Raw genomic sequence first — 50,250 nt, forward strand, 5'->3', positions numbered from 1 at the left:
CCATTCCGAACCCGGAAGCTAAGCCTGCCAGCGCCGATGGTACTGCACTCGACAGGGTGTGGGAGAGTAGGACACCGCCGGAACATCATTCGCGATAGGGGACCCAGAATCTGGGTCCCCTATCGGCGTTTGGGCACCTTGCCGTGCTCATCGCGCGCCTCCGCGTCCATGCCCCACCATCGACACGTGATTCAATTTGTGGGGCCCCGACCACTTCTTGCGGAACCTAGAAAGGGATCACCGTGTCGGAACAGAACGACAACCGGAAGTCCTTCCGGCGTGACACCCCCGCCTCTGGTTCAGGCCAGCGTGGTGCAGGCGGCGAGCGCCCCGCACGTGGTGGCGACTCGTCCTCGAACACCCCCGAGCGTGATCGCACCGGCGGCCAGAGCTCGCAGCAACGTGGTGGATTCAAACGCAGCGGTGATTCCGGCCAGCGCGGCGGCTCAGGCGAGCGTGGTGGATTCAACCGTGGCACTGACTCCGGCCAGCGCGGCGGGTCCAATCGCGGCAGTGACTCCGGTGGCTCCAGCCACCGTGGCGACTCGGCGGGCGGCTTCAAGCGCGGCGAGGATTCGGGTGAGCGCGGCGGTTTCAATCGCAGTGGTGGTTCCGGCCAGCGCGGCGGCTCCGGCGATCGAGGTGGTTTCAACCGACGAGATGATTCCGGCCCGCGTGGGGGATCAGGCGAGCGTGGCGGGTCCAATCGCGGCACTGACTCCGGTCAGCGTGGCGGTTTCAATCGCGGTGGTGACTCCGGCGAGCGTGGCGGTTTCAATCGCGGCGGTGATTCGGGCCAGCGCGGCGGATTCAACCGTGGCAGTGGTGATTCCAGTGAGCGCGGTGGCTCCAGCCGTGGCGGTGATTCGACCCAGCGTGGCTCCGGCGATCGGGGTGGTTTCAACCGTGGCGGTGATTCGGGCCAGCGTGGCGGTTTCAATCGGGGTGGTGATTCACGAGGCGGTTCCACCGATCGTGGTGCCAACCGCCCTGATTCCGGTCAGCGCGGTGGTTTCAAGCGCAGTGATTCCGGTGAGCGTGCAGGCTTCGGCCGGTCCAGCGAGCGTGGCGGATCGGATCGCGGGTCGTTTCAGCGTGGGGACGGCCCGTCGGAGGACCGTCGTCGTGGTGGCGAGGGCGCGCGCGCGGGAGGCGGCGGCCAGTCGTCGGATCGACGCCCGCCGCGGCCCGAGGAGCCGGATCTGCCCGACGACATCCAGGCCTCAGATCTCGAACCTGCGGTCCGGCGTGACCTATTGAGCTTGGACAAGACCAATGCGGAAGCTGTCGCCCGCCACCTGGTCATGGCGGCCAGGCTGATCGACGACGATCCCGGCCTCGCGCTGGCGCACGCCCGTGCGGCACGGCAACGCGCAGGCCGCATTGCCGTGGTTCGCGAAACCGCGGGTGTCACCGCCTACCACGCGGGTGAGTGGGCCGAGGCGCTCTCCGAGCTGCGTACCGCCCGCCGGATGTCCGGTGGCTCGGGTCTGCTCGCGGTGATGGCGGACTGTGAACGCGGTCTCGGCCGCCCCGAGCGCGCGATCGAACTCGGCCGCAGCGACGAGGCCCGTGGTCTGAGCGGCGATGAAGCTAGTGAGCTGCGCATTGTGGTCGCCGGGGCCCGCATGGACCTCGGCCAGTACGACCAGGCCGTGGTCACCTTGCAGACTTCCGATCTGGACCCGTCCCGCACCGGCTCCGCCGCCGCCCGACTGTTCTATGCCTATGCCGACGCACTCGTCGCCGCGGGCCGAACCGACGACGGACTCACCTGGTTCCTCAACGCCGCCTCCGCCGACCTGGATGGTGAGACCGACGCCGAAGACCGCGCGGCCGAACTGACCGGCGAGACCGACATCTGACCGCGGGATCGGTGTGGTACGGAAATCTCCGGCGAGACCGGCTCTCGAGTGCCGTCACAGCGCGATGCGGAGCTGACCAGCACCACCAGCGTCCGCGTGCCGGTGCGGTGCAGACCGGAACTGCCCGCGGACTCGAGCGTCTGAGCGCCGCCGAGTGCGATGCGGAACCGACCAGCTGTGCCGACTTGCTTGTGAGTGCTGGTGGACTGCAGAACGGCGCTCTCCGGCGACTCGGGTTTCTGAGCGCCGCCGGAGCGCGTTCCGCAGCCGCGCGGCAGCTCCGGCTTCCGAAGGTGATCGGAGCGAAGCGCGGACCTGATGAATAGGACAGGCTTCAGGGTGCCGGCGTCGTGTGCTGCGGAATGGACCGGCGGCGCAGGCATGTGAGTGCTTGTGGAGTGCGGTACGGAACTGTGCGGCGACTCCGCCTCACGAAGGCGGGTGGAGTTGAGCGTGCATCTGATCAGCGACACGGGGTTCCGGGTCGCAGTGCGCCGCGGAATAGACCAGCGGCGGAGGCTTGTGAGCGCAGGTGGAGTGCCGAGCGGAATGTTCTGGCAACTCTGGTCTCTGAGTGCTGTCAGAGCGCCGCGCGGAACAGGCCTGCGGGGTGGGGGCTAATGAGGGCAGGTGGGGTGCCGAGCGGAATGTTCTGGCAACTCTGGTCTCTGAGTGCCGTCGGAGTGCGGCGCGGAATAGGCCTGCGGGGGAGGCTTGTGAATACTGGTGGGGTGCGGAGTGGAATGTTGTGGCGAGATCGGATTTCAGGCAGAGTCCGGTAGTGCAGGTGGAACCTTGGTCGGCCCACGATGATCTGGCTGCCGCGAAAGCACTGATATTCGAGCCTCTCGGGCTCGATTGTTCTGTGCCGGTAGTCGAGTCGGAGAGCGCCGAGTACGCGGCACACTCTTTCACGCTGGACGGCCGGTCGGTGCGGTTTCGAGTCGGCAAATCGACGCCGACGAAAGTCGGTCAGTTCGTCACCGTGTGGCAGCGCGGGGTGGGCGGACCGATCCGGCCGTTCGATGTCACCGATCGTGTCGAGCTGTTCGTCATCAGTACCCGCGCGGGAAGCCACTTCGGCCAGTTCGTTTTTCCTGGCGCCGTGTTGCGTACGAAAGATATTGTCTCCATTGACGGTTCGGGTGGCAAGCGCGGGTTTCGGATTTATCCGCCATGGGCGGACACCACGAACCGTCAGGCCCGTGCCACACAGGCGTGGCAGCTCGAGTACTTCCTGCACGTGCCGCCAGACGGGGTCGTGGATCTCGCCCGGGCACGGTTGCTCTACGGTCGGCCGTGACCGACGCCGACGGCTGTTCTGTCTGTCGAGCGGTGGGCGTAGTGTGCTGTGTGCTTCCGAGAGCTGCGGCCGCGTGCCGGCCCGCGGAGCAGATCGCCGGGCAATGGAGCATGGGCGGAGAGTTCGGCAAGGGCTGCCGACGGTGACATGGAGTGAGAGTGGTGTGAAGCGGCTACGAGATCGCTACGAAGCCCTACTACTGGATCTGGACGGCACGCTGTACCGCGGACCCGAGGTGATCGAAGGCGCCCCTGACGCGCTGGCGAATTCCGGCGTGCCGCAACGGCTCGTCTACGTCACGAACAATGCGAGCCGAGGGCCGGACGCGGTCGCCCAGCACCTGGCCGAGCTCGGTTTCCCCGCGACGACGGACGATGTCGTGACCAGCGCGCAGGCGGCGGCCCGGCTGCTTGCGGAGCGACTCGACTCCGGTGCGACCGTCTTGATCGTCGGCACCGATGATCTCGCCGCGGAGGTGGATGCCGTTGGTCTGCGTTCGGTCCGCCGGTTCAACGGCACCGCGCCCGATGCTGTCGTACAAGGACATTCGCCGGCTACCGCCTGGCCGGATCTGGCCGAGGCGGCCTACGCGCTGAGCGCTGACGCCCTATGGGTCGCCGCTAATACCGACAAGACTTTGCCGAACGAGCGCGGATTCGCGCCCGGCAACGGCGCCATGGTCGCGGCCTTGCGGGCCGCCTCTGGTCGCGCGCCTCTGGTGGCCGGAAAGCCCTACGCGCCACTCATGGAGGACGCCTTGGTGCGGGCGGGCACCCGCAGCGCGCTGGTCGTAGGGGACCGCCTCGACACCGACATCGAGGGCGCCAACCGGGTCGGCCTCGATTCGCTGCTGGTTCTGACCGGCGTGAGCACCCTCGACGAACTGCGCGACGCCCCGGCTGACCTGATCCCGACCTATGTGTCGGAATCGCTGGACGCATTGAATCACCCGCCCGTGGCGGGCGAACCGGACCCGGCCGCGACCGACTTGGTCGTCGACTTGACCACACGCTTGCGGCGTAACCCAGGACGAGCCGTGACGGTCCGCGCGTCCGGTTCGGAAATCCGATAGCGTTGACATCACGATGAGTACTCCGATGCCCCGCCCATATGGACCCGGTATGAACGGCCCCGGCTCGAACGGACCCCGCCCGGGGGTCCCGATGCCGGGCCAGCATCTGCCTGGCGCACAAGGGCGCCCGGAACCGGCCGATCCCGCTCGGATTCGCGCCGATGTCGAGAGCCTGCTCGCCGAGCTCGGTTCGCGTGCCGGTCAGCCCGAGGGCGCCGAAACCGGCACCGACATCACGCGGCGGGCACGCATCCTGGAGCAGGCACACGAGGTGCTGGTTCAGGCCTTGGCCACGGTGGACAAGATCTGAGGTGGCCAGGCGCGCGCGGGTGGACGCCGAACTGGTTCGCCGCGGGTTGGCGAGATCGCGGGAACACGCGGTCGAGCTGATCGGCGCGGGCCGCGTCCTGATAGCTGGAACGGTCGCGGTGAAACCGGCGACCGCCGTCGAAACAGGCACCCCGCTGGTGGTGCGCGACGAACCGGACGAGGTGTCCTGGGCGTCGCGCGGTGCGCACAAGCTCCTGGGCGCGCTCGAAGCGTTCGAACCCGAGGGTTTGACGATCGCGGGTAAGCGCTGCCTGGACGCGGGCGCGTCGACCGGTGGGTTCACCGATGTGCTGCTCTCGAGACACGCACGCGAGGTCGTCGCCGTGGACGTCGGCTACGGCCAGCTGATCTGGCGGCTGCAGAACGATGAACGGGTGCGGGTCTTCGATCGCACCAATGTCCGCGGCGTGACCCCCGAATCGATCGGTGGCACGGTCGAGCTTGTGGTGGGCGATCTGTCGTTCATCTCCCTCGGCCTGGTGCTGCCTGCGCTCGCCGCCTGTTCTGCGTTGGGCGCAGACCTGCTGCCGATGGTGAAACCCCAGTTCGAAGTGGGTAAAGAACGGGTGGGTTCCGGCGGTGTCGTGCGCGATCCGGCCTTGCGTGCCGAAGTGGTGCGCGATGTCGCGGCCGCGGCCGCGGGGTTGGGACTGCGCACTCGAGCGGTCGTTGCCAGCCCGCTGCCCGGCCCGTCGGGCAATGTCGAATACTTTCTGTGGCTGCGTAAAGACGGGCAGTTCGAGTACGACGGCGAGCAGGTCGCGGCCCTCGTCGAGCGTGCGGTTGAGGAGGGTCCACAGTGAACGCGCAGGCACCGGCCGAGTCCGGTGGCCGGGAGATTCTGCTGGTTTCGCATCCCGGCCGCGCGGAGATCATCGAAACCGCCCATCGGGTGGCCAAGATCTTCGCCGATGCTGGGATCGGGCTGCGGGTGCTGGCCGATGAGGCCGAAGGCACCCGGTTCGATGTCGATCTCGATTGCGAGGCACCGGGGCCAGGCTCTTCGGCGGTGGCAGCGCCCGGCGGTTACCCGGTCCGGGTGGTCGAGCACTGCCCGGATGCGGCGGTGGGTTGTGAGATGGTGCTCGTTCTCGGTGGTGACGGCACTTTCCTGCGTGCCGCCGAACTGGCGCGGCCCGCCGCGGTGCCGGTGCTGGGAATCAATCTGGGCCGCATCGGTTTCCTCACCGAGGCCGAGGCCGAGCATCTGGACGAGGCGCTGGCCCAGGTGGTCCGCAAGGATTACCGCATCGAGGATCGGATGACGATCGACGTCACCGTCCGTGTGGATGACGAGATCGTCGAAACCGGTTGGGCGTTGAACGAAGCAAGTATCGAGAATGCCGCGCGGATGGGTGTGCTCGAGGTGGTGCTGGAGGTCGACGGACGGCCGGTGTCGCAGTTCGGCTGTGACGGCATCCTGATCTCGACGCCCACCGGTTCGACCGCGTACGCGTTCTCCGCGGGCGGCCCGGTGGTGTGGCCGGAACTCGAAGCGCTGCTGGTGATTCCGAGCAATGCGCATGCCCTTTTCGCACGCCCGCTGGTGACGAGCCCGGAGTCGCGTATCGCCGTGGAATCCGTTGCGACGGGACATGATGCGATAGTTTTCCTCGACGGCAGGCGTACCCTCGCGCTGCCGAAGGGTGGGCGGGTCGAAGCGGTCCGCGGCGCCGAGCCGGTGCGCTGGGTGCGGTTGGATTCCGCGCCTTTCGCGGATCGGATGGTGCGCAAGTTCCAATTGCCCGTGACAGGCTGGCGTGGCCGACGGCGAACGGAGAGCACACGTGCTGACAGAGATCAGGATTGATGGCCTTGGCGTTATCTCGACCGCCACTGCGCAATTCCATGAGGGTCTGACAGTTCTCACCGGTGAAACCGGTGCGGGCAAGACCATGGTGGTCACGAGCCTGCACCTGCTCAGCGGCGCGCGGGCCGATGCGGGCCGGGTGCGGCTCGGTGCCGCACGCGCCGTGGTGGAGGGTCGCTTCACCGTTGACGACGTCAATGACGCCGCGCGCGCCGAAGTCGGGCAGGTGCTGGAATCGGCTGCGGCGGAGGCCGATGACGACGGCAGCATCATCGCGATCAGGACAGTCGGCAGTGATGGTCGTTCGCGCGCCCATCTCGGTGGCCGCGGTGTGCCCGCCGCGGTGCTCGCCGATTTCACCGCGCCGCTGCTCACTGTGCACGGCCAGAACGACCAACTGCGGCTGCAGCGCCCGGACCAGCAGTTGTCCGCGCTGGATCAGTTCGCCGCCGACACGGTCGGACCGTTGCTGCGCAAGTATCAAGTGCACCGGCGGTCATGGCTCGATGCCCGCACCGAACTCATCGAACGCACCGCGCGCAGTAGAGAACTCGCGCTGGAGGCCGACCGGCTCAAGCATTCGCTCACCGAAATCGATGCCATCGCACCAGAGCTCGGTGAGGATGTGCGCATCGTGGACGAGGTGCGCAGGCTCAGTGACCTGGATTCCCTGCGCGAGGCGGCAGTGACCGCGCATGACGCACTGGCCGGTTCTCCCGATTCGCCCGAAGACGGTTCGGGCGCACTGGAATTGCTCGGTGTGGCACGGGCCCGCGTGGAATCGGCCGACGACCCGGCCCTGACCGCGCTCGCGCCCCGTCTGGAGGAGGCCATCGCGCTGGTGGTCGATCTGACCACCGAACTCAGCAGCTATCTTTCGGACCTGCCGTCGGATCCCGGCGCACTGGACTCGCTGCTCACCAGGCAGGCCGAACTCAAGACGCTCACCCGCAAATACGCCCCCGACGTCGACGGGGTAATCGCATGGGCGGACGAGTCGCGCACCCGGCTCGGCTCGCTCGACGTTTCGGAAGAGGCTTTGACAGCCTTGGCCGCCGAGGTGGACATCGCCGCCGAACGCGTCAGGGAGGCGGCGCGCAAGCTGACTGCCGCGCGGACGAAGTCGGCGGGCAAGCTCGCCGCCGCGGTGAGCGCCGAACTAGGCGGGCTGGCGATGGGTAAAGCGCGGCTCGAGGTCGAGGTGCGTCCGGTGCCCGCGAGCCCACAGGATTCCGCGCCGCTGACGGTCGACGGAGAAGAGTTGCACGCGGGATCATCCGGCGTGGACGAGGTGGAGTTCCGGCTGTCCGCGCATTCCGGCGCACAGTCGCTGCCTTTGAGCAAGAGTGCGTCCGGTGGTGAACTCTCGCGCGTGATGTTGGCTCTGGAAGTGGTGCTCGCCAGTTCGGACCACGGCGCGACGATGGTGTTCGACGAGGTCGACGCCGGCGTCGGCGGCCGGGCGGCGGTGGAGATCGGCCGCAGGCTCGCGCGTCTCGCCCGCACCCATCAGGTGATCGTCGTGACCCACTTGCCGCAGGTCGCCGCCTTCGCCGACACGCATCTGGTGGTGGACAAATCCGACGACGGCAAGGGCAAGGTCAACAGTGGCGTCCGCGCGCTGACGAAAGATGAGCGAGTGATCGAATTGGCCCGCATGCTGGCGGGGCTCGACGACACCGAGACCGGCCGAGCCCACGCGGAAGAGCTTCTCGAGACCGCCCGCTCCGAACGCGCGTCGGCCTGACAGCTGCCTCGTGCGTCCGGATGCGCACCCCTGGGATCGGCAGCGGGCGCGGATCCCAGAGAGGTGCGGTTATCCGCTCAGCGGACGGCCTTCTGCGCGGCGCGGATGAACTGGGAGATGAGGTTGCGCAGCCCGAACTCCAGGATCTTGGACGGTACGGGCAGGCTCGGCTCGGATTCCATCGTGTAGGACACCAGGGTTCCGTCGGCGGCGTCGGTGAAGGTGACGACACCGACGTGCCGCTTCACCGGAGCGCCCTTGACGATCTTGTACTCCATGCGCTCACCCGGCACCAGCGTGGTGATCTCTTCGGTGACGCCGAGCGGCCCGACGCCGATCAGGTGCTGCGCACCGACGCCTTCGCGCTCGGTCAGTCCCGGCTTGATCAGCTTGACCTGGACCGGAAGGTAGGGGCTGATGCTCTCGCGCTCGGCGAAAAGGCGGTACACGATCTCGCGCGGGGCGGCGATGACAGCGTCGACGGTGGTGCTGGCCATGAATGTCTCCTCTTAGAGATATCTGTGACCCGCAGCATACGGGTACTGTCCGGGGCCCCAGGATTCCTGTACCGCGGATCGTGATCCTGTCCGATTGGTAGCCGAGGTGCGACAGGCCGAAAGCCCTTCGGCGCGAACGGATTGCGGTCGAGTCGGCTAAGATGTGAATAGCACCCCAGGTAATATTTCGCGTGCCTCGCAGAGTCGAGGACGGCGTCCGGACTGTATGGCGTTGCCGCAGGTTGTATCTCATGGCGAAGGGATTGCACGCTGTTCGGTGTCGAGGCCGCTCGGTCGGCGAGACAGATCTGCGATCGGGTCGACGCGAAGCTGCAGTCCTTCGCATGTTTCGACTCCGACGGTCTGCGTCACGTCAGTCGCCACACTGATCGAACAGCGAGTCATCTCTCTGCTGCCGACCGCGCCAGCCGTGCCTCGGTCGCTGAGCAGGGGGTTTCCTTCGCTGGGAATAGGGGGGTCTCGCTTGCGAAGAGCCCAGAGCGGGAGTCCGAGTACTGGGAGTCGATCGGGTTTCCGCCTTCCAGAACGGCCGCAGAAAGGGCTGATCCCTACCGACCTTTGCGAGTAGTGACATTCAATATCGCCGGTGGTTATCCGATCAAATCGACAGCGGGTCTCGACTACGAGGGCGACGGGCCCAATCTGGATTACTTCGCGATGCTGTTCGATAGGCTCGACGCCGATGTCATCCTGATTCAGGAGGGAGAGGTGGGCCCGGCCGGTTCGACTGCCCGGAAATTGGCCGAACGAGCCGGCTATGGACACGTTTTCGAATCGAAGGTGTGCCCCACGCACCTGAGTGCAGCGAAAGACACGGAATTGTCCCTCGCTGTGCTCAGCCGGCTACCGATCGACGCAGCCGAAGCGATTCGGCTACCGACCCCAATGACCAAATTGGTTTTCAGGGGTGAGCCGACTGTGCCTTACCCTCGCTGGGCCCAAAGTGTCGACATTCTTGGGGTCAACTTCTGGCAAATGTTTCCGAACCCGCATGGAGTAATGAAGGCGAGTTACGAACATGGTGCCGGTGCAGGGGATGCCGCAGCCATCGCACAGACCATGAAGTCCAATATCAAGAGCCCGGCGATTTTGGGGGCAGACTTCAACACCGAGAACCCGGCAAAAGTATATGGCAAAACTTTCGATGAACTCGGAGTGAAGTTGTCGTTGCCTCCTGAGACGAAAACCGTATTTTGGGATCGCAACCCGGATCAGATCGGGGCCACGCGAGAATTCGAGACTGTCGCTAGTGGCGCGGGAAAGTCCACGACGGATCACTTTCCTGTGTGGGCGGACTACGAGATCAAGGATCCGGACATTCGCGAACGGGTGGCCGAAGCGCGGCGGGAGCAAGCGAGGTACACACTCGCCAGCTAGGGCCGGACTGGTTAGGCCGATCGTGATGGGCGCGGCCGAGGTCGCACCGGCAATCGATGATCGTTAGGGGAAGCCGGATCTTCGCCGTTGCGTCCGTCGAGTGGTTTCCACGCGATGTGACGGGCTGGTATCACAGTGACGAATGTGGCCGATGATTCGGCGCGCCTCCATCAATGGTTGAGATTTAGCGGCCATTATCGGGCTCATGAAGATGTTGGCATTGTTGTCGAAGAACACCGAAACGCTGCCAGGGCTTACCGGCATCGCCCGGGTCGACCGCAACACCCGGCGTCTACTCAAGCGGGTCGGGCCCGGTGATGTGGTGGTGCTGGACGAGATGGATCTGGATCGGCTCACTGCCGATCGGCTCGTCGAAGCTGGTGTGGTCGCGGTGGTGAATACCTCGCCGTCGATTTCTGGTCGTTATCCGAATCTCGGCCCGGAAGTGTTGGTGGCCAACGGAATACTACTGCTGGACACAGTGAGCTCGGATGCGTTCAGCAAAATCAAGGATGGCGCCAAGGTTCGCGTCAACGAGGGCATCGTCTACGCGGATAAGTTGACCAGGAAAGAGCCCGAGGTCCTTGTCGAGGGCATCGAATTGACAGAAGCCGGCATTACCGATCGGATGCTCGCGGCCCGCAACGGTCTCGCCGATCATCTCGAGGCATTCGCGGGCAATACCATCGAGTTCTTCCGCACCGAGAGCGCGCTGCTTATCGATGGCATCGGCGTTCCGGAACTCGACCTGGCGATGAAGCATCGGCACGTCGTCGTGGTGGCCGACGGTCCCGACCACGCCGACGAACTGAAGGCCCTCAAGCCCTTCATCAAGGAATACGCGCCGATCATGGTCGGCGTCGGCCGCGGCGCGGACACCCTGATGAAGCAGGGCTACCGGCCCGACCTCATCGTCGGCGATCCGGACGAAATCACCACCAGCGCCTTGAAGTCGGGCGCCGAGGTGATCCTGCCCGCCGACACCGACGGTCACGCCAAGGGCCTGGAGCGCATTCAGGATCTCGGTATCGGTGCGACGACCTTCCCGTCGTCGGGCTCTCCTGCCGACCTGGCGCTGCTGCTGGCCCACCATCACGGCGCGTCGCTGATCGTGACCGCAGGCGCCGCCGCATCGCTGGACGACTTCTTCGATCGTGGCCGCCGCGACAGCAACCCCGCGACTTTCCTCACTCGGCTCAAGGTCGGCGCCAAGCTGATGGACGCCAAAGCCGTTGCCACGCTGTATCGCAACCGCGTGTCGGGCACCGCGATCGCGATGATCGTGCTCGCCGCGATGATCGCCGTGATCGTCGCGATGCTCGCCTCCCACATGGGCGGCGAGGTGTTGGATTGGGCCATCGCCACGTGGAACCGCTTCGAGCTATGGGCGCAGGGCCTGGTCGGCAAATGATCGGGCGAAAGACTGCCCAGGAGGGGCTGATGAGACACGATCGCGCAGTTCTCATCAGCCCGGCCGGGTGTGGATATACCGCAGAAACCCAGGAGCGTCGATGATTTCGCTACGTCAGCACGCCGTTTCTCTGGTCGCGATCTTCCTAGCGCTCGCCGTCGGGGTGGTGCTCGGCTCGCAGACGGTGGCGGCGGATCTGCTGCACGGGTTGCGTACGGACAAGACCGATCTGCGCAAGCAGGTCGACACCATCTCCGAACAGAACCGCCGACTAACCGACGAGTTGAATGGCACCGATCGTTTCACCGCAGGCTCTGCGGGCCGGATCCTCGCAGGCACCCTCATCGACCGCCGCGTCGTGGTGTTCACTACCCCCGACGCCGACCCCACCGACATCGACGCTGTCACCAAGGGGCTCGACACCTCCGGCGCCTCGGTGACAGGCAAAATCGCACTCACCGACGCCTTCCTCGATACCACCGAGGGCGACCGCCTGCGCACCACCCTCACCAACGTCATCCCCGCGGGCGCTCAGTTGCGCAGTGGAGCGGTCGATCAGGGCAGCATGGCGGGCGATCTGCTCGGCCTCGTGCTGTTGCTCGATCCCGCGAACTCGCAACCCCGCAGCACCCCGCAGGAGTTGGGCCTGGCGCTGGAGACGCTGCGCGGCGGCGGCTTCCTCGCCTATGGCGATACTCCGGTCGATCCGGCGCAACTCGCGGTCGTCATCACCGGCGACGGCGCCCGCTCCAGCGAGAACGGTCAGGGCTCGAACATCGCCCGTTTCGCAGGAGCCCTGCGCGGTCGTAGCGCGGGAGCTGTCCTGGCGGGCCGTTCCGGAGCCGCCGACGCACCGGGCCCAGTCGGCGCCATCCGCTCCGACGCGGCCCTGGCCACCACCGTCACCACCGTCGACAACCTCGACCGGGAAATCGGCCGGGTCACCACCGTCCTCGGCCTCAGCGAGCAACTGAACGGCGGCGCGGGCCGCTACGGCACCGGCGCCAAGGCGAATTCCCTCACCCTCGTCGCCCCGCCGCACTGACCACTCTCGCGAACCTTCGACCGATGCGTGCTCCGCGATACCGTGCCCGTGCTGAGGCGACCTCTCTCACAGTCGTGGTCAGGGTGAATCGGTGCGGTGACGCGGCTTCCGGCAGTCGCACCAGAGCTACGCTGTGAACACTGTCGGCAGCGCGCGCAATCCAAATGCAGCGACCTGGTGGCAAACGCGCGTGTGGTGCGATCTGAACTACGGATTCGTGTTACCGTGAAGACCCGTGGGTCAAACACGGATTCAGGCGCGAACAGCGACGAAACACATCTTCGTCAGCGGTGGTGTCGCCTCCTCATTGGGTAAAGGTCTTACCGCCTCCAGCCTCGGTCAGCTGTTGACGGCGCGCGGGCTGCGCGTCACGATGCAGAAACTCGACCCGTACTTGAACGTCGATCCCGGCACCATGAATCCGTTCCAGCACGGAGAGGTGTTCGTGACGGAGGACGGCGCCGAGACCGACCTGGATGTCGGTCACTACGAGCGGTTCCTCGACAGGGACCTGTCCGGCGACGCGAATGTCACCACGGGGCAGGTGTATTCGTCGGTGATCGCCAAGGAGCGGCGCGGCGAGTACCTCGGCGACACGGTGCAGGTCATCCCGCACATCACCGACGAGATCAAGAGCCGCATCCTCGCGATGGCAGGCCCTGATCTGGAGGGACACGTCCCGGACGTGGTCATCACCGAGATCGGCGGCACGGTCGGCGACATCGAGTCGCAGCCGTTCCTCGAGGCTGCCCGTCAGGTGCGCCACGACGTGGGCCGGGAGAACGTTTTCTTCCTGCACGTGTCGCTGGTGCCGTACCTGGCGCCGTCGGGCGAACTCAAGACCAAGCCGACGCAGCATTCGGTGGCGGCGCTGCGCAGCATCGGCATCCAGCCCGATGCGCTCATTCTGCGCTGCGACCGGGATGTGCCGCAGGGCCTCAAGAGCAAGATCGCGCTGATGTGCGACGTCGACGTGGACGCCTGCATCTCCACCCCGGACGCACCGTCGATCTACGACATTCCGAAGGTGCTGCATCGCGAGGGCCTCGACGCCTACGTGGTGCGCAAGCTCGGGCTGCCGTTCCGCGACGTGGACTGGACCGTCTGGGGCGATCTGCTCGATCGCGTGCATTCGCCGCGTGAAACTGTCGAGGTCGCGCTGGTCGGCAAGTATGTCGATCTGCCGGACGCCTACCTGTCGGTGACCGAGGCGCTGCGCGCGGGCGGGTTCGCCTCGCGGGCCAAGGTCAACATTCGCTGGGTGCAGTCCGACGACTGTGAGACCCCGGCGGGTGCGCAGGCCGCGCTGCGTGATGTGGACGCGGTGCTGATCCCCGGCGGGTTCGGCATTCGCGGCATCGAGGGCAAGGTCGGCGCGATCCGGTACGCGCGAACACGGGGTCTGCCGCTGCTCGGCTTGTGCCTCGGTTTGCAGTGCGTGGTGATCGAAGCCGCGCGTTCGGTCGGTCTCGCCGAGGCGAACTCGGCCGAATTCGAGCCGGATACACCGCATCCGGTGATCTCGACCATGGCCGACCAGCAGCAGGTCATCGCCGGTGAGGCCGATCTCGGTGGCACCATGCGCCTCGGTGCGTACCCGGCCACCCTGGCCAAGGGCTCGGTGGTCGCGCAGGCCTACGGCGCCGAGCAGGTCTCCGAGCGGCATCGGCACCGGTATGAGGTGAACAACGCCTACCGCGACAAGATCGCGACCAGCGGGCTGCGGTTCAGCGGTACCTCGCCGGACGGGCATTTGGTCGAGTTCGTCGAGCTACCTGCCGACAAGCACCCGTTCTTCGTCGCCACCCAGGCGCACCCGGAACTGAAGAGCCGTCCGACCCGCCCGCACCCGCTGTTCGCCGCGCTCATCGCGGCCGCGCTGAAATACAAACTGGCCGAGCGACTTCCGGTCGACCTGCCGGAAGAAGAGCTCGCGGACGCGGATCAGGGATCGTAATGACCGAGCGCGGGGGTGGACCGGGTAGCCACGATTTCGAGACGGTGTCCAGCAAGACCGTCTACAGCGGTGCGATCCTCGCGCTGCGGCTGGACCAGGTGGCAATGCCGGGTGGCCGGGTCGTCGAGCGTGAGGTGATCGAGCACCACGGTGCGGTTGCCGTCGCGGCGATCGACGACGACGACAATGTGGTGCTGATCCGGCAGTACCGGCACCCGCTCGGCACCCGGCTGCTCGAGCTGCCCGCCGGGCTGCTCGACCTGCCGGGTGAGGATCCGCTCGACGCGGCCGAGCGTGAGCTCGCGGAGGAGACCGGTCTGGCCGCACGGGAGTGGTCGGTGCTGGTGGATGTCGCGCTGTCGCCCGGCTTCACCGATGAGGCGTTGCGGGTCTACCTCGCGCGGGATCTCTACGAAACCCACCAGCCCGAGCCGGAGAACGAGGAAGCCGACCTGGAGCTGGTCCGGATGCCGGTCGATGCGGCCGTCCGTGCCGCATTGGCGGGTGAGATCGTCAACGCGACGGCGGTTGCCGGGGTGCTGGCGCTTGCGGCGGCACGGGCGGGCAGCGCTGAGCTACGACCTGCCGACGCGCCGTGGCCGGGTCAGCCCACTGCGTTCCTCCGCCGCAAGTCGGCTCAGCAGCAGTCCGAAGACTGACCGGGGATTCGGCGGTGCTCGCGCGGGAGATCGACGCCTATCTCGACCATCTCGCGGTCGAGCGCGGCGCCGCGCGGAACACTCTCGGCGCATACCGCCGTGACCTCGCCCGCTACCGGGATTTCCTCGGCGGTCGCGGTGTCATCGGGCTCGACGCGGTTGCCGAGTCCGATGTCGCCGAGTTCACGATGGCGTTGCGGGCAGGAAGTGCCGGCCATCCACCGCTGGCGGCAGGCTCGGTGGCCCGCGCACTGATCGCAGTGCGCGGGCTGCACCGGTTCGCGGCGGCCGAGGGCCTCACCACGACTGATGTCGCACATGCCGTGAAGCCGCCTACACCGGGCAGGCGGTTGCCCAAAGCGCTGCCCTACGACCAGGTGCTGCGGTTGCTGGAGGCCGCGGGCGGTGGCCCGACGGACGCCGAGGATTCCGACGCGGCCGGAACGGATGGCGGGCCGCGCGGCCTGCGTGATCGGGCACTGCTCGAGCTGCTCTATTCGACCGGCGCGCGGATCTCGGAGATGGTCGGGCTCGACGTCGACGATCTGGACGCTGATGAGCGCGCGGTGGTGCTGCACGGCAAGGGCGGTAAGCAGCGCATGGTGCCGATCGGCAGGCCCGCTCTCGCCGCAGTGGACGCGTACGTGGTGCGGGGCAGGCCGGTGCTCGCCGCGAGCGGCAAAGGCAATGCGGGCGCGCTGTTCCTGAACGCGCGCGGGGGCAGGCTGTCGCGGCAGACGGCCTGGCAGGTTCTGCAGACGGCCGCCGAACGGGCCGGCATCGGTGCGACAGTCTCGCCGCACACGCTGCGGCATTCGTTCGCAACACATCTGCTCGACGGTGGGGCGGATGTGCGCGTGGTCCAGGAACTGCTCGGGCACGCGTCCGTCACCACGACACAGATCTACACGTTGGTCACCGTCAACACCTTGCGCGAGGTCTGGGCCACCGCGCATCCACGCGCGCGTTAGACGGGCGCGGCCCGGGACGCGAGACCCGGGGTATCTCAGGCGAATTCAGCCCGGCCTCTCGGCGGAATTCGGCCTTCCTTGTGCGTCGAGGAAGAAAATGGACCTCGGTCCGGTTGTTTTTCCGTGTCGGGCCCGCGCTGCGTCGGCTCGGCAATGTGTCGGTTGAGCGAATGAGGTGAGTTGAATGTCAAAGGCTTTCATCGTCCACGAGTCGGACGTCGAAGCGGTGTCGCTGCCCGGCGGCGGTTCCTTCCGGCTGCTGGAGGACAGCGAGACCTCCGATGGCCTGTTCGGAGCCAATCGGCTCGTCCTGCAGGCGGGCGCGAACGGAACCCGGCCGCATCACCACACCAAGTCGACGGAGATCTTCTATGTGCTGGCGGGAACCATGGAATTCCTTGTCGACGGCGAACTTCAGTCGGTGTCCACAGGTGGCCTGGTCGTGGTCCCGCCGGGCACGGTGCACGCGTTCGGTGCCTCGGCAGATGGCCCGGCAGAGTTCCTGGCGGTGCTCACACCGGGTATCGTCCGGTTCGAATACTTCCGGCAACTCGGTCGCATCGCGCGAGGCGAGGCGGATTGGGAAAGTATGGACGAGCTGCACGACCGGTTCGACGTCCATTTCGACGGCGGACCCGAGTGGCGGTGAGAGAGTGAGAGGTAACGTTTTCACTGCGAACACGCCGCGCTGAGGCGCGGTAGTTGGACACAGTCAAGCGGTAGCGTTCTTTCGAGAGCTGGACCGTACGAAAGCGAGGTCGGGCCCGATCGGCCTCGCTACGCTCGGCGAGGCAACGGGTAGGAACGTATAAGGAGCAGCGGATCGTGACGACAGCCAGTGCGGCAGAGCCGCCGATCAGTGCTGGGGCGCAGCCGCTTACGGGTACCCCGCAGGGGCCGTACTCGGCGGCCGCGGCGGAGACGCTGTGGGGCAATGGCGCTGAACCGGTCCCCGACGACGCGGCGCTCGGCCCCACCGGGCGGCCACTGCGTGTGGTTCCCGACCCGGCTCCGCTCGAGCGGCACGGCGATGCCCTGATCGTCGCCATGTGCAATCAGAAGGGCGGCGTCGGCAAGACGACCTCGACCATCAACCTCGGTGCCGCGCTCGCCGAGTTCGGCAGGCGGGTGCTGCTCGTCGATCTCGACCCGCAGGGCGCGCTGTCGGCGGGATTGGGTGTGGCCCACCACGATCTCGATCTGACGGTGCACAACCTGCTCATCGGCTCCAAGGTGTCCATCGAAGATGTGCTGATGCAAACCCGCGTCGAGAACCTGGACCTGCTGCCGAGCAATATCGACCTGTCGGCGGCGGAGATCCAGCTGGTCAACGAGGTGGGCAGGGAGCAGACGCTGGCGCGGGCGCTGGAGCCGGTGCGCGACCGCTACGACTACATCCTCATCGACTGCCAGCCGTCGCTCGGTCTGCTCACGGTGAACGCGCTGGCCTGCTCGGACGGTGTGATCATCCCGATGGAATGCGAGTACTTCTCGCTGCGCGGGCTCGCACTGCTCAACGACACCGTGGAGAAGGTGCGCGACCGGCTCAACCCGAGACTCAGCCTCTACGGCATCGTGGTGACCATGTTCGATGCGCGGTTACTACATTCGCGCCAGGTCATGGCGCGTGTTGTCGAGGTGTTCGGCGAGCTGGTCTACGACACGGCCATCTCACGCACCGTCCGGTTCCCCGACGCCAGTGTCGCGGGCGAACCCATCACCACGTGGGCGTCGAAATCTGCTGGGGCCGAAGCATATCGGGCGATGGCGCGGGAAGTCATCCACCGGTCCGGCCGGTGACGGGAGCGGCTGAGCCGGCGCCATCGTCAACCACAGAAACGCTCGGCTCGGAGTCTGTCGCCGGCACGGGCGATTCGGGCGGGCCGGACCAGCAGACCGGATTCCATCTGCGGCTGAGTAATTTTCAGGGACCGTTCGATCTGCTGCTCACGCTGATCAGCTCGCGCAAGCTCGATGTCACCGAGGTGGCGCTGCATCAGGTCACCGATGAGTTCATCGCCTACACGAAGGCATTGACGGCGGCGCTGACAGCGAGCGCGGAGGGCGGCAAGCAGGAGGCGTTGCGTGCCGACAAGATCTTGGACCAGACCACCGAATTCCTGGTCGTCGCAGCCACGTTGCTCGACCTGAAGGCGGCCAGGCTGCTGCCGTCGGGGGAGATGACCGACGCCGAGGACCTCGAACTGCTCGAGGCGCGCGACCTGTTGTTCGCGCGTTTGCTGCAGTACCGCGCGTTCAAGCAGGTGGCCGAGCTGCTCGGCGAGCTGGAGGCCGTCGCGCTGCGACGTTACCCGCGTGCCGTCGGGCTGGAGGAGCGTTTCGCCGAGCTGCTGCCCGAGGTGACGCTGGGGGTCGACGCCCACGAATTCGCTGCCATCGCCGCCGCGGCGTTCCGGCCGCGGCCAGTGCCCAAGGTCGGCCTCGACCACCTGCACTCGCACGCCATCTCGGTCGTAGAGCAGGCCGCCATCGTGCTCGAAATGCTGAAACTGCGCGGACCCGGCGGCTGGACCACCTTCGGTGAACTGGTGGTCGACTGCGACGTGCCGATCCAGATCGTGGCCCGCTTCCTGGCCTTGCTGGAGCTGTATCGCGGCAAAACGATCGAGTTCGACCAGCCCGACCCGCTCGGCCCGCTCTCGGTCAGCTGGATCGGCGACCCGAAGGACGACACCGTGCAGACGGCCGACGCCGTGACTATCGAGGAGGACTACGGGTGAGCGAGAACGGCGACGCCAACGCCGGCATTTCGGCGGGCGATGCTCGAGCCGCGGGTGCGATCGCGGGCAACGACGGCACCGCTGCACAGAGTGGGCCGAGCGCGGATCCCGAGGGCGGCGACGCCGAAACGCGGGCAACGACGGCTGCGAGCGAGCACGCCGGGGACGACTCCGCGGGCGACGCAGTGGCGGAGTTCACCCCAGCGTCGCTCGACGACGACGAATTCCGGTCGGCGCTGGAGGCCATGCTGCTGATTGTCGACGCTCCGGCCCCGGTAGAGTTGCTGGCAGACGCGTTGGCGGACACTCCGACGCGGGTCGATCGCACGCTGCGGGAAATGTCGGCGGAACTGTCCGCGCGGGGTAGCGGTATCGATCTGCGTTTCGTCGGGGACGGTTGGCGCTTCTATACTCGCAGCGAGTACGCGCCGTATGTGGAACGGATGCTGCTCGACGGCGCCCGGTCGAAATTGACGCGGGCGGCGTTGGAAACGCTGGCGGTGGTGGCATACCGTCAGCCGGTGACCCGAACCAGGGTCAGCGCGGTGCGCGGCGTGAACGTCGACGGGGTGATGCGAACCCTGCTGGCTCGGGGATTGATCGCCGAGGCCGGGGTCGACCCGGAGACGAACGGTACGCAGTACTGCACGACCGAACTGTTCTTGGAACGGATCGGACTCCCGTCGCTGACCGATCTGCCGCCACTGGCGCCCCTACTTCCGGGCGTCGACCTGATCGATGAGATCAACGAGAGCCTGGACACGGATCCCCGTTACACCAGGCTGAGGAAACCAGCCGAGGCCGATTTGGACCTCGGCACCGAGGACTGACAGGACAACATGAATACGCCCGCTCGCCGAGATGGCACACCGGATCGTAGAAAACGAAGCGACCAGCCCACCAGAGGCGGCGCAGGCCGTGACGCAGGCTCCCGAGGAGCCCGTTCGGCACAACGGGGAGAAACACAGCGCGGAGCTTCCTGGGGAGGAAGTGAACGCGGATCTTCGCAGAGTGGGGGTTACCGGGGCGGTTCGCAGGGGAGTCAACGGGGGAGTTCGCACGGAGAGGGCGGCCATCGCGATTCGTCGCAGGGCGGCGGCTATCGCGGTGGTTCGCAGGGTGGTCAGCGTGGTTCCGCACAAGGCGGCGGCTACCGCGGCGGCGCGCAAGGTGAAAGCGGCTACCGTGGTTCGTCGCAGGGCGGCGGCTATCGAGGTTCGCAGGGTGAGGGTGGCTATCGCGGTGGTTCGTCGCAGGGTGGCGGTTACCGTGGCGGTTCGCAGGGCGAGGGCGGTTATCGCGGGTCCTCGCAGGGTGGTTCCGGTCAGCGTGGTTCGTCGCAGGGTGGCGGTTACCGTGGCGGTTCGCAGGGCGAGGGCGGTTATCGTGGGTCCTCGCAGGGTGGTTCCGGTCAGCGTGGTTCGTCGCAGGGTGGCGGCTACCGTGGCGGTTCGCAGGGCGAGGGCGGATACCGCGGCTCCTCACAAGGCGGTGCCGCGCAACGTGGTTCGTCGCAAGGCGGATACCGCGGCTCCTCGGAGGGCGGCGCCGCGCGTCGGCCCGCACAGTCTCCGACGGCTGGGGCGAGCGCACGCAAGGCCAAGAATCCGAAGCCGGAGCGCAAAGTTGTCGCGCCGACCCTGCTGAACAACGCCAAGCCTGCCAAGCGGCAGCACGTCGAGCCCGTCGCCGAAAGTCACGTCAAACTGCCTGCGGGTGAAGGCGAACGGTTGCAGAAGGTGCTCGCCAAGGCGGGCGTCGCCTCGCGCCGCGCCGCCGAGGAAATGATCGAGCAGGGTCGTGTCGAGGTCGACGGCGCCATTGTCACCGAGCAGGGTCTGCGGATCGATCCGCAGACCGCCGTCGTCCGTGTCGACGGTACCCGCGTGATGGTGCGCGAGGAACTCGTCCACATCGCGCTGAACAAGCCGAAGGGCTGGCAGTCCACGATGTCCGACGACCTCGGACGTCCCTGCGTCGGCGATATCGTCGCCGAGCGCATCGCGGCCGGGCAACGCCTGTTCCACGTCGGTCGGCTCGACGCCGACACCGAGGGCCTGCTGCTGCTCACCAACGATGGTGATCTCGCCCACCGGCTCATGCATCCCTCGTTCGAGACGCCGAAGACCTACCTGGCGACGGTGAACGGCGAGGTCAACAAGTCGATCGGCAAGCGTCTCAAAGACGGTATCGAGCTGGAGGACGGCCCCGCGAAGGTCGACAAGTTCCAGGTGCTCGAGCTGGGCGAGGGACGTTCTCTGGTGAAACTGGTGTTGCACGAAGGGCGCAAGCACATCGTGCGCCGACTGCTCGATGCCGTCGGCCACCCGGTGACCCGGCTGGTGCGCACCAATATCGGTCCGGTCGCGTTGGGCGATCAACGGCCCGGCACACTGCGTGTGCTCGGTCGCGATGAAGTCGGCAAACTGTATGAGGCGGTGTCGTTGTGAACGGTGTGGAGATTCCGGTCGAGGCCCCAGGGCAGATATCGGGCACTTCGCCACTTGTCGTCGCGATGGACGGACCTTCGGGCACCGGAAAATCCAGCGTCTCGCGTCGTCTGGCGACTCGTTTGGACGCCAGCTACCTGGACACCGGCGCGATGTACCGCGTGGCGACGCTGCGCGTGCTGCGCGCAGGCATCGAATTGACCGACACCGCGGCGATCGGTGTGGCTGTCAAGGAGTTGCCGCTGACGATCGGCACCGACCCGAGCCGGGAAGTCATCCTGCTCGACGGTATCGATGTGTCGGCGGAGATCCGCGGCGATGCCGTCACCAAGGCCGTTTCCGCGGTGTCCGCCGTGCCGGAGGTGCGTGATCTGCTGGTTGCTCTGCAGCGCGACATCACCTCCACCGCACAGCGAATCGTGGTCGAAGGCCGCGATATCGGCACCGTCGTGCTGCGGGACGCGGACGCCAAGATCTACCTCACCGCCTCGGCGGAGGCGCGCGCCGAGCGGCGCAACCAGCAGAACATCCGCGAGGGCCGCGGCGACGACTACGAGGCCGTGCTCGCCGACGTGCAGCGTCGCGACAACCTCGACTCGACCCGTAAGGTGTCGCCGCTGCGTCCCGCCGAAGACGCGGTGCTGGTCGACACCAGTGACATGAATATGGACGAAGTCATCGACGAGCTGTTTCGCGTTGTGCGCCGGCAGGTTTCGACGAGCCGGATGGGAGGTGCCAAATGAGCGAGGATGTTCTCGCTGGTGACGGCGTATGGAGCGATGAATCCGATTGGGAGATGGTCGATCTCGACGGTGAATTCGATGTCGACGCGCATATCCCGATGCCGACCCTTGCTGTGGTCGGCCGCCCGAACGTCGGCAAGTCGACGTTGGTCAATCGGATCATCGGTCGTCGCGAGGCGGTCGTGGAAGACATTCCCGGTGTCACGCGCGACCGGGTGTCCTACGAAGCGAACTGGTCCGGTCGCAAGTTCCTGGTTCAGGACACCGGTGGCTGGGAGCCCGACGCCAAGGGCCTGCAGCAGTCGGTGGCGCGCCAGGCCGAACTGGCCATGAGCACCGCCGACGCGATCCTGCTCGTGGTGGACGCGGTGGTCGGCGCGACCGCCACCGACGAGGCCGCGGTCAAGAAGCTGCGTCGGGCCAAGATCCCGGTGATCCTGGTTGCCAACAAGGTCGACGATCAGAAGGTCGAATCCGAGGCCGCCGCCCTGTGGTCACTCGGTCTCGGCGAACCGCGCATGGTTTCGGCCGCGCACGGTCGCGGCACCGGTGACCTGCTCGACGACGTGCTCGCCGTGCTCCCGGAAACCCCGCGTGAGGGTTCGGGCGGCACCGGTCCGCGCCGGGTGTCGTTGGTCGGCAAGCCGAACGTCGGCAAGTCCAGCCTGCTCAACAAACTGGCGGGCGACGAGCGCTCGGTGGTGCACGATGTCGCCGGCACCACCGTCGACCCGGTCGACTCGCTGGTCGAGTTGGGCGGCAAGGTCTGGAAGTTCGTCGACACCGCGGGTCTGCGCCGCAAGGTCTCCCATGCCAGTGGCATGGAGTTCTATGCCTCGCTGCGCACCAAGTCGGCACTGGAGGCATCCGAGGTCGCGATCATGCTGGTCGACGCCTCTCAGCCGATCACCGAACAGGACCTGCGGGTGATCAGCATGGTCGCGGACTCCGGTCGCGCGCTCGTGCTCGCCTTCAACAAGTGGGACCTCGTCGACGAGGACCGCCGCCTGCAACTCGATCGCGAAATCGACCGAGACCTGGTCCGGGTGCCGTGGGCGCAGCGGGTGAACATTTCCGCTCACACCGGCCGTGCAGTCCAAAAGCTTGTCCCCGCAATGGAAACCGCCCTGGAATCCTGGGACAAGCGCATCCCCACCGGCCGCCTGAACAACTGGCTCAAGGAAGTGGTGGCGGCAACCCCGCCGCCCATGCGCGGCGGTCGCCTGCCCCGCGTCCTGTTCGCCACCCAGGCGACGACGCGCCCGCCGACCTTCGTGCTGTTCACCACCGGCTTCCTGGAGGCGGGCTACCGGCGCTTCATCGAGCGCCGGCTGCGTGAGGAGTTCGGCTTCGACGGTTCGCCGGTGCGGGTATCGGTCCGCGTGCGCGAAAAGCGAGAGCGCAAGAAGTAGGCCGGACGGCGACGGAAACATTTGTCGCCATGGGTCTTTCAGAGGGGCGTGCGCCGGTGGCGTGCGTCCCTCTGCCGTGCAGGCTATGTCCCGTTCGGCGGACGGTCAGGACAGTGCGGGTCGCACGGGCGCGAGAGCAGCACGACGCCGGTGATGATTCGCCACCAGACGAAGGGATCTATGGCGACTCGTTCGGCGGCGCCGGTTCCGAGGCCGAGATGTGTGCTGGTGAGTGCGGCGAGGACGCCCACAATGCTCACGGCGAGCAGCGCGAGGGTGATTGCGGTGTAAGTGCTGTGCGACCGGTAGAGGTGGGCGACAATGGCCATGATCACGATGCCCGACAGCAGTTCCAGGTAAGCGCCCAGCGGGTGTAGGGCGGCGCGAACGTGGCTGCCGCCGGGGATCTCGCCGGAGCTTCCGGGGAAGGTTCCGACGAGGACTATGCCGAGGCAATTGATCCCGGCCAGGTATGGAAGTGCCTTCCCGAGTGGGGTTTTCGGCAGCATCGGCGACAACAAGATGGCGGCGGCGAGCAACAGGATGCCGAGCAGTACGAACTCGGCGGACATCAGCGCGTGCCACGGCGAGCAGATGTAGCGGCTGCTCAATGTGCTGTCGTCGTATCGGCGCGTGTCGCCGAGACATTCGGGGACGCCGAGGTCGCTGATCATATTCTGCGACCAGCTATAGGCGTGGGGTTCAGGCCATCTGGCGGCGACGATCAGTTCGACGATGTAGTAGGAGATCGTCAGGATGAGAAGGGTCGCCCCGGCTTTCCGGCCCGTGCTCGACAGTGTCATCGGCTGTACGTGGTCGCCGTGGCGGGTATGCCCGCGAATCGGTTGTCGATCCACGCCGTCCAATGCTCGCCACCGGCGGCGAATGCCTGGTGGCCGCCCGGTAGTGCCTTGTCTTGCATCAGGATGATGATTCGGCGCATCTCGGCGACTACCTGACTTTCCAAGCGGGTGTTGACCAGGACGGTGTCTTTCGGCAAAGGCAGGCCAAGGGCTGCGCCCGCGCGGAGTTGAGCGCGTCGCACCCCGACGAGGGCGTATCCACAGGGGTGCCCCTGCCGGGTCCGTCGAAGCCCTGGCAATTCGTCATGACCTTGGCTTTGTGGTCAGTGAACGGAATGGCCGCGATCACCACCGCGGAAGTCGACAGGAGTGGCATTTCTCGGTCGCAAAATCACTCGCTCCTTCGCCGGAACCGGCGTCCGGTCGCATCGGTCCGCGATGCCGGTCGGCCGCGAGCGCGGTCAGCGCTCGATCGCCACGGTAGCGCGATCTTGTCGAGGCTGTGTCGAGCTGGCACTGGTGTGTCAGTCGTCGGATAAACAAACCAGCTCCGACCAGTCGGAAGGTTTTCAAGGGTTTCCGCCGCCATTTGTCCCACGTTTCGAGTCCGACCGCCCGATTGGCGGCGTGAATATGAATGGAATGTCGCGCAACGAGCTGGAATGCGGTTCACAATGATCTTCACCACCTCCAAGTGGTCCCGAGCTTGTGCCGAGATGGTCCCATCGCCCTGGCAGGCGACACTCAGGGCGGCGGGCATGGGTAGAGAGGTCAGAACTCCATGAGCAACAAGCGTTTTCTCAACTGGGCGGCCCGATCGGTAGTTCTCATCGGCGCCGCGGCGGCCGGACTCGCTGTCATGGCCCCCGCGCAAGCCGAACCGCTGTGGCCCGGCGGACCGGATATCCCGGGTTTGCCAGCACTGATTCCGCCGTTGCCCGTTCCTGTCGTGGCACCGTGCTATACCGAGTCTGCGCGGGTATGTATGCAGCTCTCGAGCAACCAAGCATGGTTGATGGACAACGGCAGAGTGACCTATGGCCCGACACCGATTTCGCACGGTAGACCTGGATACGAAACCCCTCCGGGCGTCTTCCGAGTCGCGTTCAAGCGTGAAGACCATTGGAGCACGATGCACCACGTGCCCATGAAGTGGGCGGTGTTCTTCAACGGCGACATTGCCACTCATATCGGACCCATCGAAGAACAGTCGCATGGATGCATACGAATGACCCCCGAGGGTGCTGAGACGCTCTACCACCATGTGTCACCTGGTGATGTCATCGAAGTCGTGAGATAGCTCGCCGACGGTCGAGAGTTGGTACCCGACAAAGAAATTCAACGCATAGAACGCTCGTTTGTGCCTGCGCGCATGGGGGTGTTGCGCTGTTCGGATCACGCCGGGGCGTAGACGCTGAGGCATGGACCTGAGCCTCTCGTCGATGGTGTGCTGGATATCGTGCGGCTTGAATTAGGGCATGACAACAACGAACAATCAGACGGCAGCTCGGACCATTCTCGTGACGGCGGGCACTGGCAAGGTGGGTCGCCGGGTGGCGGATCGCTTGGGGGCCAGGGGTTTCCCGGTCCGTGTCGGTTCCCGCTCCGCGCAGGTCCCGTTCGATTGGGAGGACCGTGGCACATGGGCGCCGGTACTCGAGGGGGTGGGTGCGGTGTTCGTCATGTACACCCCCGATATCGGGGATCCGCGTGCGGGAGAAACGATCCGGGCGTTCACCGAATTGGCGGTGGCCAATGGTGTCGAGCGGTTGGTGTTGTTGTCGGCCCGTGGTGAGGACCAGGCCGCGGCGGCCGAGGCGGCGGTGCGTGAGAGTGGTGTCGAGTGGACTGTGTTGCAGGCGGCGTGGTTCAACCAGAACTTCGATGAGGGTGTGTTCGCGGATATGGTGACCGCCGGTGACGTCGCTTTCCCGGCTGGTCAGGTGTTGGAGCCATTCGTTGATTCCGGTGATCTCGCGGACGTCGCGGTCGCTGCGTTGACGGAGGATGGGCACGCGGGTCAGGACTATGAACTGACCGGTCCCCGGTTGCTGAGTTTCGGTGACGCGATGGGCATGATCGCGAAGGAGACCAGGCGGGATGTCCAATACATTCCGGTCACTGGTGCGCAGTTCGGTGCGGTGTTGACCTCGGAGTTCGGTATGCCGGATGAGGAGGTCGCAGTGATGATCGACATCTTCGCTACTCTTCTGGACGGCCGCAACGCGAAAGTGACCGATACCGTCGGTCGTCTCCTTGGGCGCGAGCCGGTCGATTTCGCCGACTTCGTGCGCGACACGGTTGCGGCAGGCGCCTGGAAACAAGACTGACCGCAATGGCTGAGGGCAGACCATGCACCGCTCGAAGCCTGGGCCTAGGCTGCCGACGGATTCCGCTGTGCTGCGACACAGTAGCTTGTCATCGCCGCGGCACGTCCGGGTACTTTGGTCTCTCCTGAGGCGCTTCCGGGACATCGGTCGACCGGGCGACCTGCAGTTGCGGCAGTCGCACAGGCAGAGATACCAGCCGATATCCGAATGCGTGTCACCGAATAGCCCGTCAACGTCGCAGCCGCCCAAAACTGAACCGTCGATGAGAATGGTCGCATCGGTTGTTGCATTAGGACCGTGCCCGATATCTCTCCCACTACGCCGCTGTAACCGTGTGGGCATCCGCGTCCTGACGGCCTCAGAGTGTTATTCGGCAAGCTGGCGATTAAAGGGATCGGCTGATTTTATCTGCGTACTCACTTCACCACCGGTCAAGTGAGTCTCCGAGCACCGTCGTGCCGAGGTCGGTGTCTATGTGCCGGTCGTCGAGAGGTCGTCGTGTCGATGTCAGCGGCAGCACATTTCGCTATCGGCCGCTTGCGGGCCGACACTGATGAGATGGACGGTGTCGCTGACGTGGATCCACATCGCTGGACAGGTCTGGCTTTGCTGCGCCCCGGTCAGTTAGTGGTCACCGGCGCGGTGGGCATTGCGGCCATCCACGCACATCACACCGTGCAGGTGATTGCCGCGTGTACCGACATGGTGCTCGAGGATGTGGCGGGGGAGCGTCGCGTCTGTCGTGCCGCGGTCATCCCGCCGGATGTGCCGCATGCCGTGGTGCGAGGTGCGGCCGACGGGATTCTCGTGCATTTGGATCCGGAGTCCGCAGTGGGTTCGGAGCTGGGGCGACTTCCGAACTCGCCTGCGGCGGTGCATGAATGGGTTCGTGCGGGTCAGTCGCTGTGTGCCCCACAGCGACAGACCCGCCGGATGCATTCGGCCACCGCCAACGAGACTTCGGCCAGATCGTACGAGGCAGGTGGCATTGCGTCGGGTAGGTCTCTGCGGGAGTTCGATGCCATCAGTGCATGGCTGCACTCCTTGGTGCGCCCCGGCCCGGCGATGGAGTGGCTGCCCGACCGAAATTCGTGTTCCGACCCTGGTGGTCCGCCGCGACATCCCGCGGTGTCCGACGTACTCCGCCTGCTTCCGAACCGGTTGAGCGGCGGCCCCATTCGACTCGCCGAACTTGCCAGAGCGGTGCACTTATCGGAAAGCCGTCTGGCGCATGTGTTCTCCTCCGAAATAGGTCTGCCGTTCCGGCCCTATCTTCGATGGTTGCGTCTGCAGCGTGCCGTCGAACTCATAGCGGCCGGCCATTCGCTGACCGCTGTCGCGCACGGCGCGGGCTTCGCTGACAGCGCTCACCTGACGCGTGTGTGCCGCAGCATGTTCGGCGCTCCGCCGTCAGGATTCAACGGCATCCGCTGGGTCACCGAGCTGCCGCCCGACTAGACAGCAGGTTTGTTCAAGTCACTGGATGCGCCGGCGGGCGAGTCTGATGCGGAAGAACCCGCCTGCCCTGGAGGAAATCGTGGCCCCAATGCCGCCCACCGTCCGAGCCGCCTTCGAGGCGGAGCTCGAATCAGCCTCGACCACAACCGATCTCGAAGAAATGTGGCACGCCCTCGAACGCGCACACATCCTGTCGCAGCGTTGGGCCTGGCCGCACACCCGCGCGCACTGGCACATGCTGCGCCTCGCCCTGCGCTGCCACGATCGCTACGAAGCAATCGGCCAGATAGTGCGGCTGTCGGTAGCGGGCCTGGGTTCATCGGTCGGCCGCGTCCCTATCGGTAACACCGGCCGCGCCGCAGTCGGCATCACTACGCCCATGCCCATTCCTGACGACTTGGGACGAATCCTCGAACAGGGCGACACCGAATCGGCCGCCTCGTGACCGTATATGCCGGGACGCTTCAAGGTTGTGGGTGAGGTTCACCCTGTCCGTTCACCCGCGGGCTGACACCGTGAGGAACGCCTTCGCGCTGCTCGATATCGCATGTGGGCTCAGGTCGCCCGTGGTCTGGGTGCACTGCCCGCTGCATGTTGCCGCCACAGGAACGCTTCTCCGCAAAGGTTGGCCCGAATTGTCCCCGTGCAGGCGACTCGGGCGGCCCGCCATGTGTGCGAACCGCCGCGACCTGGCATTATTCGATCATGGTCATTCCTAGCGTGCTGCCGGAACGCCCTACCACCGGATCCTCATTCCAGACAGACTGGCCGGTGCGCCTCGCCGACACCAACAGCGACCAACGGCTGCGCCTCGACGCCATCGCCCGCTACCTCCAAGACATCGGCTTCGACCACCTCGACGCCGTCGACGACGGCGACGCCCACCGCGGCTGGGTCGTACGCCGCACCGTCATCGACGTAATGAAGCCCATCGAATTCGGCGAACACGCCACCCTCCGCCGCTGGTGCTCCGGCCTGTCCAACCGCTGGTGCAACATGCGCGTCCAAATCTGCGGCAGCAAAGGCGGCCTCGTCGAAACCGAAGCCTTTCTCATCCACTTCGGCGCCGAATCCGGTGTCCCCGCGCGCATGAGCGACCGTTTCATGGCTCCCATGCTCGCCAGCACCACCGAACACCGCCTCCGCTGGAAAGCCGCCCTCGCCACCGCCATCCCCGGACCGGACGAACCCGACGTCCACCAATTACCCTTCCCGCTGCGCATCGCCGACTTCGACTGGCTCGACCACGTCAACAACGCCGTCTACCTCACCGCCCTGGAAGAACTCCTCACCGCCCACACCGACCTGATATCGGGCCCTCACCGCACCGTCATCGAATACACCAAACCCCTCAAAGCCGGCGACAACGTCCGCCTCATCGGCCGCCGCAACGGCACCGCGCTCGACGTCTGGTTCGCCGTGGCCGACGACACCCGAGCCGCCGCCCGAGTTACACCCCTGTAACTCCCCAACCGGCCCCGCCACGCCACCAACCAGGCGATTCGGTGTCTCGCCCCTCTCTGGGGTAATCTTTTCGAGCGCCCCGCACGCGGGCGCAACCGGGATGTGGCGCAGCTTGGTAGCGCACTTGACTGGGGGTCAAGTGGTCGCAGGTTCAAATCCTGTCATCCCGACAAATACAAACCCCTTCCGACCAGCATCGGAAGGGGTTTTGTCATTCACCGACCACTCGCAGTTGGGGACCACGTGGGGACCGTAGGTGTTGTGTGAGCAGATTCCCGTCGTCGGTGAGTCCTTGCATATCGGGGTGGAGATATCGCTGCGTGATCCGTGGATCGGTGTGCCCGGCGATCTTCTGGGGCCGATACAGCGGCACGCCCGCGTCCGCGAACCAGGTCAATCAGGTATGCCGAAGATCGTGCCGACGGAGATGCTCATAACCGAGTGTGGCCACCACGTCGTCCCAATGCGTGGCCCGCCGCAGTACCCCGGTCGCGATCCTGCCGCCTCGTGGTCCGACGAAGAGCCGAGCATCCGGCCGAGCATTGGCCGCCGCGATCCGTCTGAGCACCAATGGTCGCAGCTCCTCGATGATCGGAATCCTGTGAGCCCGTTTACCTTTGGTGCCCTTGTCCTTCATGCCGCCAGGGCCGGGAGTCGTCTGGCGGCGCAGCGTCCACACCCACTGGTCGGTGTCGATGTCGGCCACTCGGCACCCCGACACTTCACCGATGCGGGTAGCGGTGCACGCCTCGAAGATCACCGCATCACCCCAGCATTGATACTTGTCCGTCGATGCATCGACGAGCGCCGCAGCGAGCTTGGTGAGTGTCTGCCAGTCGGGCAAAGCCAACGACCTCGGATCGTCCAGTTCGTCTTCGTGCCGTGCAAACTGGCGTTGCCACCCCACCGATCAGTTCATCCCTCGCGGCCTGGTCCATGACCCTCACCCAGGCGGCCAGCGTGTTCTTCACCGTCGATTTGGTGCACCCCATCCGCGATCCAGATGCCGACGGCCCGATCAGCCACACCGGCCGTGATCATGGTGACCGGCAGATGACCCACCGTGGGGACAACCCGACGACGCCAGCCAGCGCGGTACGGATCGAGCGTCTTCGGTTCGACGCCGCGAAACGCCAAGTCCAAATTCGCAGTCCCGTACTCGGCCAGAGTCGCCGTCGCAGCCTTCGGATCGACACCCCTAGCCGCGGCTTGCCGAATGTGATCTATCCACTCGTCCGCTTCCTCACGAGTGTCGAAGGCTTCCGACTTCGAGCACCGCTTTTTGGTGGTCGGATCGACCCATCGCACCCGAGCCCGGCAGGACTTCGCGTCCCGGATCTCGACATCACCCCGAACCGGGACGCCGAGCGGGATCACCTGCACCTGATCGGCCATCACGCCGCCATGGGATCGACACGCTTGCTTTGCAAGTAGGACTCCACATCGGCTGCGCTGTAGCGGACCACGCGATCGGACACTTGTACGAACGGCGGACTTTGCGGTGGGCGAGCAGTCCGCCAACGCCGCAAGCTGGACGCATCAACACTCAACATCCGAGCAACCTCCTCGGTTGTGTACCACCAGACTCCGTATGTCTCCATCTAGGTTCCCCTCTATGCTGCCGATTGCTGAATGGTCGAAATATCCTGTGGCACAACCATTTCTGGTGAGTTACCGCCATCGTCTGGTGGTCCCTCGGCCATGGCGAGGCGGGCATTGGTGTACTCGGCGCGTTGATTGATCCGGGCCGCGACAAGTGCCATGACCAGATGCGAACGAGGTGGTGCGTCTTTGTCGCCGGGCCCGACCGGTGTGATCCGCAGGTGGGAGGTATCCGGCTTGAGGATGCCGACGCGGGCGAGTTCGGCGCGCACGAAGTCGAGGCGATCGGCCTTGTGATCGGGAATCGTTTTGCCCGACCACTTGCCCGAGTTCAAGCAGCGCCGTCCGGGCAGGCCGAGGGTGTCGCCGCGGTGTGCGTTGCCTTTGCAGTGTCGAGCTCGACCCCCTGCACGGCAACGGCGAGCCTGTTGTCGCGCAAGAGGTTACGGAAAGTGGGTTGGCATACCTCGAGACGCGACGTGGTCTTCCCGAGGGGCCCGCGAGGAGTGGCGGGAGCACCGCTAACCGATCCTTTGCCGTGCCGAAAGAACTTCCGCCCACTAAGCTGCGGTGTCCGCTCCGTTCCATCGGCGGCCGTCTCAGGTGGAACGCATCGGCGACTTTCCAGTCGCCGATGCGGCCCCAATATTCGCCGTACGCTCCGCGATCGGTGTGCGGGATGCAGCCGACCACAGCAGTCCGACAGGCGATTACATTGTCGAGAATGCCGTTCGACGCCATCGGCCAAGGCGCCCCGCGGTCAGTCGCCCATAAAGGTCTATAGATACTTTCCCACGACCCAACTGCGATTTCCCGGCGGCTCGATGGCTGTTACGGCCACGCCGTCCTTGAAGAGTGCCTCCTGCGAGACCATGCCCGCAGAAATCGCGTCTTGCCATGCACGAGTCGGCCCGACTCCCCAATAATTCCATGGCGTGATGTCGTCCACAACCAAGATCGTTTTCTCGGTGGCGAAGTGTTTCATATTCAACAGATCGGACTTGGCTATCTCGTAGGAATGCCCACCATCGATGAAGATTAGATCGAATTTTAATCGAGGGTTAGCGAATGCGAATTCCGGCACACTAGTCGTTGAATTACCGGGAATTAGTGTGTGCCTGCCGGGATACATTTCATCGATGTATTGTTTGGCGGGGACAACATAGTCGAACTCGACCATGTCGAACGAATATACTAAGACATCAGGATTCGCATCCAAAAACGTGTAGCTGGACAGTCCACAATTGAAGCCGATCTCTCCGATGACCTTCACATCCGCACTCCGAGCGAGCCGTGCCAGACTGGCCAACTCGGCAGTGTCGCTGGAACCTTCCCAGGATCTCCCGGCTTCGATCACTTTGTTAACAAGACATTCTAGATAATCCAGGGTCATTTCCAACTCCAGCAACCGGCCGTTCTGACGACAAATTCTCACCGAGATGGTACAGCTCATGGCTGTGCCACATGGCCACCTACGGGCCGCGCCGGCCTGCTCGTCCCAGCGTGGCTCAGCGCGGGAGTGCCGATAATCGACCCGAACTACTTGGGCGACGAGCGAGACCTCCGCGCTCTCGTCACCGCACTGCGGCTGGCCCGCCAGATCGGTTGCGCCAGCGCATACGACGAGTGGCGCGAAGCAGAAGCCGAACCTGGTCCCGCCATCGACGACGTCGTCCTTCGTCAGTTCGCGAAGAACGCCTTCCAGTCGAACTTCCACCCGGTGGGAACATATGCGACGGGTGATCCCGCGATGCCTGTTGTCGACAGCGAATTGCGTGCACAGCGCCGCCGGCTTCCGGGGCGCCGACGCGTCCGTGATGCCGTCGATCCCTCGGCCAAGACCGCCGTCCGGCGGTAGTTACCTCCCGGTTACCGCGGCGCGCATCGTGAGGTCGGGATTGTCCTTCGGCGACAATGCCCGCGGCGAATTTCATTCCTGCACGATGGTGTGGAGCAGCGGCGTGATTTTCTACCGTTGTCTGTCATCCGTCCTGCGCGGCGTCGCACCCTCCAGTGCAAAAAGGTACTGGCCCAAAACTGTGTCATGAGAATCATACGTTCGCCGGGGCGCTACCGAGGTGTAACGCGACGTGTGTGCTCGCTAGTGCCTCGTCGAGCAGTAGTCCGGATGTCGGAACTTCGAGTCGACTGCGAAGTCGCGGACCGGCTCGGTGTGCCGGTTGCGCCAGCGCATGCATGGCGGATAATAAACTCCTTCGGCGGCCGATACCGTTGCAACCTCCACCGCCCACCCATAATTCTCGAATCGGCGTCCGGCATTGAGCATTTCGGTGTATCCGGCCGTGTCGGTGCCGCACCGGCCGAGGGCATACCGGGGTTTCACCCCCCGAGGGTTGCGAACCAGCTCTCAACTTGTTGGCGAAACCCGTCGAAAACGGACGAGACGTCGCTCCAGTGAGCTGCGCCATCCTGCTCCAGATTGTTCACGGCTATGTTCAAAATCAGTTGTTTTTCGCGCGAAAGCTACCGGAATCCTGTACCTTCCCGACGTCGTCGATGATTTCGATGGTGGCCGAGCGTTCATTTCCGTTGGTGACTGCCACCGGCGTCCTCCCCTGCTCGCCGCTGGACTGTTCGGGTATTGCGCTCGCACAGCAGCGAATTCGGCAATCACTTGTTCAGCGTCCATTCCGTGCCCGACGGTGATGGTGTTGCCGGTGATGATCGCGTAGCCGTGCCCGTGCGGATTGGCCATTGCCCCTGCACGAAGAGACTCGAGATTGGGACTGATTCCGGGTTTGACGAAGGTCAGGATGCACACGCGAGGGCCTCCAGTTCAGCGAGAAGAGGTGAGTAGTCCGGGCGGCCGCGCAGCCAGGTGGTGAAGGCGGTCCAATCCCAGCCACGCCGACGTGCGATGTCGGCGGCCGTGAGGTGGCGGGTGTACTCGACCGATCCAGCGGCGAAGGCCAGTGCCGCTTGGACCTGTTGCGGGTGCAGCGAACTGGCGAAGATCCGTAGTTCGAAGGTTTGCTCGGGGCAGACGTTGATAGCCTCGTGGCGGGCTGTCCTGCGTTCGCCTTTGGCAAAGTCGCGGGCCTGCGAGCGTGCCCGGGGCGAGATGGAACGCATGGTTACGGCTTGCCGCTCAGGTCGGGGGGCTTGGCCCATCGCCCGCGCGTCTGGCGGATGTGGTTGCGCATCAACCGCTCGACAGCACGCGGGTCGCGTCGCTCGATGGTGTCGACGATGTCCAGGTGTTCGCGTGCGGAATCCACGAGCTCGCCTCGTTCGAGCAAGCTCGAGAGCCCGAATAACCGGGTGTGGGCCCGTAGATCAAACACCAGGTTGGTCATCCGCGTGTTGTCCGCGTACGAGAGGAGGCGCAGGTGGAAGACGCGGTCGGCTTCGGTGTATTCGACGAGGTTGCCCTCGTTCGCGCAGTCCACGATGACCTGCGCGAGCTCGCGGAGCACGGGCAGATCCTCGGCTGGGATGTGGCGCGTGACCTGTCGTACCACAGGGGGCTCGATCAGCAGTCGCAGCTCGGTGATCTCGTCGAGGTCCGACTCCCCGATCTCGGTTACCCGGAAGCCCTTGTTGGGTACGACGTCGACGAGGCCCTCCTTGACGAGGTCGAGCATGGCTTCGCGCACGGGAGTTGCCGACACACCGAATCGAGCCCCCAGAGCCGGCGCGGAGTAGACGACCCCGGGCTCCATCTCGCCGGAGACGATGGCTGCGCGCAGCGCACGGCCGATCCTTTCACGAATGCTGACCTTCTCCAGGAGCCCAATGCCGTTCAGTGCCATGTGCCCTGCCTCTCTGCGGGACGCTGGTTCCTCGAGGTATGTCGTCACGTGACACCAAGTTCTGGGTCCCCCGAACGGCGCGGCCGGGCACATGTCCGGCCACGCCGAGAGCAACCAAAGACAGCCCTTCCTCGCTTCATCAGAGGGCCTCGTCGGTGGATTTCGAGGTGACCTGGGCCAGAAGCTCCAAGGCTATGGGGGCGCAGAGGGTCTGCTTGGCCAGCGGTCGCAGATCCTCCACGGTGAGGGGTCGGTCCTCGGCGGCAGCGGCCAGCTTGGCTGTGGCGAACCCGCATACGTGCCCCTGGCACCAGCCCATTCCTGGCCGCGCCATCAGTTTGACAGTCCGTACGTCGGTGGCGCCGAGCTCGTCGCGGGCCCGACAGACGCTGTCGAAGCTGACCTCCTCGCACCGGCAGATCGTAGTGTCCGGGGTGAGCCACTCGTGCCAGCGCGCCGGGACCGGGTGTGCCTGGTGCATGGCGGCGGCGAAGGCGCGGAGGCGCTGGATACGCGCACGCAGTCGACGAATATGCACAGCGTGGACCTCGAGTGCGTCGGCCGCGGCGATCCCGGCCAGTTCACCCTCAGCTACCGCAAGCAGCGCCCCGCCGACTCCGGTTGCCTCACCGGCGACGTACACCCCTGGCGTGGTGCTGCGCTGCGAGTTGTCGACGACGGCGACGAGAGACTGGTCGACGTCGATCCTGGTTTGGGCGCCCACCGCGGTGATGAGCTCCATCGAAGGGGTGAAGCCCCAGCCGAGGGCGACCAGGTCTACGTCAACGGTCATCGTGGGGCCGACAACCCGCCCCACGGCATCAAGCTGGGCCAGTTGGACCGCCTTGGTGCCGGTGGGATCGGCGTCGATGCGAGTCACCGCGGTGCGAGTCCGGTACGGGATCCGGTGGCGGGCCAGCGCCAGGGCGTACTCCGCACCCTCGGCGACCTTGGCAGGAACGGCTGCCACGGCGCGGGCGTGGCGCGCCCATCCGGTCAGGGCATTGGCCTCGCACACGGCCACGACTGTCGCTCCGGCATCGGCGAGCTGCTTGGCGACCGGAAGGAGGAAGGGGCCCGTTCCCGCGATGACAGCGCGCTGGCCGGCGAGTGTGCGGTGTCCCTTCAGCAGGGCTTGTACGCCGCCGGCAGCCATGACTCCGGGGAGGTCCCAACCGGGGACGGGCAGCTGGCGGTCGTACCCACCTGGACAGAGAATCAGCCTGGCGGCGACGACGAGCCTGGGCGTCGCCTCAGCGGTGTCGACGCCCACGATCGTCGGAGTCAGGTGGAGGGTCCAGCCCCCTTCCCGGTCATCGGCGTCGGCAGGTGCCGTGGGCTCCACGAACCACACCTGGGCATTGGGAAGGTGAACCACCGCGCCCATCTGCCGGTGCCGGCGCAGCTTCTCACGAAGCTCGGTGAACAGCTTCCAGTCGTGATGGCCTTCCGCCTCCGGCCCACGTGGGGCGCGCTCGTCCGGATGACGCCAGTACTGGCCGCCGATCTGGGCACCAGCGTCCACCAGCACGACGGTCTTGCCCCGGTCGGCCGCAGCTGCGGCGGCCGCCAGGCCGGCTGGGCCGGCACCGACGATGGCTACGTCGAACGCTCCGACCGTTTGTCCGGAAGGGGTCGGGTTGGTGCTCATCGCTCGGTCCCTCCGTCGTTGGGAGCGTCAGTTGCCGCATCGACCGGCGCAGCGGTCGTGCTCAGCTGCATGCCTTCGCAGACGGGGACGAGGCAAGCGCGCTGGTTGGGTGCGCCGTCGACGGTGATCAGGCAGTCGTAGCAGATCCCGATGCCACAGAAGAGGCCTCGGGGGCGGCCGTTCTTCCGGGTGGTGCGCCAGGACTGGATCCCGGCGTCGATGAGTGCCGCACCCACGGTCTGGCCGGGGTGGGCAAGGAGCTCCTGGCCGTTGAGGGTGAGGTGTACGACGGACGTGCCGCCGTCCTCGACTGTCCGCGGACCGGCCTGGGTTTTCGGATGTCTTGTCATGTGTGGTTACCAGCCGAGAAGCGAGCGGGGGCGAAGGGGGAGAGGTCCAGGTCGGGCGATTTGCCGGCCATCGCCTGAGTCAACAGCTTCGCGGTGCCGACCGACAGCCCTATGCCGGCGCCCTCGTGCCCGGTCGCGTGCCACATCCCGGTGAGGCGGGAGTCGTGGCCGATCACGGGCAGATGGTCGCGGCAGTACGGCCGGAACCCCATGTAGGTGCGCATGATGCGGACCCGGGCCAGCGAGGGGAACAACGCCAGTGCCTTGGCCGCGATCTCACGCAGAGCCGGCAACGACACGGTGCGGTCGAACCCGACCCGCTCCCGCGAGGACCCGATCAGGATGGTCCCGGCCTGCGTTCCCTCGATCACGGTAGAGGTCTGCAGGCCTTCGTCGGAGGAGTGCGTCGAGGCGACGTACTCGCCGGCATACACTTTGCGGTTGATCGTGGGCGGCAGCGGCTCGGTCACGAGCACGAAGCCACGCCGGGGAAAGACGGGTACGTCGACCCCAGCCATCGCTGCGATCTCGCTCGCCCAGGTGCCGGCGGCGTTGACCACGTGGTCGCAGGCGATCGTTCCTCGACTGGTGCGGACGGCTTTGACCCGTCGTTCGCCACCCAGGTCACGGTGCTCGATCCCGGTGACTTCGATACCTGTGGAGATGACAGCCCCCATGCCTCGTGCCAGCCGCAGCAGATGGGCGGTGAGAAGCATGGGCTGCACTTGGGCGTCTTGCGGGTAGTACGCGGCTGCCGCCAGGCCGATGCGGATGTTCGGCTCGTACTGGCGAATGTCGGCTGCGTCGACGTCCACGGTTTCGATGCCTGCCAGGCGCTGACGGGCGCCGAGTTCCCGTAGCGCGTCAGCGCCCTCGGGGCTCGACGCGACGACGAAGCCGCCCTTGGACTCGAACTCCCATAGCTGACCGAACTCGGCCAGGTCGTCGTGCCACACCGAGTGCGAGTACAGAGCCAAGTCCAGCTCATGGCCGGCCTCCTTGTCCGACACCAGCAGGTTGCCCTCACACGCGCTACTGGTCCCCGACGCAACCTGGCCCTGCTCGAGCACCTGCACGCGGAAGCCTTCCCGTGCCAGGAAGTACGCGCAGGCCGCGCCGACCGCTCCCGCGCCGATTACCACGACTTCTGCGCCCTTGGGCAGGTGATCGCTCATGCCACCCTCCCGGGAGGTCCCGGAAAGTGCGGTCACAGCAGGAACCCCGCAGGGAATGGGTCGGTGGGATCGAGCATGTACTGCGCGGTGCCGGTGACCCATGCCCGTCCGGTGATGGTGGGTACGACGGCACGGATCGTCTCGCCGTCCTCGGTGCCCGGAAGCTCGACCTCCTCGACGAGCCGGCCGACGAACGTGGACCCGATGAACGACTCGTTGACGAAGTCGGTGTGGAGATCGAGCTCGCCTCGCGCGTGCAGCTGTGCCATCCGGGCACTGGTGCCGGTGCCGCAGGGCGACCGGTCGAACCAACCGGGGTAGATCGCCATGGCATGCCGGGAGTGCTGGGCGGTGGCACCCGGCGCCTTGAGGTACACGTGGTGGCACCCGTTGATGTCCGAGCGCTCAGGGTGCACGGGCCTGGCCTGCTCGTTGATCGCGTCCATGATGGCCAGCCCTGCGTCGATCAGCCGCTGCTTCGCTGCCCTGTCGAACGGCAGCTCGAGGTCGTCGAGGTCGACGATCGCGTAGAAGTTGCCCCCGAACGCGATGTCGTAGCGGACGTCGCCGTACCCCTCGACCTTGACGACCTGGTCCAGAGCGAGGCTGAACGACGGCACGTTCGTGATGGTGACCGACTCCGCGTGCCCGTCTCGTACGGCGACCTCGGCGACGACGAGACCGGCCGGGGTGTCGAGGCGGATCGTGGTCACCGGCTCGACGACGGGGACCATCCCGGTCTCGACCAGCACAGTCGCCGTACCGATGGTGCCGTGGCCACACATCGGAAGGAGCCCCGAGACCTCGATGAAGAGCACGCCGTAGTCGGCATCAGGCCGGGTAGGGGGCTGGAGGATCGATCCGGACATGGAGGCGTGGCCGCGCGGCTCGAACATCAACAGCGTGCGCAGTTCGTCGTTGTTGTCGATGAACCATTGGCGGCGCTCCGCCATCGTGGCACCGGGGAAGACTCCGACGCCGCCGGTGATGACGCGCGTGGGCATGCCCTCGGTGTGTGAGTCCACAGCGTGAATGATGCGTGTTGTCCTCATGTTGCCCTTTCTCGGATGCTCCAGCTGTGCGGATCAAGTCAGCTTCCCGTCAACTCTGCGCGGTACGTCGGCGTCGTCGCGCAGTTCGCCCGGAAGCAGGAAGTCGGGGAATCCTTGATACGCCACCGGCCTGGTGAACCGATCGATGGCGGCGGTGCCGACCGAGGTGGTCCCGGCGGCGGTGGTTGCCGGGTAAGGGCCTCCGTGCTGCTGGGCGTAGGTCACCGAGACGCCCGTTGGCCACTGGTTCCACAGCAGTCGGCCAGCCTTCGAGGCCAGGATGGTCGTCAACTGCCCGACGATCCGGTCGTCCTCGTTCGCCACCAGGGTCGCGGTGAGCTGTCCCTCCAGCTGCTCGGCGACCTCGACCAGCTGCTGCTCGTCGGCGTACTCGACGATCAGGACGGTCGGGCCGAAACACTCGGCCAGCAGCGCTTCCGGGTCGGCCAACAGGTCCTGCACCGAGGTGGACAGGACTGTCGGAGCAGGCGGGTCGTTGAGCGGATCCTCCCCCTCGGCGACCACGGTGACAGCGGGATGTCGGCGCAGGTGCTGCTGGCCACTCAGGTAGCCGGCCGTGATCTTGTCGTTGAGCAGCGGCGCGGCCGACGGCAGCGCGCCGGCGCGCAACGATGCCAACAAGTGGGAGTCGCCGGGTGCGAGGACCACGCCCGGCTTGGTGCAGAACTGGCCCGCGCTCAGCGTGAAGGACCCGACCAGCCCGGCGGCGATGTCCACGCCGCGGTCGGCGTCCGCGGAGGCAGTGACGAACACCGGGTTCACCGACCCGAGCTCGCCGTAGAACGGGATCGGCTCCGGGCGTGACGATGCCAGGTCGAACAGCGCTCGCCCGCCAGGGATGGAGCCGGTGAACGCCGCAGCCCTCACCTGCGGGTGCGTCAGCACGACCACCCCGGCCTCTTGGCCGTAGACGATCTGCAGGAGCCCGCTCGGTGCGCCGAGCTCGTCGAACGCCTCGGTCAGCACCTGCGCCGTCGCCGCGGAGAGCCCGACATGGCCCGGATGTGCCTTCACGATCACGGAGCATCCGGCAGCGAGGGCAGAGGCGGTGTCGCCGCCGGCCACGGAGAACGCGAAGGGGAAGTTGGAGGCGGCGAACACTACCACCGGGCCGTAGGGGACGCGGGTACGCCGCAGGTCCGGACGCGGCCCCATCGACCAGTCCGGATCCGCGTGGTCCACGCGCGCGTCCAGGTAGCCGCCCTCGTTCACCGTCTCGGCGAACAGCCTCAGCTGGAACGTCGTACGCGCCAGCTCGCCGCGGAGCCGTTGCTCGGTGAGGTGCGTCTCCCGGATGGCGAGCGGGACCAGGATGTCGGCGGCACCATCGAGCCGGTCCGCAACGGCCCGCAGCACTGCGGCGCGCTCGGTGCGGGTTCGGCTGGACCACTGCGTCGCGGCCCGTTGCGCACCGAGGACGATATGGTCGATGCGGTCGGTGCTGGTGTCATACATCATTCCTCCAACGTGGACAGAGATTTTGGTGCGTCACGCGCGCTGCCGGTAGCGGTCGTAGGCGTGCTGCGCCACGACCAGGTCCTCCCAGGCCATGCCCACTCCGGAGAAGACCGCCGGGCGACCGGGCGACGGGGTGAAGCGACCGGTCACCAGTTCGGCCAGGTTGGCCAGCGGGCGGCCTCGCTCGGCGTCCGCGACCCACTCGGTCGCCGGCCGGGCAAGGAGCAGGTTGCCCGACTCGCGCATCGCCGCGGCACGGCTCTCCACCACGACGTCGGCATTGAGCACCAGCTCCGCGGGGAGTTCGCGCTTGTCGGGGCCGTGTACGCCGATCGCGCAGACCACGGCATCGGCGGGTACGTCGCCGGCGTCGAAGAGGGGAGTGCGGGAGGACGTGGCACAGACGATGAGGTCCGCCCGCGACATGTCCCGCGCGGCGTCGGCGGGTCGGACCGGAGCGCCGAGAGCGGCCGACCGTGCGACGAGCAGGTCTACCCCTTCAGGGCGACGTCCCACCACGGCGATGTCGTCAGGGTGCAGTACGGCGTTGAGGTACGCGATGTGGCGTTCAGCCTGCGGGCCGGTGCCGAAGACCACCACCCGCTGTGCGCGAACCGCGGATTCATGGTCTACGCCGCGGTGGGCGGCGATGAGGTGTTGGGCGGCCATCGCCGTAGTGGCCGGGGTGCGCACCAGTGTCAGCTCCGCAGCGTCGAGAACCGCCAGTGGCGCATGGTGTTCGGTTTCGAACAAGACGTAGACGCCTTGGATGTTCGGGTGTCCGTCCTGGGGGTTTCCCGGCGCGAGGGTGAGGACCTTGACCCCGGACGCGCCGCCGGTAGCGCTGGGCATCATCAGGAACTCGGCGGCCGGCCCGGCGGGAGCGAAAAGCCTCGGGCTGTCCTGTTCGGGATCGACGCGCCCTGATACGAGAGCCTCGGTGAGGACGCGGACCGCACTGGGTCCATCGACGAGGTCCGCGATGGCGACTGCGCTGAGGTGGCTCAGACCAGTCCCACGACCACCTGCGCCGGTGGACTGCCCACTCGGTGCCTTCATGATCTCTTCCTCTCCGAGGCTCTCGCCCCTCATCAGCAACACGGGATCGTTCGACTGTGATCCCGGGCTGCTCGCCCAGAGTGTGTCTCTCGATGCCGGTTGGCTACCCCATGGCATGGGATCGACAGACACGCCCAGCTGCGATCAGCGGTAGCCCTTGGCCAGGGCGGCCTCGGTATCGCGGCGTATCGCCTCGGCCTGCTCGGCGGTCAATGGGCTGCGCGGCGGGCGGCACTGACCGCCCTTGCGGCCGGCGATGTCCATCGACAGCTTGATCGCCTGGACGAACTCGGTCTTCGAGTCCCACCGCAGCAGGGAGTGCAGGTCGCGGTAGAGCGGCATGGCCGCCTTCAGGTCCTCGACGTTGCCGGAGGTTGCCAGCTCGTACAGCTTGGCGGTGGCCTCGGGAATCGCGTTGGGGTAGCCCGCGATCCAGCCGACCGCGCCGGCCAGGCCGAACTCGACCACGACGTCGTCGGAGCCGATGAGGATGTCCAGATCCGGCGCCAGCTCCTGGATCTCGTAGACGCGGCGAACGTCGCCGGAGAACTCCTTGACCGCCTTGATCAGACCCTCCGAGTGGAGTTCGGCCAGCAGGTCCGGGGTCAGGTCGACCTTGGTGTCGTAAGGGTTGTTGTACGCCACGATCGGAAGCCCGACCTTGGCGGCCTCGCGATAGTGGTTGAGCACCGACTGACGGTCCGCACGGTAGATGTTCGGCGGAAGCATCAGCACCGACTGGGCGCCGGCCTCCGCCGCCTGCTCGATCCAGCGGACGGTCTCCCTCGAGCCGTACGCCGCCACGCCGGGCATCACGCCGAACCCTTCGGGCGAGGCCTGCACCGCCACCTCGACCACGCGGGCGCGCTCTTCGGGGGTCAGCGTCTGGTACTCGCCCAGCGAGCCGGACGGGCACACGCCGTCGGTGCTGTTGGCGGCCAGCCATGCGACGTGCCTGGCGTAGCCGTCGTAGTCGACGCTGAGGTCGTCGTTGAACGGCAGTGCGGTCGCGGTGTAGAGGCCGCGCCAGGGGTTCTCTTTCGAGATGGTCATGTTGTGAAGTCTCCTGGATCAAGGTTGCGCACGAATAGAATGTGATATTGCACTGCGATTGGCAAGAGGGTTGGTCGGTTAGCCTCCGGGTCGCCGGCTTCAGTCTGCCTCCCGCGAGAACATTATGCAATGTGCTATTGCACTAGCTGAATTCGGTCTCTACGCTAGGCCTCGGTTCCAGCAGAGTCACACCGCAGTGGCTTAGCGCGGACCTGACGCCTGAGGCGTTGACCAGGAGCGGAGATACACATGATTCGTAAGACGCTGATCGGCGCCACGGCGGCAGTCGCCCTGACCTTGACCCTGTCTGCCTGTGGCGGGGGCGGTCTGGCGGCGGGCGGCGGAGGTGACGGCGGAAAGGGCGACATCCGGCTGGGCATGGCGGCGCCGCTGAGTGGCAGCAGCGCCGCGATCGGGCCGTACATGAAGAACGGCGCGCAGCTCGCGATCGACGAGATCAACGCCTCCGGCGGTGTGCTCGGCCGCAAGCTCGAGCTCGTCGCCGAGGACGATGCGTGTGACCCGAGGACAGCGGCGTCGGCGGCCGCCAAGCTCGTCACGGAGGGCGTGACCGTGTCAGTCGGCGGCTACTGCTCGTCGGCGACCCTGCCGACGCTCTCGATCTTCAACAAGGCCGACGTCCCGATGATCATCCCGGCCGCGAACTCCAACGACCTGGTCAAGAGCAAGCTGTCGAATGTCTTCCTACTCAACGGCACCGGCGCCCAGCAGGCCCAAGCGGCGGTCGATTACATCAAGTCCTCCGGCGCCAAGGCCGTCGCGCTGGCAGACGACAACACGTCGTACTCCAAGGACATCAGCACCCGTACTGGGGAGAAACTCGGGGCAGTGGGATCGGTCAAGATCGTGGACCACGAGTCGGTGACCGCGGGCGAGTCGGACTACTCCGCTGCGGTGACCTCGATCCTCAACGCGAAGCCGGACTTCGTGTACTGGACCGGCTACTACCAAGAAGGCGGGCTGCTCATCAAGCAGCTTCGCGCGGCGGGTTACAGCGGCAAGATCATGGTCGCGGACGGATCCGTCGACGAGCAGATGATCTCCATCGCCGGTGCCGCCAACGCCCAGGGCGTGTTGGCGACCATGACGCAGACGCCGCAAACGATCGCTGGTGGCGAGAAGTGGATCGCCGACTACAAGGCCGCCTTCAAGGCCGACCCCGGGCCCTACTCGACACAGTCGTACGACGCCGTGCGCGTGGCAGCCGAGGCGATCAAGAACGCCAACTCGACCAAGAGCAGCGACATCATCGCCGCGCTGGAGAAGATCGACGGATTCCCGATCTTCAGTGGCAAGCTCAAGTTCACCCCGGAGCACACCCTCAGCGAGGGCGGCTTCGGCATCCTCGCGGTCCAGGGCAACACCTTCGCGCTCAACAAGTGACCCTCGGCTCGCGGGCGCCAATGGCCCCGCCGGCTCCCGGCATTTAGGAGTGCCATGGACCTGCAATACCTCATCCAACTGATCCTGAACGGCCTGTTCATCGGCTCGTTCTACGCTCTCGTCGCCCTCGGCTACTCGATGGTCTACGGCATCATCAAACTGCTGAACTTCGCCCACGGTGACATCTACATGCTCGGCGCCTTCGCAGGCTATGCGCTGCTGACCGCGGCAGCCGGCTCGCTCGGCGCGGGCGCCTCGATCGGCGTACTCGTCCTGATCATGGTGGTCGCAATGCTGGTCACCGGCACCGTGGGGCTTGTCCTCGAGCGGGTCGCCTACCGGCCGCTGCGCGGAGCACCGCGATTGTCGGTGCTGATCACTGCGGTCGGCGCCAGCTTCGCGCTGGAGTACGGCATCGCCGTCGGGTTCGGCCCGAACCCGCGTGTCTATCCAGTCGGCTTCGGCAACGGTGCCATCTCCGTGCTGGGCGCCAGGGTCACCTACGCCCAGCTCGCCATGATGGTGATCGCCGTCGGCCTCATGATCGCCCTCGACCAGCTCGTCAACAGGACCCGGGCGGGTCGTGCGATGCGCGCGATCTCGCAGGATCCGAAAGCCTGCCTGCTGATGGGCATCAACGTCGACCGCGTCATCTCGCGCACCTTTTTCATCGGCTCGGCGCTGGCCGGTGCGGCCGGAGTTATGGCCGGCGCGTATTACGGAAAGGTGGACTTCCTGATGGGCTTCACCATCGGCCTCAAGGCGTTCACCGCGGCTGTGATCGGCGGCATCGGCAACCTGCGGGGCGCCGTTCTCGGCGCTGTCGTTCTGGGGCTGCTCGAGTCCTTCGGAACCGCCGCGCTCGGAAGTGAGTGGCGAGACGTCTTCGCCTTCGGCTTCCTGATCCTGTTCCTGACCGTCCGACCAACCGGTCTACTCGGCGAGAGAGTGACGGAGCGGGTCTGATGAGCAACGATAACTCGATCCCGGCCCGAGGCGGGGCCTTCGACGCCCCCTCCGGCTTCGTGCAAGCCGTCGACGGGGCTGGCAACTCCACGATCGGTCACATCGGCTCCGGCCTCGCGCCCGCAGATGCAGCTGGCCGTGCTACGCCGGTAAGCCGCGCGATCAGCCACCCGCTGTTCGGCTGGGTCGTGATGGCCCTTGCCGTTGCGCTGCCGTTCGTCAACTCCTCGTCCTACAGCATCCGGATCGCAACGGACGCGCTCATCTTCGTGATGCTCGCGGTCGGCCTGAATATCGTCGTGGGCTACTGCGGTCTGCTCGACCTGGGCTTCGCCGCCTTCTTCGCGATCGGCGCCTACACCTCCGGCATCCTCACTACGTCGCTGGGGTGGCCCATTCCGCTCGCGATCCCAGTCGTCGTGATCGCAGCCGTCATCGGCGGGGTGGTGATCGGCGGCCCGACCTTGCGACTGCGCAGTGACTACCTCGCCATCGTCACCCTCGGATTCGGCGAGATCATCCGGATCACCGCGAACAACCTCGATGTCACGGGTGGCCCGAACGGGATCTTCGGTATCCCGGACTTCGGCGACTTCGGCCTGCGTTCTGACATCACGACGTACTGGATCATCGTCGCCGTCGTTGCAGCAGCGGTGTTGGCTTCCGCGCGGCTCGGCAAGGGGCGGCTGGGCCGGGCCTGGCGATTCGTGCGCGAGGACGAGGACGCCGCGGAGGCGATGGGCATCCACACCTACCGGGTGAAGTTCGCGGCGTACATCACCGGAGCGATCTTCGGCGGGATCGCCGGTGTGCTCTTCGCGGTGCACCAGACGGCGATCTCGCCAACTAGCTTCAACTTCCTCTGGTCGGCGCTCATTCTCATGGCGGTGGTCCTCGGCGGGATGGGCTCAACACCCGGCGTCGTCGTCGGCGCGCTCGTCATCTCCCTGCTCCCCGAGCTGCTACGTGGAGCGGAGAACTGGCGCTATCTCGTCTTCGGCGTCCTCCTCATCATCGTGATGCTGTTCCGTCCCCAGGGCATCTGGCCGCACCGGGGCGACGAGAAGCCGTCGCGGATCGAGAAGCGACGAGCCCGCACGGCGGCAAAGGAGGTCGCACCGTGACCGCGACACACGGCGAGGTGGCAAGGAACGGCTCACCGGCTACGGGGCTGCTCCAAGTCCGTGACATGACAGTGGCCTTCGGCGGAGTCACTGCCGTCAACGGCCTGACCTTCGACGTGCACGAAGGGGAGGTCCTCTCTGTAATCGGCCCGAACGGTGCCGGCAAGACCAGCGCCTTCAACTGCATTACCGGCTTCTACAAGCCGTCGGCCGGGCACGTCACCTTCGACGGCAGCGACATCACCGGCAAACGTCCCGCGGTCATCGCCGCGCGCGGGGTCGCCCGCACGTTCCAGAACCTGCGCCTGTTCGGCGACCTCAGCGTCCTGGACAACGTGCGCGCGGGGATGCATGTGCGGATCCGGCAAAACGCCTTCGACGCCGTCCTGCACACCCCCCGGTACCACCGCAGCGAGCAAACCGCGACCGACGAGGCGCACCGCTGGCTCGACTTTGTCGGAGCGCGCGGGAGCCGGGTCCACGAAGTGCGCAATCTGCCGTACGGCGAGCAGCGCCGCGTCGAGATCGCCCGGGCCCTGGCCCGTGAACCGAAGATGCTCCTGCTCGACGAGCCCGCGGCCGGCCTGAACCACAACGAGAAGGAGGAGCTCCTCGCCCTACTGCGCCGCATCAGCGACCTCGGGACCGCGGTCGTGCTCATCGAGCACGACATGGGCCTGGTCATGGAGGTCTCCGAACGCATCGTCGTCCTCAACTACGGCAAGGAGATCGCGGACGGCACACCCCACCAGATCCGCACCGACCCCAGGGTCGTCGAGGCCTATTTGGGCGCCGACGACGCCGAAGCCCACACCGAGGCCGAAGCGGTGGCCGCCGCCGCCGACGGGGAGATTTTCAGCGATCACAACGCGGCACCGAGCGAGAAGGGCTAGTCGTGAGCACAGTTACCCCTGTCCTCGAGGTCGAGGACCTCGTGGTCAACTATGGACGGGTCGAGGCGCTGCGCGGTCTGTCGCTGACGGTCGGTGAAGGCGAGACGGTGTCGCTGCTCGGCAATAACGGCGCAGGCAAGTCGACCACCGTCTCCGCGATCTCCGGTCTAGTGCGCGCGACGTCGGGACGGATCAGGGCGTTCGGCAAGGAGATCACAGCAGCCAAGCCCTGGGAGCTCGTCGAGATGGGCATCGTCCACGTGCCCGAAGGCCGACGGATCTTCCCTCGGCTCAGCGTCCACGAGAACCTGCTCATCGGTGGATACACCGTCCGTGACAGCAAGGCGATCGAGGAGCGGATCCAGGAGGTGTACGAGCTCCTACCGCGGCTGCGCGACCGCCGCAACCAGCACGGCGGCACCCTGTCCGGGGGCGAGCAGCAGATGCTGGCGATGGGGCGCGCGATGATCGCTGCGCCGCGCCTGCTCATGCTCGACGAGCCGTCCATGGGACTCGCCCCCCTCATGGTCGCCCAGATTATGCAGGTCGTGCGAACCATCAACGAGCGCGGCACCGCCGTACTCCTCATCGAGCAGAACGCCCGGTCCGCGCTCACCGTGGCCACCCGCGGCTACGTACTCGAGGCGGGCGTGACCAGCCTCGAGGGGTCCTCGGAGGAGTTGCGGGCCAATCCCCGAGTAGTGGAGGCCTACCTTGGCGCCTGAGATGTCGTTCAGCTTCGAGACGGTGGACTACCACACCGGCGGTGAGCCGTTCCGGATCGTCGCCCACGGAGCGGTCCGGCTCGAGGGCGCCACCGTGGCGGACAAGCGGGTCCGGGGGATCGCGAGCCCGGAGGTGCAGTATGCCCGCGCGCTCCTGTGCAGCGAGCCACGCGGCCACGCAGACATGTACGGCGGCTTCGTCACCGAGCCCGACGACGACGGCGCCGATCTCGGGGTGCTCTTCTGGCACAAGGACGGCTTCTCCACCGCGTGCGGCCACGGCACCATCGCGCTGGGTGTGTGGGCCGTCGAGTCCGGCCTCGTGCCGCGACTCGAGCAGGGCACTCGCGACGTACGGATCGACGTACCCTCCGGGCGGGTCACCGCCCGCGTTGCCTTCGAGGCGGGCGAGATCACCCACGTCTCGTTCGTCAACGTCCCGAGCTGGGTGCACTCCACCGGTGTCGATGTCGAGACCGACCGTGGGCGCGTCACGTGCGACATCGTCTTCGGCGGTGCGATGTACGCCGTGGTGTCCGCCGCGGACCTCGGCCTGGCTGTTCGCCCCGCAGACCTGCCCGACCTGATTCGGACCGGTCGCCGGATCAGGGATGGCCTCAACGCCGCCCGCGCGGCGGAGCACCCGAGCGACCCGCGCCTGTCCGGCGTCTACGCAACGATGTTCACCGAGGACGTCGACCCCGACGACGCGACCGCCTCCCAGGCGTTCGAGGGACTCAGTGCCGAGGGCGCACTGCACCAGCGCAACGTCGTGGTGTTCTCCGACGGCGAGGTCGATCGGTCCCCGTGCGGGTCCGGCACCGCGGCCAGGGTCGCGCATCTGACCAGCCAGGGACGTCTCGCCGATGGTGAGGTCCTGGTCCACGACTCTATCGTCGGCAGCAGATTCCGTGCTCGGGCCATAGCGCGGGTCCAGGCCGACGGTCACGACGCGCTCGTGCCTGAGGTCGTCGGCACGGCGCACAAGTTGGGAGACAGCCGCTTTGTCGTGGACCCGCGCGACTCGCTGGTTCCCGGCTTCATCCTCAGGTGAGGATCCATGGACCGATGAGAGGTTTCAGGTGGGAATGTTGAAGAGACTGCGTTTCCGCCTGGTTGATCAGCCACCTCTCACCTGGGGCACCTGGGTGCGGTTCCTGCTATGGCTGTGGCTGGGCCTCGTGGTGTATGTGGGCTTCAGCTACCGGCATTCGGAACTGAACGACCTGGAATCCTGACATCCGTGACCTGCGGCGGACCAGGTCGCTACGCCGCCCGCCCGGCGATTTGGTCCGTCCCCGACGGCGCACGTAATATGTGATATGTCACCGACCGTCTCGCTTGTACGATAGCAACTGACTAGATCACACGGGCCGATCCCGCGGTCGCCGCTTCCGCCCACCCGCAACAAGAAGGCAATGATGTCCGCCACTGATACGCCGGTCTCGACACTGACGTCGTTCCTCCCCCGGAAGAGCATGCGCGACGAGATCATCGAGAAGTTGCGCGGGGCGATCATCACCGGCGAGTTGCGCCCCGACGTCGTGTACTCGGCCCCCGGACTGGCCGAACAGTTCGGCGTGTCCGCGACTCCGGTCCGCGAAGCAATGATCGACCTGGCCAAGGAGGGCTTGGTCGAAACCGTGCGCAACAAGGGCTTTCGCATTCGCGAGCCATCCGAACAGGAGCTGGACAACCTCGTCGAGGTCCGCCTGCTCATCGAGGTCCCGACCGTACGCAAGGTCGCGGACGCCGGCATCGACCCCCAGCAGCTCGCCGAACTGCGCACCCTGGCCTTCGGCATCGAAAAGGCCGCGACCGAACACGATTTCATCACCTACATCTCCATCGACACCGAATTCCACTGCCGCCTCCTCAGCCTCGCGGGCAACAACGAGTTGGTCGAAACGGTGCGGTCGCTGCGCTCCCGCTCCCGCCTCTATGGCGTCCGCCCACTCGCCGAACGCGGTGAGCTCATTCATTCCGCCCACGAGCACGTGGAAATCCTGAATCTCATCGAACAGGGAGCCGCGGAATCGGCCGAACAGCTGATCCGCCGCCACATCGGCCACGTCCGAGGCATCTGGGCTGAATAGATCGGACTCGACGGACGGCGTGCCCGCGTCGATCGTATTCGCCCGAATATCGAGTGGAGATGGCACATCGGGTGATCGACTCCGGCCGCCCGGTGCGCGAGGTTGCCCGCGAGCTGGATGTACATGAGAACCTGCTGCACAAGTGGGTGCCCGAAGACGCCGCCGGATGGCTGCGGCCGGCGCGGAGCCCGGATTACCGTGGTGCCCAGCAGCTTTCGGCCGATGAGGCGCCTGCGGAGTGCCCTGCATGATGACGCCGTCATCGTCAGGATTCTCGATCCATGCGCTGGTCGGGTAGCGGGAACGCATTACTGCGTTCCCGCCCCCTCAGAACCGGCCATGCGAGATTTCCCCGCAGCACGGCTCAAGCAGGCCGCTGGGG

The 50,250-nt window shown here is 66.2% G+C and carries 50 protein-coding genes, 1 tRNA gene and 2 pseudogenes; 37 read left to right on the top strand and 16 right to left on the bottom strand.

Annotation, left to right across the window (positions count from 1 at the left end; genetic code table 11):
• Positions 1 to 788 precede the first annotated feature (788 nt).
• From ACFU4Z_RS35290 to recN, 7 genes and pseudogenes are all read left to right on the top strand, one after another.
• Positions 789 to 1,865, top strand: a pseudogene (locus tag ACFU4Z_RS35290) (hypothetical protein); the annotation flags it as partial.
• Between the two features lie 781 nt (positions 1,866 to 2,646).
• Positions 2,647 to 3,168: a MepB family protein gene (locus ACFU4Z_RS35295; RefSeq protein ID WP_379072458.1), complete on the top strand. Its 522-nt coding sequence runs from the start codon at positions 2,647 to 2,649 to the stop codon at positions 3,166 to 3,168.
• A gap of 163 nt (positions 3,169 to 3,331) precedes the next feature.
• A complete protein-coding gene (locus tag ACFU4Z_RS35300; protein WP_379072460.1) occupies positions 3,332 to 4,240 on the top strand; it encodes an HAD-IIA family hydrolase in 909 nt (302 codons plus the stop codon).
• Positions 4,241 to 4,253: 13 nt separating this feature from the next.
• On the top strand, positions 4,254 to 4,550 hold the full coding sequence (locus ACFU4Z_RS35305; protein WP_379072462.1) for a hypothetical protein: 297 nt from the start codon (positions 4,254 to 4,256) through the stop codon (positions 4,548 to 4,550).
• 1 nt (position 4,551) lies between these two features.
• Positions 4,552 to 5,373, top strand: a complete 822-nt coding sequence (locus tag ACFU4Z_RS35310; RefSeq protein WP_379072464.1) for a TlyA family RNA methyltransferase — start codon at positions 4,552 to 4,554, stop codon at positions 5,371 to 5,373.
• Positions 5,370 to 6,380 (top strand): NAD kinase, encoded by a 1,011-nt coding sequence (locus ACFU4Z_RS35315; protein WP_379072466.1) that lies wholly within the window; start codon positions 5,370 to 5,372, stop codon positions 6,378 to 6,380. The genes ACFU4Z_RS35310 and ACFU4Z_RS35315 overlap by 4 nt, the downstream gene beginning before the upstream one ends.
• Positions 6,358 to 8,127 carry a DNA repair protein RecN gene (gene recN, locus ACFU4Z_RS35320; RefSeq protein ID WP_379072468.1) on the top strand — a complete coding sequence of 590 codons (1,770 nt, stop codon included), beginning with the start codon at positions 6,358 to 6,360 and terminating at the stop codon, positions 8,125 to 8,127. The genes ACFU4Z_RS35315 and recN overlap by 23 nt, the downstream gene beginning before the upstream one ends.
• Before the next feature lie 77 nt (positions 8,128 to 8,204).
• Here the strand turns inward: recN and ACFU4Z_RS35325 are convergent, their stop codons facing one another.
• Complete coding sequence (locus ACFU4Z_RS35325; protein WP_379072470.1) at positions 8,205 to 8,624, bottom strand: SRPBCC family protein; 420 nt, start codon at positions 8,622 to 8,624, stop codon at positions 8,205 to 8,207.
• A gap of 588 nt (positions 8,625 to 9,212) precedes the next feature.
• Here ACFU4Z_RS35325 and ACFU4Z_RS35330 point away from each other — a divergent pair.
• From ACFU4Z_RS35330 to der, 13 genes are all read left to right on the top strand, one after another.
• Positions 9,213 to 10,022, top strand: coding sequence for an endonuclease/exonuclease/phosphatase family protein (locus ACFU4Z_RS35330; RefSeq protein WP_379072472.1), 810 nt, complete (start codon positions 9,213 to 9,215; stop codon positions 10,020 to 10,022).
• A 205-nt stretch (positions 10,023 to 10,227) separates the two neighbouring features.
• On the top strand, positions 10,228 to 11,433 hold the full coding sequence (gene steA, locus ACFU4Z_RS35335; RefSeq protein WP_379072474.1) for a putative cytokinetic ring protein SteA: 1,206 nt from the start codon (positions 10,228 to 10,230) through the stop codon (positions 11,431 to 11,433).
• A 100-nt stretch (positions 11,434 to 11,533) separates the two neighbouring features.
• Positions 11,534 to 12,478: a copper transporter gene (locus ACFU4Z_RS35340; RefSeq protein ID WP_379072476.1), complete on the top strand. Its 945-nt coding sequence runs from the start codon at positions 11,534 to 11,536 to the stop codon at positions 12,476 to 12,478.
• A 235-nt stretch (positions 12,479 to 12,713) separates the two neighbouring features.
• Positions 12,714 to 14,435 (top strand): CTP synthase, encoded by a 1,722-nt coding sequence (locus tag ACFU4Z_RS35345; RefSeq protein WP_379072478.1) that lies wholly within the window; start codon positions 12,714 to 12,716, stop codon positions 14,433 to 14,435.
• Entirely contained in the window at positions 14,435 to 15,094 is a 660-nt protein-coding gene (locus tag ACFU4Z_RS35350; protein ID WP_379072480.1) for an NUDIX domain-containing protein, read from the top strand. Before ACFU4Z_RS35345 ends, ACFU4Z_RS35350 begins: the two co-directional genes overlap by 1 nt.
• A gap of 14 nt (positions 15,095 to 15,108) precedes the next feature.
• Complete coding sequence (xerD, locus tag ACFU4Z_RS35355; protein WP_379072482.1) at positions 15,109 to 16,065, top strand: site-specific tyrosine recombinase XerD; 957 nt, start codon at positions 15,109 to 15,111, stop codon at positions 16,063 to 16,065.
• A 184-nt stretch (positions 16,066 to 16,249) separates the two neighbouring features.
• Entirely contained in the window at positions 16,250 to 16,714 is a 465-nt protein-coding gene (locus ACFU4Z_RS35360; protein WP_379072484.1) for a cupin domain-containing protein, read from the top strand.
• A gap of 275 nt (positions 16,715 to 16,989) precedes the next feature.
• Positions 16,990 to 17,865, top strand: coding sequence for a ParA family protein (locus ACFU4Z_RS35365; RefSeq protein WP_379072549.1), 876 nt, complete (start codon positions 16,990 to 16,992; stop codon positions 17,863 to 17,865).
• Positions 17,862 to 18,806 carry a segregation and condensation protein A gene (locus tag ACFU4Z_RS35370; protein WP_379072486.1) on the top strand — a complete coding sequence of 315 codons (945 nt, stop codon included), beginning with the start codon at positions 17,862 to 17,864 and terminating at the stop codon, positions 18,804 to 18,806. The genes ACFU4Z_RS35365 and ACFU4Z_RS35370 overlap by 4 nt, the downstream gene beginning before the upstream one ends.
• 185 nt (positions 18,807 to 18,991) lie before the next feature.
• Complete coding sequence (locus tag ACFU4Z_RS35375; protein ID WP_379072551.1) at positions 18,992 to 19,636, top strand: SMC-Scp complex subunit ScpB; 645 nt, start codon at positions 18,992 to 18,994, stop codon at positions 19,634 to 19,636.
• A gap of 9 nt (positions 19,637 to 19,645) precedes the next feature.
• Positions 19,646 to 21,256, top strand: a complete 1,611-nt coding sequence (locus ACFU4Z_RS35380; RefSeq protein ID WP_379072488.1) for a pseudouridine synthase — start codon at positions 19,646 to 19,648, stop codon at positions 21,254 to 21,256.
• 65 nt (positions 21,257 to 21,321) lie between these two features.
• Positions 21,322 to 21,999: a (d)CMP kinase gene (cmk, locus tag ACFU4Z_RS35385; protein ID WP_379072553.1), complete on the top strand. Its 678-nt coding sequence runs from the start codon at positions 21,322 to 21,324 to the stop codon at positions 21,997 to 21,999.
• A complete protein-coding gene (gene der / locus ACFU4Z_RS35390) occupies positions 21,996 to 23,411 on the top strand; it encodes a ribosome biogenesis GTPase Der (RefSeq protein WP_379072490.1) in 1,416 nt (471 codons plus the stop codon). The genes cmk and der overlap by 4 nt, the downstream gene beginning before the upstream one ends.
• Before the next feature lie 83 nt (positions 23,412 to 23,494).
• On the opposite strand, the gene ACFU4Z_RS35395 is transcribed toward der, so the two are convergent.
• Together ACFU4Z_RS35395 and ACFU4Z_RS35400 are read right to left on the bottom strand one after the other, a co-directional pair.
• The gene (locus ACFU4Z_RS35395; RefSeq protein ID WP_379072492.1) at positions 23,495 to 24,214 is read right to left on the bottom strand and encodes a DUF998 domain-containing protein; all 720 of its coding nucleotides are present in this window, start codon (positions 24,212 to 24,214) and stop codon (positions 23,495 to 23,497) included.
• Positions 24,211 to 24,456 (bottom strand): hypothetical protein, encoded by a 246-nt coding sequence (locus ACFU4Z_RS35400; protein WP_379072494.1) that lies wholly within the window; start codon positions 24,454 to 24,456, stop codon positions 24,211 to 24,213. The genes ACFU4Z_RS35395 and ACFU4Z_RS35400 overlap by 4 nt, the downstream gene beginning before the upstream one ends.
• A gap of 539 nt (positions 24,457 to 24,995) precedes the next feature.
• Here ACFU4Z_RS35400 and ACFU4Z_RS35405 point away from each other — a divergent pair.
• The 6 genes from ACFU4Z_RS35405 (at position 24,996) to ACFU4Z_RS35430 (ending at position 29,636) form a co-directional block, all read left to right on the top strand.
• Entirely contained in the window at positions 24,996 to 25,514 is a 519-nt protein-coding gene (locus ACFU4Z_RS35405) for a L,D-transpeptidase (protein WP_379072496.1), read from the top strand.
• A 178-nt stretch (positions 25,515 to 25,692) separates the two neighbouring features.
• Complete coding sequence (locus ACFU4Z_RS35410) at positions 25,693 to 26,544, top strand: NAD(P)H-binding protein (protein ID WP_379072499.1); 852 nt, start codon at positions 25,693 to 25,695, stop codon at positions 26,542 to 26,544.
• Between the two features lie 558 nt (positions 26,545 to 27,102).
• Positions 27,103 to 28,002 (top strand): helix-turn-helix domain-containing protein, encoded by a 900-nt coding sequence (locus ACFU4Z_RS35415; RefSeq protein ID WP_379072501.1) that lies wholly within the window; start codon positions 27,103 to 27,105, stop codon positions 28,000 to 28,002.
• A gap of 88 nt (positions 28,003 to 28,090) precedes the next feature.
• On the top strand, positions 28,091 to 28,447 hold the full coding sequence (locus ACFU4Z_RS35420; protein ID WP_379072503.1) for a DUF3703 domain-containing protein: 357 nt from the start codon (positions 28,091 to 28,093) through the stop codon (positions 28,445 to 28,447).
• A gap of 260 nt (positions 28,448 to 28,707) precedes the next feature.
• Positions 28,708 to 29,466, top strand: a complete 759-nt coding sequence (locus ACFU4Z_RS35425) for an acyl-[acyl-carrier-protein] thioesterase (protein WP_379072505.1) — start codon at positions 28,708 to 28,710, stop codon at positions 29,464 to 29,466.
• A 96-nt stretch (positions 29,467 to 29,562) separates the two neighbouring features.
• Positions 29,563 to 29,636, top strand: a tRNA-Pro gene (locus ACFU4Z_RS35430).
• Between the two features lie 227 nt (positions 29,637 to 29,863).
• Here ACFU4Z_RS35430 and ACFU4Z_RS35435 read toward each other — a convergent pair.
• A complete protein-coding gene (locus ACFU4Z_RS35435) occupies positions 29,864 to 30,373 on the bottom strand; it encodes a tyrosine-type recombinase/integrase (RefSeq protein ID WP_379072507.1) in 510 nt (169 codons plus the stop codon).
• A gap of 53 nt (positions 30,374 to 30,426) precedes the next feature.
• On the opposite strand from ACFU4Z_RS35435, the gene ACFU4Z_RS35440 reads away from it, so the two are divergent.
• Entirely contained in the window at positions 30,427 to 30,900 is a 474-nt protein-coding gene (locus ACFU4Z_RS35440) for a hypothetical protein (RefSeq protein WP_379072509.1), read from the top strand.
• Here the strand turns inward: ACFU4Z_RS35440 and ACFU4Z_RS35445 are convergent.
• The 3 genes and pseudogenes from ACFU4Z_RS35445 to ACFU4Z_RS35455 form a co-directional block, all read right to left on the bottom strand.
• The gene (locus ACFU4Z_RS35445; protein WP_379072511.1) at positions 30,861 to 31,067 is read right to left on the bottom strand and encodes a helix-turn-helix transcriptional regulator; all 207 of its coding nucleotides are present in this window, start codon (positions 31,065 to 31,067) and stop codon (positions 30,861 to 30,863) included. The genes ACFU4Z_RS35440 and ACFU4Z_RS35445 overlap by 40 nt on opposite strands.
• 12 nt (positions 31,068 to 31,079) lie before the next feature.
• A pseudogene (locus tag ACFU4Z_RS35450) lies at positions 31,080 to 31,469 on the bottom strand (replication initiator); the annotation flags it as partial.
• A gap of 377 nt (positions 31,470 to 31,846) precedes the next feature.
• Positions 31,847 to 32,521, bottom strand: a complete 675-nt coding sequence (locus ACFU4Z_RS35455) for a class I SAM-dependent methyltransferase (RefSeq protein ID WP_379072513.1) — start codon at positions 32,519 to 32,521, stop codon at positions 31,847 to 31,849.
• Between the two features lie 66 nt (positions 32,522 to 32,587).
• On the opposite strand from ACFU4Z_RS35455, the gene ACFU4Z_RS35460 reads away from it, so the two are divergent.
• Positions 32,588 to 32,926 carry a GMC oxidoreductase gene (locus ACFU4Z_RS35460; protein WP_379072515.1) on the top strand — a complete coding sequence of 113 codons (339 nt, stop codon included), beginning with the start codon at positions 32,588 to 32,590 and terminating at the stop codon, positions 32,924 to 32,926.
• 911 nt (positions 32,927 to 33,837) lie between these two features.
• On the opposite strand, the gene ACFU4Z_RS35465 is transcribed toward ACFU4Z_RS35460, so the two are convergent.
• The 9 genes from ACFU4Z_RS35465 to ACFU4Z_RS35505 form a co-directional block, all read right to left on the bottom strand.
• The gene (locus tag ACFU4Z_RS35465) at positions 33,838 to 34,161 is read right to left on the bottom strand and encodes a hypothetical protein (RefSeq protein WP_379072517.1); all 324 of its coding nucleotides are present in this window, start codon (positions 34,159 to 34,161) and stop codon (positions 33,838 to 33,840) included.
• Between the two features lie 2 nt (positions 34,162 to 34,163).
• The gene (locus ACFU4Z_RS35470) at positions 34,164 to 34,841 is read right to left on the bottom strand and encodes a GntR family transcriptional regulator (RefSeq protein ID WP_379072519.1); all 678 of its coding nucleotides are present in this window, start codon (positions 34,839 to 34,841) and stop codon (positions 34,164 to 34,166) included.
• Between the two features lie 139 nt (positions 34,842 to 34,980).
• Positions 34,981 to 36,492 (bottom strand): FAD-dependent oxidoreductase, encoded by a 1,512-nt coding sequence (locus ACFU4Z_RS35475; RefSeq protein ID WP_379072521.1) that lies wholly within the window; start codon positions 36,490 to 36,492, stop codon positions 34,981 to 34,983.
• Entirely contained in the window at positions 36,489 to 36,842 is a 354-nt protein-coding gene (locus tag ACFU4Z_RS35480) for a (2Fe-2S)-binding protein (RefSeq protein WP_379072523.1), read from the bottom strand. The genes ACFU4Z_RS35475 and ACFU4Z_RS35480 overlap by 4 nt, the downstream gene beginning before the upstream one ends.
• A complete protein-coding gene (locus ACFU4Z_RS35485; protein ID WP_379072525.1) occupies positions 36,839 to 38,017 on the bottom strand; it encodes an NAD(P)/FAD-dependent oxidoreductase in 1,179 nt (392 codons plus the stop codon). Before ACFU4Z_RS35485 ends, ACFU4Z_RS35480 begins: the two co-directional genes overlap by 4 nt.
• A gap of 32 nt (positions 38,018 to 38,049) precedes the next feature.
• Complete coding sequence (locus ACFU4Z_RS35490; protein ID WP_379072527.1) at positions 38,050 to 39,042, bottom strand: proline racemase family protein; 993 nt, start codon at positions 39,040 to 39,042, stop codon at positions 38,050 to 38,052.
• A 60-nt stretch (positions 39,043 to 39,102) separates the two neighbouring features.
• The gene (locus tag ACFU4Z_RS35495) at positions 39,103 to 40,548 is read right to left on the bottom strand and encodes an aldehyde dehydrogenase (NADP(+)) (RefSeq protein ID WP_379072529.1); all 1,446 of its coding nucleotides are present in this window, start codon (positions 40,546 to 40,548) and stop codon (positions 39,103 to 39,105) included.
• A gap of 30 nt (positions 40,549 to 40,578) precedes the next feature.
• The gene (locus ACFU4Z_RS35500; RefSeq protein ID WP_379072531.1) at positions 40,579 to 41,607 is read right to left on the bottom strand and encodes an ornithine cyclodeaminase family protein; all 1,029 of its coding nucleotides are present in this window, start codon (positions 41,605 to 41,607) and stop codon (positions 40,579 to 40,581) included.
• A 144-nt stretch (positions 41,608 to 41,751) separates the two neighbouring features.
• Positions 41,752 to 42,660: a dihydrodipicolinate synthase family protein gene (locus ACFU4Z_RS35505; RefSeq protein ID WP_379072533.1), complete on the bottom strand. Its 909-nt coding sequence runs from the start codon at positions 42,658 to 42,660 to the stop codon at positions 41,752 to 41,754.
• Between the two features lie 249 nt (positions 42,661 to 42,909).
• On the opposite strand from ACFU4Z_RS35505, the gene ACFU4Z_RS35510 reads away from it, so the two are divergent.
• The 9 genes from ACFU4Z_RS35510 to ACFU4Z_RS35550 all read left to right on the top strand — a co-directional run bounded on the left by ACFU4Z_RS35510 (position 42,910) and on the right by ACFU4Z_RS35550 (position 50,119).
• Positions 42,910 to 44,064, top strand: a complete 1,155-nt coding sequence (locus ACFU4Z_RS35510; protein WP_379072535.1) for a branched-chain amino acid ABC transporter substrate-binding protein — start codon at positions 42,910 to 42,912, stop codon at positions 44,062 to 44,064.
• Between the two features lie 54 nt (positions 44,065 to 44,118).
• A complete protein-coding gene (locus ACFU4Z_RS35515; RefSeq protein ID WP_379072537.1) occupies positions 44,119 to 45,030 on the top strand; it encodes a branched-chain amino acid ABC transporter permease in 912 nt (303 codons plus the stop codon).
• A complete protein-coding gene (locus ACFU4Z_RS35520; protein ID WP_379072539.1) occupies positions 45,030 to 46,154 on the top strand; it encodes a branched-chain amino acid ABC transporter permease in 1,125 nt (374 codons plus the stop codon). The genes ACFU4Z_RS35515 and ACFU4Z_RS35520 overlap by 1 nt, the downstream gene beginning before the upstream one ends.
• Positions 46,155 to 46,219: 65 nt before the next feature.
• A complete protein-coding gene (locus ACFU4Z_RS35525; protein WP_379072555.1) occupies positions 46,220 to 47,047 on the top strand; it encodes an ABC transporter ATP-binding protein in 828 nt (275 codons plus the stop codon).
• 2 nt (positions 47,048 to 47,049) lie between these two features.
• Complete coding sequence (locus tag ACFU4Z_RS35530) at positions 47,050 to 47,772, top strand: ABC transporter ATP-binding protein (protein WP_379072541.1); 723 nt, start codon at positions 47,050 to 47,052, stop codon at positions 47,770 to 47,772.
• Positions 47,762 to 48,826: a proline racemase family protein gene (locus tag ACFU4Z_RS35535; RefSeq protein WP_379072543.1), complete on the top strand. Its 1,065-nt coding sequence runs from the start codon at positions 47,762 to 47,764 to the stop codon at positions 48,824 to 48,826. The genes ACFU4Z_RS35530 and ACFU4Z_RS35535 overlap by 11 nt, the downstream gene beginning before the upstream one ends.
• A gap of 34 nt (positions 48,827 to 48,860) precedes the next feature.
• Positions 48,861 to 49,010: an amino acid permease C-terminal domain-containing protein gene (locus ACFU4Z_RS35540; RefSeq protein ID WP_379072545.1), complete on the top strand. Its 150-nt coding sequence runs from the start codon at positions 48,861 to 48,863 to the stop codon at positions 49,008 to 49,010.
• Between the two features lie 183 nt (positions 49,011 to 49,193).
• Positions 49,194 to 49,868 (top strand): GntR family transcriptional regulator, encoded by a 675-nt coding sequence (locus ACFU4Z_RS35545; protein WP_379072547.1) that lies wholly within the window; start codon positions 49,194 to 49,196, stop codon positions 49,866 to 49,868.
• Positions 49,865 to 50,119, top strand: a complete 255-nt coding sequence (locus ACFU4Z_RS35550; RefSeq protein ID WP_379072557.1) for a transposase — start codon at positions 49,865 to 49,867, stop codon at positions 50,117 to 50,119. Before ACFU4Z_RS35545 ends, ACFU4Z_RS35550 begins: the two co-directional genes overlap by 4 nt.
• Positions 50,120 to 50,250 lie beyond the last annotated feature (131 nt).

The organism is Nocardia sp. NPDC057440, from assembly GCF_042802915.1.
Taxonomy (GTDB): Bacteria; Actinomycetota; Actinomycetes; order Mycobacteriales; family Mycobacteriaceae; genus Nocardia.

Bases quoted from the DNA above. Each gene is read 5' to 3' on its own strand.
- ACFU4Z_RS35495 (WP_379072529.1), bottom strand. From the start codon at position 40,548: ATGATGTATGACACCAGCACCGACCGCATCGACCATATCGTCCTCGGT.
- ACFU4Z_RS35475 (WP_379072521.1), bottom strand. From the start codon at position 36,492: ATGAGCACCAACCCGACCCCTTCCGGACAAACGGTCGGAGCGTTCGAC.
- ACFU4Z_RS35465 (WP_379072517.1), bottom strand. From the start codon at position 34,161: ATGCGTTCCATCTCGCCCCGGGCACGCTCGCAGGCCCGCGACTTTGCC.
- ACFU4Z_RS35360 (WP_379072484.1), top strand. From the start codon at position 16,250: ATGTCAAAGGCTTTCATCGTCCACGAGTCGGACGTCGAAGCGGTGTCG.
- ACFU4Z_RS35455 (WP_379072513.1), bottom strand. From the start codon at position 32,521: ATGAGCTGTACCATCTCGGTGAGAATTTGTCGTCAGAACGGCCGGTTG.
- ACFU4Z_RS35340 (WP_379072476.1), top strand. From the start codon at position 11,534: ATGATTTCGCTACGTCAGCACGCCGTTTCTCTGGTCGCGATCTTCCTA.
- ACFU4Z_RS35470 (WP_379072519.1), bottom strand. From the start codon at position 34,841: ATGGCACTGAACGGCATTGGGCTCCTGGAGAAGGTCAGCATTCGTGAA.
- ACFU4Z_RS35525 (WP_379072555.1), top strand. From the start codon at position 46,220: ATGACAGTGGCCTTCGGCGGAGTCACTGCCGTCAACGGCCTGACCTTC.
- ACFU4Z_RS35425 (WP_379072505.1), top strand. From the start codon at position 28,708: ATGGTCATTCCTAGCGTGCTGCCGGAACGCCCTACCACCGGATCCTCA.
- ACFU4Z_RS35305 (WP_379072462.1), top strand. From the start codon at position 4,254: ATGAGTACTCCGATGCCCCGCCCATATGGACCCGGTATGAACGGCCCC.
- ACFU4Z_RS35325 (WP_379072470.1), bottom strand. From the start codon at position 8,624: ATGGCCAGCACCACCGTCGACGCTGTCATCGCCGCCCCGCGCGAGATC.
- ACFU4Z_RS35410 (WP_379072499.1), top strand. From the start codon at position 25,693: ATGACAACAACGAACAATCAGACGGCAGCTCGGACCATTCTCGTGACG.
- ACFU4Z_RS35485 (WP_379072525.1), bottom strand. From the start codon at position 38,017: ATGAGCGATCACCTGCCCAAGGGCGCAGAAGTCGTGGTAATCGGCGCG.
- cmk (WP_379072553.1), top strand. From the start codon at position 21,322: ATGGACGGACCTTCGGGCACCGGAAAATCCAGCGTCTCGCGTCGTCTG.
- ACFU4Z_RS35500 (WP_379072531.1), bottom strand. From the start codon at position 41,607: ATGAAGGCACCGAGTGGGCAGTCCACCGGCGCAGGTGGTCGTGGGACT.
- ACFU4Z_RS35420 (WP_379072503.1), top strand. From the start codon at position 28,091: ATGCCGCCCACCGTCCGAGCCGCCTTCGAGGCGGAGCTCGAATCAGCC.
- ACFU4Z_RS35515 (WP_379072537.1), top strand. From the start codon at position 44,119: ATGGACCTGCAATACCTCATCCAACTGATCCTGAACGGCCTGTTCATC.
- ACFU4Z_RS35540 (WP_379072545.1), top strand. From the start codon at position 48,861: ATGTTGAAGAGACTGCGTTTCCGCCTGGTTGATCAGCCACCTCTCACC.
- ACFU4Z_RS35505 (WP_379072533.1), bottom strand. From the start codon at position 42,660: ATGACCATCTCGAAAGAGAACCCCTGGCGCGGCCTCTACACCGCGACC.
- ACFU4Z_RS35415 (WP_379072501.1), top strand. From the start codon at position 27,103: ATGGACGGTGTCGCTGACGTGGATCCACATCGCTGGACAGGTCTGGCT.
- ACFU4Z_RS35445 (WP_379072511.1), bottom strand. From the start codon at position 31,067: ATGGAGACATACGGAGTCTGGTGGTACACAACCGAGGAGGTTGCTCGG.
- ACFU4Z_RS35405 (WP_379072496.1), top strand. From the start codon at position 24,996: ATGAGCAACAAGCGTTTTCTCAACTGGGCGGCCCGATCGGTAGTTCTC.
- ACFU4Z_RS35395 (WP_379072492.1), bottom strand. From the start codon at position 24,214: ATGACACTGTCGAGCACGGGCCGGAAAGCCGGGGCGACCCTTCTCATC.
- ACFU4Z_RS35520 (WP_379072539.1), top strand. From the start codon at position 45,030: ATGAGCAACGATAACTCGATCCCGGCCCGAGGCGGGGCCTTCGACGCC.
- ACFU4Z_RS35480 (WP_379072523.1), bottom strand. From the start codon at position 36,842: ATGACAAGACATCCGAAAACCCAGGCCGGTCCGCGGACAGTCGAGGAC.
- der (WP_379072490.1), top strand. From the start codon at position 21,996: ATGAGCGAGGATGTTCTCGCTGGTGACGGCGTATGGAGCGATGAATCC.
- ACFU4Z_RS35380 (WP_379072488.1), top strand. From the start codon at position 19,646: ATGAATACGCCCGCTCGCCGAGATGGCACACCGGATCGTAGAAAACGA.
- steA (WP_379072474.1), top strand. From the start codon at position 10,228: ATGAAGATGTTGGCATTGTTGTCGAAGAACACCGAAACGCTGCCAGGG.
- ACFU4Z_RS35510 (WP_379072535.1), top strand. From the start codon at position 42,910: ATGATTCGTAAGACGCTGATCGGCGCCACGGCGGCAGTCGCCCTGACC.
- ACFU4Z_RS35545 (WP_379072547.1), top strand. From the start codon at position 49,194: ATGTCCGCCACTGATACGCCGGTCTCGACACTGACGTCGTTCCTCCCC.
- ACFU4Z_RS35350 (WP_379072480.1), top strand. From the start codon at position 14,435: ATGACCGAGCGCGGGGGTGGACCGGGTAGCCACGATTTCGAGACGGTG.